General features: G+C 66.4%; 59 protein-coding genes and 1 pseudogene (2 of these 60 only partly in view). 32 read left to right on the forward strand and 28 right to left on the reverse strand.

Features of this window, described 5'->3' with window-relative positions; all coding sequences use genetic code 11:
• From greA to carA, 4 genes are all read right to left on the reverse strand, one after another.
• A protein-coding gene (gene greA, locus ASE95_RS03045; protein WP_056633067.1) for a transcription elongation factor GreA crosses the window boundary here: on the reverse strand, positions 1-134 show its 5' portion. The gene continues 343 nt to the left of window position 1, outside the view; 134 of the gene's 477 nt are visible here — the first part of the coding sequence; its start codon is at positions 132-134; its stop codon lies beyond the left edge, outside the window.
• Positions 135-216: 82 nt separating this feature from the next.
• On the reverse strand, positions 217-3,561 hold the full coding sequence (gene carB, locus ASE95_RS03050; protein ID WP_056631255.1) for a carbamoyl-phosphate synthase large subunit: 3,345 nt from the start codon (positions 3,559-3,561) through the stop codon (positions 217-219).
• Positions 3,561-3,830, reverse strand: coding sequence for a hypothetical protein (locus ASE95_RS03055; RefSeq protein WP_056631258.1), 270 nt, complete (start codon positions 3,828-3,830; stop codon positions 3,561-3,563). The genes carB and ASE95_RS03055 overlap by 1 nt, the downstream gene beginning before the upstream one ends.
• The gene (gene carA, locus ASE95_RS03060; protein WP_056631261.1) at positions 3,827-4,996 is read right to left on the reverse strand and encodes a glutamine-hydrolyzing carbamoyl-phosphate synthase small subunit; all 1,170 of its coding nucleotides are present in this window, start codon (positions 4,994-4,996) and stop codon (positions 3,827-3,829) included. The genes ASE95_RS03055 and carA overlap by 4 nt, the downstream gene beginning before the upstream one ends.
• Before the next feature lie 95 nt (positions 4,997-5,091).
• On the opposite strand from carA, the gene ASE95_RS03065 reads away from it, so the two are divergent.
• The 4 genes from ASE95_RS03065 to ASE95_RS03080 all read left to right on the forward strand — a co-directional run bounded on the left by ASE95_RS03065 (position 5,092) and on the right by ASE95_RS03080 (position 10,492).
• Positions 5,092-5,544 carry a GatB/YqeY domain-containing protein gene (locus ASE95_RS03065; RefSeq protein WP_056631266.1) on the forward strand — a complete coding sequence of 151 codons (453 nt, stop codon included), beginning with the start codon at positions 5,092-5,094 and terminating at the stop codon, positions 5,542-5,544.
• Between the two features lie 146 nt (positions 5,545-5,690).
• Entirely contained in the window at positions 5,691-7,586 is a 1,896-nt protein-coding gene (dnaG, locus tag ASE95_RS03070) for a DNA primase (RefSeq protein ID WP_056631269.1), read from the forward strand.
• Positions 7,586-9,613 (forward strand): RNA polymerase sigma factor RpoD, encoded by a 2,028-nt coding sequence (gene rpoD, locus ASE95_RS03075; RefSeq protein WP_056631271.1) that lies wholly within the window; start codon positions 7,586-7,588, stop codon positions 9,611-9,613. The genes dnaG and rpoD overlap by 1 nt, the downstream gene beginning before the upstream one ends.
• Positions 9,614-9,832: 219 nt before the next feature.
• On the forward strand, positions 9,833-10,492 hold the full coding sequence (locus ASE95_RS03080; RefSeq protein WP_235528161.1) for a DUF6975 family protein: 660 nt from the start codon (positions 9,833-9,835) through the stop codon (positions 10,490-10,492).
• Positions 10,493-10,755: 263 nt separating this feature from the next.
• On the opposite strand, the gene ASE95_RS03085 is transcribed toward ASE95_RS03080, so the two are convergent.
• The 4 genes from ASE95_RS03085 to ASE95_RS03100 are packed head-to-tail and all read right to left on the reverse strand — an operon-like array spanning position 10,756 to position 13,335.
• The gene (locus ASE95_RS03085) at positions 10,756-11,445 is read right to left on the reverse strand and encodes a ribonuclease T2 (protein ID WP_056633073.1); all 690 of its coding nucleotides are present in this window, start codon (positions 11,443-11,445) and stop codon (positions 10,756-10,758) included.
• A 26-nt stretch (positions 11,446-11,471) separates the two neighbouring features.
• Positions 11,472-11,972 (reverse strand): hypothetical protein, encoded by a 501-nt coding sequence (locus ASE95_RS03090; protein WP_156347860.1) that lies wholly within the window; start codon positions 11,970-11,972, stop codon positions 11,472-11,474.
• A gap of 23 nt (positions 11,973-11,995) precedes the next feature.
• Complete coding sequence (nadC, locus tag ASE95_RS03095) at positions 11,996-12,841, reverse strand: carboxylating nicotinate-nucleotide diphosphorylase (protein ID WP_056631277.1); 846 nt, start codon at positions 12,839-12,841, stop codon at positions 11,996-11,998.
• The gene (locus tag ASE95_RS03100) at positions 12,838-13,335 is read right to left on the reverse strand and encodes an SH3 domain-containing protein (RefSeq protein ID WP_056631279.1); all 498 of its coding nucleotides are present in this window, start codon (positions 13,333-13,335) and stop codon (positions 12,838-12,840) included. Before ASE95_RS03100 ends, nadC begins: the two co-directional genes overlap by 4 nt.
• Positions 13,336-13,410: 75 nt before the next feature.
• Here ASE95_RS03100 and ASE95_RS03105 point away from each other — a divergent pair, with 75 nt between their 5' ends.
• On the forward strand, positions 13,411-14,409 hold the full coding sequence (locus ASE95_RS03105) for a 2-hydroxyacid dehydrogenase (RefSeq protein ID WP_056633076.1): 999 nt from the start codon (positions 13,411-13,413) through the stop codon (positions 14,407-14,409).
• 105 nt (positions 14,410-14,514) lie between these two features.
• The gene (locus tag ASE95_RS03110) at positions 14,515-14,691 is read left to right on the forward strand and encodes a hypothetical protein (protein WP_200918725.1); all 177 of its coding nucleotides are present in this window, start codon (positions 14,515-14,517) and stop codon (positions 14,689-14,691) included.
• A gap of 212 nt (positions 14,692-14,903) precedes the next feature.
• On the opposite strand, the gene ASE95_RS03115 is transcribed toward ASE95_RS03110, so the two are convergent.
• From ASE95_RS03115 to ASE95_RS03125, 3 genes are all read right to left on the reverse strand, one after another.
• Positions 14,904-15,338 carry a hypothetical protein gene (locus ASE95_RS03115; RefSeq protein WP_056631283.1) on the reverse strand — a complete coding sequence of 145 codons (435 nt, stop codon included), beginning with the start codon at positions 15,336-15,338 and terminating at the stop codon, positions 14,904-14,906.
• Positions 15,338-16,741: an NAD(P)H-dependent flavin oxidoreductase gene (locus ASE95_RS03120; protein ID WP_056631286.1), complete on the reverse strand. Its 1,404-nt coding sequence runs from the start codon at positions 16,739-16,741 to the stop codon at positions 15,338-15,340. The genes ASE95_RS03115 and ASE95_RS03120 overlap by 1 nt, the downstream gene beginning before the upstream one ends.
• 74 nt (positions 16,742-16,815) lie before the next feature.
• On the reverse strand, positions 16,816-17,955 hold the full coding sequence (locus ASE95_RS03125) for a glycosyltransferase family 4 protein (RefSeq protein WP_162234658.1): 1,140 nt from the start codon (positions 17,953-17,955) through the stop codon (positions 16,816-16,818).
• A 118-nt stretch (positions 17,956-18,073) separates the two neighbouring features.
• Here ASE95_RS03125 and ASE95_RS03130 point away from each other — a divergent pair, with 118 nt between their 5' ends.
• Positions 18,074-18,325, forward strand: a complete 252-nt coding sequence (locus ASE95_RS03130; RefSeq protein ID WP_200918726.1) for a hypothetical protein — start codon at positions 18,074-18,076, stop codon at positions 18,323-18,325.
• A 255-nt stretch (positions 18,326-18,580) separates the two neighbouring features.
• Here ASE95_RS03130 and ASE95_RS03135 read toward each other — a convergent pair whose 3' ends face one another.
• The 3 genes from ASE95_RS03135 to ASE95_RS03145 are packed head-to-tail and all read right to left on the reverse strand — an operon-like array spanning position 18,581 to position 21,390.
• Positions 18,581-19,720 carry a glycosidase gene (locus ASE95_RS03135; protein WP_056631296.1) on the reverse strand — a complete coding sequence of 380 codons (1,140 nt, stop codon included), beginning with the start codon at positions 19,718-19,720 and terminating at the stop codon, positions 18,581-18,583.
• Positions 19,717-20,475: an SDR family oxidoreductase gene (locus ASE95_RS03140; RefSeq protein WP_056631300.1), complete on the reverse strand. Its 759-nt coding sequence runs from the start codon at positions 20,473-20,475 to the stop codon at positions 19,717-19,719. Before ASE95_RS03140 ends, ASE95_RS03135 begins: the two co-directional genes overlap by 4 nt.
• Positions 20,476-20,520: 45 nt before the next feature.
• Complete coding sequence (locus tag ASE95_RS03145) at positions 20,521-21,390, reverse strand: alpha/beta fold hydrolase (RefSeq protein WP_056633079.1); 870 nt, start codon at positions 21,388-21,390, stop codon at positions 20,521-20,523.
• A gap of 38 nt (positions 21,391-21,428) precedes the next feature.
• Between ASE95_RS03145 and ASE95_RS03150 the strand changes: the two genes are divergently transcribed.
• Genes ASE95_RS03150 through ASE95_RS03160 form a run of 3 tightly spaced genes read left to right on the forward strand, consistent with a single transcriptional unit; the run spans position 21,429 to position 25,182 of the window.
• Complete coding sequence (locus tag ASE95_RS03150; protein WP_056631305.1) at positions 21,429-22,787, forward strand: protein adenylyltransferase SelO family protein; 1,359 nt, start codon at positions 21,429-21,431, stop codon at positions 22,785-22,787.
• Positions 22,788-22,832: 45 nt separating this feature from the next.
• Positions 22,833-24,242, forward strand: coding sequence for a succinylglutamate-semialdehyde dehydrogenase (gene astD / locus ASE95_RS03155; protein WP_056631308.1), 1,410 nt, complete (start codon positions 22,833-22,835; stop codon positions 24,240-24,242).
• 25 nt (positions 24,243-24,267) lie between these two features.
• Positions 24,268-25,182 carry a DUF808 domain-containing protein gene (locus tag ASE95_RS03160; RefSeq protein ID WP_056631312.1) on the forward strand — a complete coding sequence of 305 codons (915 nt, stop codon included), beginning with the start codon at positions 24,268-24,270 and terminating at the stop codon, positions 25,180-25,182.
• Positions 25,183-25,203: 21 nt separating this feature from the next.
• On the opposite strand, the gene ASE95_RS03165 is transcribed toward ASE95_RS03160, so the two are convergent.
• From ASE95_RS03165 to ASE95_RS03190, 6 genes are all read right to left on the reverse strand, one after another.
• Entirely contained in the window at positions 25,204-26,337 is a 1,134-nt protein-coding gene (locus tag ASE95_RS03165; protein ID WP_056631314.1) for a site-specific DNA-methyltransferase, read from the reverse strand.
• A 180-nt stretch (positions 26,338-26,517) separates the two neighbouring features.
• Entirely contained in the window at positions 26,518-27,126 is a 609-nt protein-coding gene (locus ASE95_RS03170; protein ID WP_056633082.1) for a ribonuclease HII, read from the reverse strand.
• Positions 27,114-28,298: a bifunctional hydroxymethylpyrimidine kinase/phosphomethylpyrimidine kinase gene (gene thiD / locus ASE95_RS03175; RefSeq protein ID WP_056631317.1), complete on the reverse strand. Its 1,185-nt coding sequence runs from the start codon at positions 28,296-28,298 to the stop codon at positions 27,114-27,116. Before thiD ends, ASE95_RS03170 begins: the two co-directional genes overlap by 13 nt.
• Entirely contained in the window at positions 28,295-28,519 is a 225-nt protein-coding gene (locus ASE95_RS03180) for a DUF1272 domain-containing protein (protein ID WP_056631321.1), read from the reverse strand. The genes thiD and ASE95_RS03180 overlap by 4 nt, the downstream gene beginning before the upstream one ends.
• A gap of 117 nt (positions 28,520-28,636) precedes the next feature.
• Complete coding sequence (locus tag ASE95_RS03185) at positions 28,637-29,467, reverse strand: ferredoxin--NADP reductase (protein ID WP_056633085.1); 831 nt, start codon at positions 29,465-29,467, stop codon at positions 28,637-28,639.
• A gap of 106 nt (positions 29,468-29,573) precedes the next feature.
• Positions 29,574-30,008, reverse strand: coding sequence for a hypothetical protein (locus tag ASE95_RS03190; protein WP_156347862.1), 435 nt, complete (start codon positions 30,006-30,008; stop codon positions 29,574-29,576).
• A gap of 95 nt (positions 30,009-30,103) precedes the next feature.
• Here ASE95_RS03190 and uvrB point away from each other — a divergent pair, with 95 nt between their 5' ends.
• Both uvrB and ASE95_RS03200 read left to right on the forward strand, forming a co-directional pair.
• Entirely contained in the window at positions 30,104-32,287 is a 2,184-nt protein-coding gene (gene uvrB, locus ASE95_RS03195; RefSeq protein ID WP_056631326.1) for an excinuclease ABC subunit UvrB, read from the forward strand.
• 131 nt (positions 32,288-32,418) lie between these two features.
• Complete coding sequence (locus ASE95_RS03200; RefSeq protein ID WP_082449480.1) at positions 32,419-33,165, forward strand: energy transducer TonB; 747 nt, start codon at positions 32,419-32,421, stop codon at positions 33,163-33,165.
• A 65-nt stretch (positions 33,166-33,230) separates the two neighbouring features.
• Here the strand turns inward: ASE95_RS03200 and ASE95_RS18420 are convergent, their stop codons facing one another.
• Together ASE95_RS18420 and ASE95_RS03205 are read right to left on the reverse strand one after the other, a co-directional pair.
• Complete coding sequence (locus tag ASE95_RS18420; RefSeq protein ID WP_268795789.1) at positions 33,231-33,362, reverse strand: hypothetical protein; 132 nt, start codon at positions 33,360-33,362, stop codon at positions 33,231-33,233.
• 11 nt (positions 33,363-33,373) lie between these two features.
• Positions 33,374-33,742 (reverse strand): PRC-barrel domain-containing protein, encoded by a 369-nt coding sequence (locus ASE95_RS03205; protein ID WP_056631329.1) that lies wholly within the window; start codon positions 33,740-33,742, stop codon positions 33,374-33,376.
• A gap of 262 nt (positions 33,743-34,004) precedes the next feature.
• Here ASE95_RS03205 and ASE95_RS03210 point away from each other — a divergent pair, with 262 nt between their 5' ends.
• The 11 genes from ASE95_RS03210 (at position 34,005) to ASE95_RS03260 (ending at position 44,916) form a co-directional block, all read left to right on the forward strand.
• Entirely contained in the window at positions 34,005-34,397 is a 393-nt protein-coding gene (locus ASE95_RS03210) for a hypothetical protein (RefSeq protein ID WP_235528162.1), read from the forward strand.
• A 468-nt stretch (positions 34,398-34,865) separates the two neighbouring features.
• Positions 34,866-37,040, forward strand: a complete 2,175-nt coding sequence (locus ASE95_RS03215; protein WP_056631332.1) for a TonB-dependent siderophore receptor — start codon at positions 34,866-34,868, stop codon at positions 37,038-37,040.
• 58 nt (positions 37,041-37,098) lie between these two features.
• Complete coding sequence (locus ASE95_RS03220; protein WP_056631335.1) at positions 37,099-38,094, forward strand: SDR family oxidoreductase; 996 nt, start codon at positions 37,099-37,101, stop codon at positions 38,092-38,094.
• A 185-nt stretch (positions 38,095-38,279) separates the two neighbouring features.
• Positions 38,280-38,807, forward strand: coding sequence for an SRPBCC family protein (locus ASE95_RS03225; RefSeq protein ID WP_056631339.1), 528 nt, complete (start codon positions 38,280-38,282; stop codon positions 38,805-38,807).
• On the forward strand, positions 38,804-39,982 hold the full coding sequence (locus ASE95_RS03230) for a zinc-dependent alcohol dehydrogenase (protein ID WP_056631341.1): 1,179 nt from the start codon (positions 38,804-38,806) through the stop codon (positions 39,980-39,982). The genes ASE95_RS03225 and ASE95_RS03230 overlap by 4 nt, the downstream gene beginning before the upstream one ends.
• 52 nt (positions 39,983-40,034) lie before the next feature.
• Positions 40,035-40,820 (forward strand): SDR family NAD(P)-dependent oxidoreductase, encoded by a 786-nt coding sequence (locus ASE95_RS03235; protein ID WP_056633095.1) that lies wholly within the window; start codon positions 40,035-40,037, stop codon positions 40,818-40,820.
• Between the two features lie 140 nt (positions 40,821-40,960).
• A complete protein-coding gene (gene cobA, locus ASE95_RS03240) occupies positions 40,961-41,749 on the forward strand; it encodes a uroporphyrinogen-III C-methyltransferase (protein WP_056631343.1) in 789 nt (262 codons plus the stop codon).
• Positions 41,746-42,042: a DUF2849 domain-containing protein gene (locus tag ASE95_RS03245; RefSeq protein WP_056631346.1), complete on the forward strand. Its 297-nt coding sequence runs from the start codon at positions 41,746-41,748 to the stop codon at positions 42,040-42,042. The genes cobA and ASE95_RS03245 overlap by 4 nt, the downstream gene beginning before the upstream one ends.
• 37 nt (positions 42,043-42,079) lie before the next feature.
• Positions 42,080-43,711, forward strand: a complete 1,632-nt coding sequence (locus tag ASE95_RS03250; RefSeq protein WP_056631349.1) for a nitrite/sulfite reductase — start codon at positions 42,080-42,082, stop codon at positions 43,709-43,711.
• A complete protein-coding gene (locus ASE95_RS03255; RefSeq protein ID WP_056631353.1) occupies positions 43,704-44,165 on the forward strand; it encodes a DUF934 domain-containing protein in 462 nt (153 codons plus the stop codon). The genes ASE95_RS03250 and ASE95_RS03255 overlap by 8 nt, the downstream gene beginning before the upstream one ends.
• Positions 44,158-44,916 carry a phosphoadenylyl-sulfate reductase gene (locus tag ASE95_RS03260; protein ID WP_056631355.1) on the forward strand — a complete coding sequence of 253 codons (759 nt, stop codon included), beginning with the start codon at positions 44,158-44,160 and terminating at the stop codon, positions 44,914-44,916. The genes ASE95_RS03255 and ASE95_RS03260 overlap by 8 nt, the downstream gene beginning before the upstream one ends.
• Positions 44,917-44,929: 13 nt before the next feature.
• Here the strand turns inward: ASE95_RS03260 and ASE95_RS03265 are convergent, their stop codons facing one another.
• Genes ASE95_RS03265 through ASE95_RS03275 form a run of 3 tightly spaced genes read right to left on the reverse strand, consistent with a single transcriptional unit; the run spans position 44,930 to position 46,397 of the window.
• A complete protein-coding gene (locus tag ASE95_RS03265; protein WP_056631358.1) occupies positions 44,930-45,565 on the reverse strand; it encodes a trimeric intracellular cation channel family protein in 636 nt (211 codons plus the stop codon).
• Positions 45,562-45,948, reverse strand: coding sequence for a PaaI family thioesterase (locus tag ASE95_RS03270; protein ID WP_056631362.1), 387 nt, complete (start codon positions 45,946-45,948; stop codon positions 45,562-45,564). Before ASE95_RS03270 ends, ASE95_RS03265 begins: the two co-directional genes overlap by 4 nt.
• On the reverse strand, positions 45,945-46,397 hold the full coding sequence (locus ASE95_RS03275; protein WP_056631365.1) for a PaaI family thioesterase: 453 nt from the start codon (positions 46,395-46,397) through the stop codon (positions 45,945-45,947). Before ASE95_RS03275 ends, ASE95_RS03270 begins: the two co-directional genes overlap by 4 nt.
• Before the next feature lie 213 nt (positions 46,398-46,610).
• Between ASE95_RS03275 and ASE95_RS03280 the strand changes: the two genes are divergently transcribed.
• The 3 genes from ASE95_RS03280 to ASE95_RS03290 all read left to right on the forward strand — a co-directional run bounded on the left by ASE95_RS03280 (position 46,611) and on the right by ASE95_RS03290 (position 48,124).
• The gene (locus tag ASE95_RS03280) at positions 46,611-46,916 is read left to right on the forward strand and encodes a glycine zipper 2TM domain-containing protein (RefSeq protein WP_056631368.1); all 306 of its coding nucleotides are present in this window, start codon (positions 46,611-46,613) and stop codon (positions 46,914-46,916) included.
• A gap of 112 nt (positions 46,917-47,028) precedes the next feature.
• Positions 47,029-47,457 (forward strand): OsmC family protein, encoded by a 429-nt coding sequence (locus tag ASE95_RS03285; protein ID WP_056631371.1) that lies wholly within the window; start codon positions 47,029-47,031, stop codon positions 47,455-47,457.
• A gap of 97 nt (positions 47,458-47,554) precedes the next feature.
• Positions 47,555-48,124, forward strand: a complete 570-nt coding sequence (locus tag ASE95_RS03290; RefSeq protein WP_056631373.1) for a glycine zipper 2TM domain-containing protein — start codon at positions 47,555-47,557, stop codon at positions 48,122-48,124.
• 34 nt (positions 48,125-48,158) lie between these two features.
• Here the strand turns inward: ASE95_RS03290 and ASE95_RS03295 are convergent, their stop codons facing one another.
• Positions 48,159-48,380 (reverse strand): hypothetical protein, encoded by a 222-nt coding sequence (locus tag ASE95_RS03295; protein WP_056633099.1) that lies wholly within the window; start codon positions 48,378-48,380, stop codon positions 48,159-48,161.
• Between the two features lie 94 nt (positions 48,381-48,474).
• Between ASE95_RS03295 and ASE95_RS03300 the strand changes: the two genes are divergently transcribed.
• The 6 genes and pseudogenes from ASE95_RS03300 to ASE95_RS03320 all read left to right on the forward strand — a co-directional run bounded on the left by ASE95_RS03300 (position 48,475) and on the right by ASE95_RS03320 (position 52,911).
• A complete protein-coding gene (locus ASE95_RS03300) occupies positions 48,475-48,804 on the forward strand; it encodes a DMT family transporter (protein ID WP_056631376.1) in 330 nt (109 codons plus the stop codon).
• Positions 48,805-48,840: 36 nt separating this feature from the next.
• On the forward strand, positions 48,841-49,224 hold the full coding sequence (gene crcB, locus ASE95_RS03305; protein WP_082449482.1) for a fluoride efflux transporter CrcB: 384 nt from the start codon (positions 48,841-48,843) through the stop codon (positions 49,222-49,224).
• The gene (locus ASE95_RS03310; protein ID WP_056631383.1) at positions 49,221-50,312 is read left to right on the forward strand and encodes an RluA family pseudouridine synthase; all 1,092 of its coding nucleotides are present in this window, start codon (positions 49,221-49,223) and stop codon (positions 50,310-50,312) included. Before crcB ends, ASE95_RS03310 begins: the two co-directional genes overlap by 4 nt.
• Before the next feature lie 505 nt (positions 50,313-50,817).
• A pseudogene (locus tag ASE95_RS18160) lies at positions 50,818-50,949 on the forward strand (IS3 family transposase); the annotation flags it as partial.
• 274 nt (positions 50,950-51,223) lie between these two features.
• Entirely contained in the window at positions 51,224-52,153 is a 930-nt protein-coding gene (locus ASE95_RS03315) for an ABC transporter ATP-binding protein (protein WP_056631386.1), read from the forward strand.
• Positions 52,150-52,911 carry an ABC transporter permease gene (locus ASE95_RS03320; RefSeq protein WP_056631389.1) on the forward strand — a complete coding sequence of 254 codons (762 nt, stop codon included), beginning with the start codon at positions 52,150-52,152 and terminating at the stop codon, positions 52,909-52,911. The genes ASE95_RS03315 and ASE95_RS03320 overlap by 4 nt, the downstream gene beginning before the upstream one ends.
• Positions 52,912-52,941: 30 nt before the next feature.
• On the opposite strand, the gene ASE95_RS03325 is transcribed toward ASE95_RS03320, so the two are convergent.
• Together ASE95_RS03325 and glpX are read right to left on the reverse strand one after the other, a co-directional pair.
• Entirely contained in the window at positions 52,942-53,649 is a 708-nt protein-coding gene (locus ASE95_RS03325; RefSeq protein ID WP_082449484.1) for a CPBP family intramembrane glutamic endopeptidase, read from the reverse strand.
• A protein-coding gene (glpX, locus tag ASE95_RS03330; RefSeq protein WP_056631395.1) for a class II fructose-bisphosphatase crosses the window boundary here: on the reverse strand, positions 53,646-54,297 show its 3' portion. It continues 314 nt past the right edge of the window; the window shows 652 of its 966 coding nt (coding positions 315-966); its start codon lies beyond the right edge, outside the window; it ends in the stop codon at positions 53,646-53,648. Before glpX ends, ASE95_RS03325 begins: the two co-directional genes overlap by 4 nt.

Consider the following 54,297-nt stretch of genomic DNA (forward strand, 5'->3'; position numbering starts at 1 on the left):
GAAAGATCACCATGGGCGCGTGCTTCCTCGATCGCGTCGACGATCAACGGCCGTTCCGTTTTCAGCCGCTTGAGGTCCGCATTGAGCTTTTCATAGCCCTCCTGCAGCATCGGCATCTTCTCGACGGTCGCCATCGACATTCCTTCGTAAAAGCGCATCCCCGGGACGGCCCCTCCCTGTAGGGACCGCCCGCACCATCAGAACAAGGTTCGGGATTCAGTTGTGCGATTGTGAATAATAGGATTGCAACGGCCGTACTTCAAGGTTGCGCTCGCCATTACCGGCAACCGCGGCGCGGATCGCCTCCGCCGCCTGCACCGCCGCCGACGCGGTGGTGAAATACGGTATCTTGCCGTTCACCGCAGAGGCACGGATCGGCTGCGAGTCCTTCAGGCTCTGCCAGCCTTCGGTCGTGTTGAAGATCAGCGCGATCGCTCCGTCCTTGATCCGGTCGACGATATGCGGACGTCCCTGCGCGACCTTGTTGACCGTCTCGACCGGCAACCCGGCGCGTGACAGGTGATCCGCGGTGCCGGTTGTCGCCACGATCGAGAACCCGGCCTCGACCAGGGCACGCACCGCAGGAACGATCAGATCCTTGTCGCCCGGCTTGACGCTGACGAACACCGCACCGCTGGTCGGCAGGACGGTGCCGGCGCCCAGCTGGGATTTGGCAAAAGCGGTGGTAAAATCGGTCGAGATTCCCATTACTTCGCCAGTACTCTTCATTTCAGGCGACAACACCGGATCGATGCCGGGGAAGCGCGCGAACGGGAACACCGCTTCCTTCACCGCGAAATAATCGATGTTGCGGTCGATCTTCGGCAGGTCGCGCAGCTTCTCGCCCGCCATCACGCGGCTGGCGATCTTGGCGATCGGCGCGCCGATCGCCTTGGCCACGAACGGCACCGTGCGACTGGCGCGCGGGTTCACCTCGATCAGATAGACCTGCCCGTCCTTGACCGCGAACTGGATGTTCATCAGCCCGACGACGCTCAGCCCGTGCGCCAGCGCCTCGGTCTGCTTCTCGATCTCGGCGATGATCTCCGCCGACAACGAGTAAGGCGGGATCGAGCACGCGCTGTCGCCCGAATGGACGCCCGCTTCCTCGATATGCTGGAGCACGCCCGCGACCACCACGTCCTCGCCGTCGCAGATCGCGTCGACATCCACCTCGATCGCGTCGCGCAGATACTGGTCGATCAACACCGGCGCGTCGCCCGACACCTGCACCGCCGTCTGGATATAATCCTCCAGCTGCAGATCGCTGTCGACGATCTCCATCGCGCGCCCGCCCAGCACGTAGCTGGGGCGCATCAGCACCGGATAGCCGATGCGGTTGGCGACGTTCAGCGCTTCCGCGCGGCTGCGCGCGATCCCGTTCGACGGCTGCAACAGCTTCAGCCGGTTGACCAGCGCCGCAAAGCGTTCGCGATCCTCCGCGAGGTCGATCGCGTCCGGGCTGGTGCCCAGGATCGGGATGCCCGCCTTCTCAAGCGCGCGCGCCAGGTTCAGCGGCGTCTGACCGCCGAACTGCACGATCACGCCGACCAGTTCGCCGCGCGATTGCTCGACATGCAGGATCTCCAGCACGTCCTCCGCGGTCAGCGGCTCGAAATACAGCCGGTCCGACGTATCGTAATCGGTGCTCACCGTCTCCGGATTGCAGTTGACCATGATCGTTTCATAGCCCGCGTCCGCCAGCGCGAAGCAGGCGTGGCAGCAGCAATAATCGAATTCGATCCCCTGCCCGATCCGGTTCGGCCCACCGCCCAGGATCACGATCTTGCGCCGGTCGCTCGGCTGCGCCTCGTTCTCCGGCTCGCCGAAGCTGGGCGCTTCGTAGGTCGAATACATATACGGCGTCTTGGCGTCGAACTCGGCCGCGCAGGTGTCGATCCGCTTGAACACCGGGCGCACGCCCAGCTTCAGGCGATGTTCGCGCACCTCGTCCTCGGTCACCCCGCCGGTCATCGCCTTCACCGCTTCGTGGATCAGCCCCGATCCGCGCGCGATACCACGCGACATGCCGCGCAGGTTGGCGGATTGCAGTGCCAGCCATGCCAGCCGCTTGTCGCTGAAACCCATCGCCTTCAACCGGCGCATACCGCGTGCCTCGATCGGCAGGCCGTCGCTCATCACCTCGTTCTCGGCTGCGACGATCTCGGCGATCCGCTCCAGGAACCACGGATCGTATTTGGCGATCGCATGGACCTCGGCGACCGTGAAGCCTTCGCGCAGCGCCTGCGCCGCGACCAGCAGCCGGTCCGGCGAGGCGACCGCCAGCGCGGCCTCGATCTCGGCGCGCGGCGCGCCGACCAGCCGGTCGACATGGTTGAAGCCCGACAGTCCGGTCTCCAGCCCGCGCAGCGCCTTCTGCATCGATTCGTGGATGTTGCGCCCGATGGCCATCACTTCGCCGACGGACTTCATCGCGGTGCCCAACACCGCCTCCGCGCCCTTGAACTTCTCGAAGGCGAAGCGCGGGATCTTGGTGACGACATAATCGATCGTCGGCTCGAAGCTGGCCGGGGTCGCGCCGGTGATGTCGTTCTCGATCTCGTCGAGCGTGTAGCCGACCGCCAGCTTCGCCGCGACCTTCGCGATCGGGAAGCCGGTCGCCTTGCTCGCCAATGCCGAGGACCGCGACACGCGCGGGTTCATCTCGATGACGATCAGGCGGCCGTCTTTGGGATTGACCGCGAACTGGACGTTCGAACCGCCCGTTTCCACGCCGATCTCGCGCAGCACCGCGATGCTGGCGTTGCGCATGATCTGATATTCCTTGTCGGTCAGCGTCAACGCCGGCGCGACGGTGATGGAATCGCCGGTGTGGACGCCCATCGGATCGACGTTCTCGATCGAACAGATGATGATGCAATTGTCCGCGCGGTCGCGGACCACCTCCATCTCATATTCCTTCCAGCCGAGCAGTGATTCTTCGATCAGCACCTCGGTGGTCGGCGACGCGTCCAGCCCCTTGCGGACGATCTCGACGAATTCCTCGCGGTTGTACGCGATGCCGCCGCCGGTCCCGCCCAGCGTGAAACTCGGCCGGATGATCGCGGGCAGCCCGACCTTCTCCAGCCCTTCCAGTGCTTCCTTTTCGGTGTGCGCGATATGGCTGCGTGCGCTCTCCAGCCCGATCTTGTCCATCGCATCGCGGAACTTCAGCCGGTCCTCGGCCTTGTCGATCGCATCGGCATCGGCGCCGATCATCGTGACGCCGAACTTCTCCAGCGTGCCGTCGCGGAACAGCGCCAGAGCGGTGTTCAGCGCGGTCTGCCCGCCCATCGTCGGCAGCACCGCGTCCGGGCGCTCCTTCTCGATGATCTTCGCCACCACCTCCGGCGTGATCGGCTCGACATAGGTCGCGTCGGCCAGTTCGGGATCGGTCATGATCGTCGCGGGGTTCGAATTGACCAGCACGATGCGATAGCCCTCTTCCTTCAGGGCCTTGATCGCCTGCGTGCCCGAATAATCGAACTCGCACGCCTGCCCGATGACGATCGGGCCGGCGCCGATGACGAGGATGGAGGAGATGTCGGTGCGCTTGGGCATTACTTTTCTTTCGAAGCTTGTTCGTTGCCGATGAAGCTGACGTTCGTTATTGACCCGGCTGCGCTGACTTTTCCGAGCACGCACGCAACCGTGTCATAATCCGCATCCGGGCTCGCTGCGAACACGACCTCACGGCCTTTCAGATACAGCCACTTACGTGGCGCGTGGCATGCGTCGGCCATCGCGTTCAGGTCAGCTTGCTTCACCTCACGTCGTGGTTGAGCCGGTTGTGCCGCGACCTGCATCGCAAGTGCGAGCGACAAAGTCATTGCCGTAACGCCCCCACAAACCGTTCGAACAGATAGAAACTGTCCTGCGGGCCCGGGCTCGCCTCGGGGTGATATTGCACCGAGAATGCCGGCCGATCGGTCAGCTCGATCCCCGCATTGCTTCCGTCGAACAGCGACACATGCGTCTCGCGCGCATTCGCGGGCAGCGAGTCGCGCTCCACCGCGAAACCGTGGTTCATGCTGGTGATCTCCACCGCGCCGTCATCCAGCCGCTTGACCGGATGGTTCGCGCCGCGATGCCCCTGGAACATCTTGGTCGTCCGCGCCCCCACCGCCAGCGCCAGCAACTGGTGCCCCAGGCAGATGCCGAACAACGGCTTGCCCGTCTCCAGCAGCTGCCGGATCACCGGCACCGCATAGTCGCCGGTCGCGGCCGGATCGCCGGGACCGTTCGACAGGAAGATACCGTCCGGGTTCAGCGCCATGATCTCGGCGAACGTTGCGGTCGCCGGCACCACCGAAACCTTCGCACCGGCCTGAACGAGATTGCGGAAAATGTTGAACTTGCTGCCGTAATCGATCGCCACGACATGCGGGCGCTCGCCCTCGCCGTCCGCTGCATAACCGAAGCCCAGCCGCCAGATGCCGCCGGCCCAGCTGCCGTGCGTCTCGCGCGTCACGTCCTTGGCGAGGTCCATGCCCTCCAGCCCGGGCCAGCCGCGCGCCAGCTTCAGCAAGGCGTCCAGATCGAAGTCGCCCGCCGCGGAATAGGCGACCACCCCGTTGGGCGCGCCGCCGCCACGAATGCGCCGCGTCAGCGCGCGGGTGTCGATGCCCGCCAGCCCGATGCGCGTGTGCCGCTTCATCCAGCCGTCCAGATTTTCCATCGCCCGGAAGTTCGACGGCGCGGTCGGGTCCTCGCGCACGATCATCGCCAGCGCGTGCGGATTGTCCGCCTCCACGTCGTCGGGGTTCGCGCCGACGTTGCCGATGTGCGGGAAGGTGAAGGTGATGATCTGCCCGGCGAAGGACGGATCGGTCATGATCTCCTGATATCCGGTCATCGCGGTGTGGAAACACACCTCGCCGACCGCGGCGCCTTCCGCGCCGAAACCACGGCCCCACGCCACCTCGCCACTGGCCAGAACGAGCACGCCGGTGGCACCATCGGGCTTGGGCGCGTGCGGAAACTCAGGCTCGGCCATGACAGGCGGGCACTCCTTGTGTGGGTCGGCAATGTCGCTAAGCCCCGCCCGCTAGAGACGCGCGATGGATGCGTCAATCGGTTAAGGACGAGTGGATGATTCGCGACGACATCAAGGCAGCGCAGATCGCGGCGATGAAGGCCGGCGACAAGGAAGCGCGCGGCGCTATCGGATTGATTCAGGCCGCGATCAAAAATCGCGATATCGAGGCGCGGACCGGATCGGCCGTGACCGACGACGATGCGCTGGTCGTTGAGGTCCTGCAGAAGATGGTGAAGCAGCGTCGCGAATCGATCGCGATGTTCGAACAGGGCGGCCGCGCCGAGCTGGCGGCGGCGGAAGCGGCCGAGGTCGCGGTGATCGAACGGTTCCTGCCGACGCAGATGACCGAAGCGGAAACGAAGGCCGCGATCGAGGCGATCAAGGCCGAACTGGGTGCGGGCGGCATGAAGGACATGGGCCGCGTGATGGCCGAGCTGAAGGCGCGACACGCCGCGACACTCGACATGAGCAAGGCCAGCGGGTTGGTGAAGGCGGCGCTGTCGTAGGCACGCTGTCACAAGCACGGAAGCACAGCGACCGGCGCGCGGAGACCGCGGCGCCGGCCGATCGTTCGACACCGGCGTTTTCCGCCTCGCCCCGCGAACCCGCTTGTCGATCTCGAACGAACCGTTCATATGGGTTATAAGAGCGCGTGAGCCTTACTCCCGCCTTCCTTGACGAGCTTCGTGCCCGCACCTCGCTGACCGCGCTGGTGGGCAAGACGGTGAAGCTGACCCGCGCCGGACGCGAGTCGAAGGGCTGCTGCCCGTTCCATAACGAAAAGACGCCCAGCTTTTACGTCAACGACGACAAGGGCTTCTATCACTGCTTCGGCTGTTCGGCGCACGGCGACGCGATCCGCTGGCTGACCGATCATCAGGGCCTGCCGTTCATGGACGCGGTGAAGGAACTCGCCGCCGCCGCCGGCATGGAGGTGCCCGCGCAGGACGTCCGCGCCGCGCAGCGCGCCGAACGTGCGAAATCGCTCCACGACGTCATGCAGGCCGCCGCCGACTGGTTCACCCAGCAGCTCGGCGGCATCGACGGTGCGGAGGCGCGGGCATTGCTCGACCGACGCGGCGTCACCGACGCGTCGCGCCGCACCTTCGGGTTCGGCTACGCCCCGGATGCGCGCGGCAAATTGCGAACGGCATTGAAGGATTTCGGTGACGCGATGCTGGTTGAAGCCGGGTTGCTGATCCAGGTCGACGGCAAGGAGCCTTACGACCGTTTCCGTGGTCGCCTGATGATCCCGATCCGCGATCCGCGCGGCCGCGTGATCGCGTTCGGCGGGCGGATCATCGGCGACGGCGAACCCAAGTACCTCAATTCCCCCGACACGCCGCTGTTCGACAAGGGCCGCACACTCTACAATCTCGACCGCGCCGCCGCCGCCGCCCGCAAGGCCGAGCGGCTGTTCGTGGTCGAGGGGTATATGGACGCGATCGCGCTGGCGCAGGGCGGCATCGGAGAAGTCGTCGCTCCGCTCGGCACCGCGCTGACCGAACAGCAGCTGGAGCGATTGTGGCGCGTCGTCGACGTGCCGGCGCTGTGCCTCGACGGCGACAATGCGGGGCAGAAAGCCGCCATCCGCGCCGCGCACCGTGCGCTGCCGATGCTCGCGCCGGGCCGCAGCCTGTCGTTCGTGACGTTGCCCGACGGGCAGGACCCCGACGACCTGATTCGTGCCAGGGGCGCGGCCGCGTTCGAGGCGCTGGTGCGCGATGCTGCGCCGCTGGTCGACCTGTTGTGGCGGCACGAACTCGCCGCCGAACCGCTCGACACGCCGGAGCAGCGCGCCGGGTTGAAGAAGCGGCTGGGCGAACTGGCGGAGACGATCGCCGATCCGTCGGTCAAGTCCGAATATAGGGCCGAGTTTCGCAACCGTTTCGACGAACGCTTCGCGCGCAACCGTCAGCCGTTCCAGCAACGGCAGCCCTTCTATCCGATGGCGCAACGCAAGCCGGGGCAGAAATGGACCCCGCCCCTGCCCCCGGTCACCGATGACGCGAAGAAGTTCAATGCGGCCGGCGGTATCGACCGCGTGCTCGCCAAGGCGGTGCTTGCCGGCCTGATCCGCCACCCGGCGGAGATCGCGCGGCACATGGAGGTGCTGGGCGGGCTGAAGATGGCCGATGGCGCGCTGGGTCGGCTGTTCGAGGCGGTGGTGGATGTCGCGCTGGAGGACCGTCGCGCCGCGCCGCTTGATAGCGGGCGCATGGTCACCATATTGGCACGGTCCGGTTTCGAGGCGGTCGCCCACGATCTTCTGAGAGCCGATACGATGCCCTATTCTTTCACACGCGTCGGCGGCGACGAGAGACAGGCACGCGAGGACCTCGACGAGGCGATTGCGGTGCTGATCGCGCGACCGGAAGTGGATGCGGCGCTTGCGGAGGCAACTTCTGCGATGCAGGCGCGCTTCACCGCCGAGGCGTTCGAACGACAAGTGGCATTAGTGAACGAACAGCGCGCGCTCGACGAGCGGCTTGCAAATCTGGTGCAGGCGAACGAAGACGCCCGCGCGCTTGGACCCGAGGACGATTGATGGCGAAGATGAACGGTGGCGGTGCTGACGAAGGCGCGGAAACGACCGATGCCCCGCTGATCGACCTGAACGACGCGAACATCAAGAAGCTGATCGCCCGCGCCAAGAAGCGCGGCTACATCACCTACGATCAGCTCAACGAAGCGCTTCCGCAGGATCAGATGTCCTCCGACCAGCTCGAGGACGTCATGTCGGCGCTCAACGAGATGGGCGTCAACATCGTCGAGAACGAGGAAGCCGGCGAGGACGGCGAGCCGGAGGAGCGCGCAGACGACGAGGAGGCGGAGGCCGTCGACGGCGAGGCCGAAGGTGCCGCGCCCGCGGTCGAGAAGAAGAAGGAAACGATCGATCGGACCGACGATCCGGTCCGCATGTACCTGCGCGAAATGGGCGCGGTCGAGCTGCTGAGCCGCGAGGGCGAGATCGCCATCGCCAAGCGGATCGAGGCCGGGCGCGACACGATGATCCTCGGCCTGTGCGAAAGTCCGATCACCTTCAACGCGATCATCGACTGGTCGACGGCGCTGAACGAAGGCACGATGCAACTGCGCGAGATCGTGGATCTCGACGCCATGTTGTCCAAGGGTCCGTCGGCCGAACAGGTCGAGGGTGCGGAGGCCGACACCGGCGAGATCAGCGCGTCGAACGCCGGCCCGACCTTCAAGGAGGAAGAGGAGCCGGAGGAGGCGCCCGCCGACGACGAGGACGACATGACCGAGCGTCGTGCGCCCCGCCCCAGCGAGGAGGAGGAGGAGGACAACACCCTCAGCCTGGCGCAGATGGAGGAAACGCTCAAGCCGCAGGCGCTGGAGAAATTCGCCAACATCACCGCTATCTATCGCAAGTTTTCCAAGATGCAGGAAAACCGGCTGGAGGCGATGGCGTCTGGCGACGATCTGTCGTCGGCAGAGGAGCGCAAATACCAGAAGCTGCGCGAGGATCTCACCGCCGAGGTCGAAAGCGTCCAGTTCCACCAGACCAAGATCGAATATCTGGTCGACCAGCTCTACAGCTACAACCGCCGGCTGACGACGCTCGGCGGGCAGATGCTGCGGCTGGCCGAGCGGCACAAGGTCAACCGCAAGGATTTCCTCGACCGCTACATGGGCCATGAGCTGGACGAGGGCTTTCTGCCCTCGGTCGCCGGACTCGACAAGAAGTGGAAGGCGTTCGCCGCCAACGAGGAAGCGGCCGTCGACCGCATCCGCACCGAGATCAGCGAGATTTCGCAGCAGACCGGCATGGCGCTCAGCGAGTTCCGCCGCATCGTCAACATGGTGCAGAAAGCGGAGCGCGAGGCGCGCATCGCCAAGAAGGAGATGGTCGAGGCCAACCTCCGCCTCGTGATCTCGATCGCCAAGAAATACACCAACCGCGGGCTGCAGTTCCTGGATCTGATCCAGGAGGGCAACATCGGGCTGATGAAGGCGGTCGACAAGTTCGAATATCGGCGTGGCTACAAGTTCTCGACCTACGCCACCTGGTGGATCCGCCAGGCGATCACGCGCTCGATCGCGGATCAGGCACGCACGATCCGTATCCCGGTCCACATGATCGAGACGATCAACAAGCTGGTGCGCACCAGCCGGCAGTTCCTGCACGAGCAGGGCCGCGAGCCGACCCCGGAGGAGATGGCCGAGCGCCTCTCCATGCCGCTGGAAAAGGTGCGCAAGGTGATGAAGATCGCCAAGGAGCCGATCAGCCTTGAAACGCCGATCGGCGACGAGGAGGACAGCCACCTCGGCGACTTCATCGAGGACAAGAACGCGGTGATCCCGGTCGACGCCGCGATCCAGGCGAACCTCAAGGAAACCGTCACCCGCGTGCTCGCCAGCCTCACCCCGCGTGAGGAGCGCGTGCTGCGGATGCGCTTCGGGATCGGCATGAACACCGATCACACGCTGGAGGAGGTCGGGCAGCAATTCTCGGTCACGCGTGAGCGTATTCGCCAGATCGAGGCCAAGGCGTTGCGGAAGCTCAAGCATCCGTCGCGCAGCCGCAAGATGCGCAGCTTCCTCGATCAGTAAGGCTTTATTGCGGACACAACGAAGCGATCCGGCGCGTCATGCCCGCGCCGGATCGCTTCGTCTCGCTTTCGGCGCGATATCTCTCAAAAACCGACGAAGCGCCGGGCGCGCGCCCTTTTCGGGTTCGCCTGTAAACTCCCCCTTTACGTCGTCGTCCTAATACCTCGCTTATCGGCGCCGGATCAGAGTGCGATCCAACCGATCTAAGCGGAGGAAAGCGTGACGATCGCAATCGATCAGCGGCCGGTGGGCTGTGCCGAGACGATCCTGGCGATGGTCGCGGCCGACGGCACCGCCAGTGCGCCGCACGCCCGCGCCCTGATGCAGCAGACCGCCACGTTGCGTGACATCGCCGACGCGGTGCACGCATTGTGCGTGATCCATGGCGCCTTCCCCGGTATCGTCGAACATGCGCGCACCGCCAATGTCGATCCGCTGGCATGCGACTGGCTGGATCATGCCGCCGTCGCCATCAGCGGCGAGCGCGCGTTGCTGGTGCGGTTGACCGCGGCGGTCGGCCCGCTTCCCTCCACCCCCGGACAGGCGGCGTCGCAAGCCGCGATCCTGACGCAGCGTAACGCGCTGGAAATGCTTGCACGCTCCACCCGCGCTGGTTGTGCCACCGGCACCGCGCTGGCGTTCGTGCTCGATTGGGCGGCGGTGCGCGGTGTGCTCGACGGATGCGCGCGACGCATGGCGTTGCCCGCCGGCGCGCCCTTCGCCGAGATCGCCACGCAGGCGATCGCGATGCTGCGCGCGGTGGAAGCCAGCACCTCGGTCGAACGCGCGATGGCGTTCGGCGCGCAACAGATGCTCGCCCAGCATCGTGGACTATGGCAATTGCTGGAGGCACGCGCCGTCGCCCGCCGCAGTATGTGATTCATCCGTCTGCCACCGCGACCCGGCGCCGCCGCTGTCGGCCCGACCTTCGATGACGGACGCAGATGCAGCCGCCGATCGTCATCAGTCCCGCAACAGATATGGCTCAGCCCGGTACCGGAGGCGCATCGGAGCTATGTCGATGAACGCCGCATACAGCGGCTGACGCTCGCTGGCCGAATGCCCGCGATGCGTGAACTCACCCGCTACGGATAGCCCGGCCGTCGCGTCGCGGTTTCGCTGCCGAAGCCGCCCCGCTCGCTTTATGGCAGCGCCGCTATCGTGATTCGCGCGGCGGGGTGCAGCCCACCCTGATGCGCGGGGCAGCGCGCATAACGGAAGCTTTTGTCGGTGCACAGCCACACTTCGTCCAGCGCTCCGCCACGCGTCCCCGTCACTCGCATCATGTCGGGCCGCATGCCCGGATTGGCCGCCGCGATCGCCTCCGCCAGCCGTCCGGCGGTCAACGGTGACTGCGCCAGCCGCGCCATGTCCGGGAAGCGCAATGCACGGAACATCGTCGTCGAGCGGGCGAAGTACCGCTCCGGCGTGTAGCCTGCCATGCAGGTGCCGTGCTTGGCCCATTCGTGCTGCATCAGCTGCGGCGATGGCGTCGAACACAGGTTGCGACGGATCACCTGCCGCGACAGCAGCGGCGTCGCGCGACAATATTGCGGCCAGTCCTTGCCGATCCCGTCCGGCCACAGCCCGTGCAGCACGAAGCCGAAGCGATTGGCCGACCCGCACTGGAATTGCGCACCCGGCCGTTCGCCGCTGCCCCGGCAATATTCGGGGCTCCAGCTGATCGCCAGCGTGTAGCTGCCGATCGGAATGCGCCGTACCGGCTGGCTTTGGCTGGGCAGGTCGGGGCGCGGGCGCGGGACTGTGCCCGGCACCGCGCACGACAGCGCCTGCGCATCGGCGATCTCCGGCACGACCAGCGCCGCCGCCATCCCCAGCACCCATGCGATCGACTTCGTCACTGTCCGTCCCCGTCCGTTACCACACCGTCCCCGCCGTCCGTTTCCTCACCGAACCACGCCCGCGCGTCGGCGTGGAACAGCTGCCACGTCGCGGCGAGCCCCAGCGCCAGGATCGCGGCCGACAGCAGCAGCGCCGTCATCGGCACCGGTCCGCGGAACACCACGTTCAGGTTGATGACGAAGCGCACCGCCGCCAGCGCGGTCAGGATCGTCACCACCCATTTCGCCGCCGCGCTCGCGCGCCGCGCGACCAGATACCACAGCAACAGCGTGATCGCGCAACTCAGCAACAACGCGAGCGGCAGCAACCAGCCGAACGGCGCGGTCTTGGGATCCACCGCCAGCCGGTCGGCGGTCGATTGCCAGCTGAATGCCCAGCCAAGCAGCGAGACCACGAACGACGCCAGATACAGGCGCTCGAACCGCACGATCGACGGCGGTCGCGCGCCCGCGGCGAGGAACTGGCTGACGCTGAAACGCGCAACGGGCTCGGCCACCTTTTTGTGCTTCTTCGGCTCGCTCATAGCTCTGCAAAGTCCAGCCCGATGTCGGCGGCGGGTGCCGACTGGGTGATCCGCCCGACGCTGACATAGCACACGCCGGTGCGCGCGACGGCACCGATCGTGTCCAGCGTGACCCCGCCCGACGCCTCGGTGGGCACGCGCCCGTCGACGAACGCCACCGCGTCGCGCAGCACGTCGGGCGCCATGTTATCGAGCAGCAGGTGCGTCGCCCCTGCGACGATTGCCGGCTCGATCTGATCGATGCGGTCGACCTCGACGATGATCGTGGCGATCCCCGCCGCCTTGGCCAGCGCCGCCGCCGGACCGACACCGCCGGCGACCGCGACGTGATTGTCCTTGATCATCGCCGCATCCCACAGCCCCATGCGGTGGTTGCGCGCGCCGCCGGTGCGCGTCGCATATTTCTCCAGCCGCCTCAGCCCCGGTATCGTCTTGCGCGTGTCGAGCAACGTCGCGCCGCTGCCGGCGATCGCATCGACATAGGCGGCGGTCAGCGTCGCGATCCCCGACAGATGCTGCACGGTGTTCAGCGCGGCTCGCTCGGCGGTCAGCAGCGCGCGGGCGTTGCCGGTGATCCGCATCAAGGCCGTTCCCGCCGCCACCCGGTCGCCGTCCGCCACCAGCAGCTCGATCGTCGCCTGCGCATCCATCCGGCGGAAGAACGCCGCGGCGATCTCCAGCCCGCACACCGTGATCGCGTCACGGCTGTCCATCACCGCCTCGAACCGCGCATTCGCCGGGATCACCGCCGCCGAGGTGACGTCGCCGCCCTCGCCCATGTCCTCGGCCAACGTCGCCGCGACGAACGCGTCCAGGTCGAACCCCTCGATACCGAAGGTCATGGCAGCCGCTCCATATCTTCCACGCCCCAGATACGGTCGGTCTGGATGAACCCCGCCTGCCCCTTCACGTCGAACCGGCACCAGCCATTGCCGCACCGCGTGATGCGCCCGACCACACCGGGCTGCGCGCGCCACACGATCGTCGGGCCGCCGGGCCGGTCGCGCAACTCCGCCGGCTCGGTCCCGCGCACGATCGCGGTGCGCGTCTGGCTCAGCAACGCATTCAGCATCCATCCTTGCGTCCCGTCGGGATCCTCGACCCGCCGCCATTCCTTGAACACCTCCAGCACCCGTACCGGCAGGTCGGCGCGGACGTAGATCCAGCTCGCCGGAAAATTGCGCCCCGGCCCGGTCCGCATCCGCGCGCGCGTCGCCGCGATGGAGCCGAGGTACGGCGGTGTCTTCTGCTCGCTCGCCGCGACGGCCGGCAACGGCGCGAGGATCGACACGCACGCCGCCACCGCCACTGCGATCGAAAGATGGTCCCTGTTCACATCCGCCCTCTAGCCACGCTTGCCGCGCGGCATCAACCGTTGACGCATGCGCGGGCATTCGCCAATCCGGTCGTCATGGCCGATCTGCGACGCTGCGCCCATCCCAAGGTGATCGTGACGCGGGCGCTGCCCGATGTCGTGATGAGTCGGCTGGGCGAATTGTTCGATATCACCGGCAATGCTGACGACGTGCCGCTCGGCCGTGCCGCGCTGGCCGCGGCGATGGCGGATTGCGACGTGCTGGTGCCCGCGGTCACCGATACGATCGACGACGCCCTGATCGCCGGGGCCGGGCCGCGGCTGCGGCTGATCGCCAATTTCGGCGCGGGCGTGAACCATATCGACCTCGCCGCGGCGCGCACGCGCGGCATCATCGTCACCAACACGCCGGGTGTGCTGACCGAAGACACCGCCGACATGACGATGGCGTTGATCCTGTCGGTGCCGCGGCGGCTGGCGGAGGGCGAGAAACTGGTCCGTTCCGGGCAATGGAACGGCTGGAGCCCCGGCGGGATGCTGGGTTACCGGATCGGCGGCAAGGCGCTCGGCATCGTCGGCATGGGCCGTATCGGGCAAGCCGTGGCGCGCCGCGCCCGTGCCTTCGGTCTGTCGATCCATTATCATAACCGGCAACGGCTGCCTGACGTGGCGGAAGCCGGGCTCGATGCGCAATGGCATCCCGATCTCGACGCGATGCTCGGCGCGGTCGACATATTGACCATCCACACGCCGCTCAACGCCGACAGCCGCGACCTGATCGATGCGCGGCGCATCGCGTTGCTGCGCCCGCACGTCTTCGTCATCAACGCCAGCCGCGGCGGCATCCTCGACGAGGATGCCCTGATCGACGCTCTGGAAGGCGGACGTCTGGCGGGTGCGGGCCTGGACGTCTGGCGGCACGAACCGGAAATCGACCCGCGGCTGCTCGCCTTGTCCAACGTCGTCATGACCCCGCACATGGGCTCGGCGACATGGGAGGGAAGGGTCGCGTCCGGCGAGCGAGTGATTGCCAACATCCGGATGTGGGCCGATGGTCACCGGCCGCCGGATCAGGTGCTCGAAGGCTGGGTGTGACACCCCGCGAACTGTGACGAAACATGTTCGTCCGGAACCTGTGCGGCGGCGCAGCATTGGGTTGACATCCATCAAGACAGGAACAACCCAATGAAAAAGATCGCGATGTCCGCCCTTCTCGTCACCGCCGCCGTCTCGATGTCGGCATGCTCCACCCTGCGTGGCGCGGCGATCGGCGGCGCCGGCGGCGCGGGCGTGGCCGCAGCGACCGGCGGTAGCGTCGAAAAGGGTGCGGCGGTCGGCGGCGTCGGCGGCGCGGTGGTCGGCACCGTCGTCGACTGACCTCCCCGCTTCAAGACGAACGACGGCGCGTCACCGAATCCCGGTGGCGCGCCTTTTTCGCGTGGCTTCGGACGGGATCGCAGCTGAGACCGGTTCACCCGTAAGGTCTCGCCGATTCTATACCCACCCCGCGGCGAAAAGCGGCTTGCTCCACAACCGCGTCGGCGTAGGCGATAGCCGCCATCATCGCTTATCGAAAAAGACGAAGCCGCTTACCCCGGCCTACGGTCCAGCGCGGCCGCCCGCCCCAAATCCTTCGCTCGGCCGAACCGTCGCAGGATCGTCGCCAACTCGGCCCGGTCGGGGACGAACACGCCGCGACACGCCACCCGCGTTAAGGGCCTCACGCTCTGCCAGCGGCGGTCGACGCGCACTTCAAGATCCGCCATCACCTCGACCGGCAACGCCGCGCCGTCCAGCCGCGCGAACGGATGCGACCGGAACCGCGCGCCGGCCGCTCCGGTCGTAACCGCACCTGGCCACGCGGCTATCATCGCCTCGGCGTCGCGCGCACTTGCCAGTACGTCGATATCGGCGACCGTCGTGGCGACCCCATGCAGCCACACGGCGGCGCTGCCGATCACCCACCACGGATCACGCGCGAAACGCCACGCCGCCGCTACCTGCGACAACGCGGCGTCCAGCATCAATCCCCCGTCAGGATGCGGTCGACCAGTTGCTTGACGGTCGGCACGAAGCCGTTTGAATAGAACGGATCGCGCTTGAAATTGTACGCCGCATGCCCCGCGAACATCAGATTGGCGTCGGTGTCTCCCCCATGCGCGATATCCTGCAGCGTCTTCTGGATACAGAAGCTGCGCGGATCGGCCAGCCGTCCGGTCGAGTTCGTCTCGCTGTCCGCCCAGCTGGAGAACAGGCACTGGCTGAGGCAGCCCATGCAATCGGCCTGATCCTTGCGGATCTCGCCCTTTTCCTGCGGTGAGACGAACACCAGCGTATTGTCCGGCGTCTTCAGCGCATCGGTGAACCCTGCGCCGAACCACTCGCGCGCGCGCAGCAGGTCGTTGCGGGTCACCCAGAAGTTCTTGCCCTTCACGCCCACGTCCAGCTGGAAGACATGATCCCCCGCTTCCTGCGTCGAAAACGCGATCTGCCGGTCGGACCGCGCCTCCAGCGAGCGCAGGAACGGGTTGCGCACCGCCGACGAATAGAAACCGGTCGGGGAAAAGCGATGCAACAGCACCTCGCCCTCCTCGATCTGCGTCAGCTTGCCCTTCCAGCCCTCGGGGATCGGGCTTTCCTGGGTCAGCAACGGGCGCGTGCCATATTGGAACGCGATCTGGCCCAGTTCGGGATTGTCGATCCAGTCGTTCCAGTCGCGCAGATACCAGACGCCGCCCGCCATCACGATCGGGGTCGTATCCGGCACGCCGCCCTCGCGCATCGTTTCGCGCAGCGCCTTCACGCGCGGATACGGATCCTCCGGCTTCAACGGGTCCTCGGCATTCGACAGGCCGTTGTGCCCGCCCGCCAGCCACGGATCTTCATAGACGACCGCCGCCAGCCATTCGCTAGCCTTGGAATAGGCGCGCTTCCACAACGCGCGGAACGCCCGCCCGCTGCTGACGATCGGCAGATAGCTGACGTCGTAGGACGACGCGATCTCGCTCAGCTTGTACGGCATCCCCGCGCCACAGGTGACGCCCGCCACCAGCCCGCGCGTCCGCTCCAGCACGCCGTGCAGGATGCGCGGCGCACCGCCCATTTCCCACAACACGTTGATGTTGATCGCGCCCTTGCCGCCGGCGATGTCCCACGCGCGCTGCACCTGCTGCACCGCGCCCTCGATCGCATATTCGATCAGTTCCTCATGCCGCTCGCGCCGGGTCAGCGCGCGGTAGATCTGCGGGATGATGCGGCCTTCGGGATCGTAGCTGTCAGCGTTCACCGCCGACACGGTGCCGATCCCGCCTGCCGCCGCCCATGCGCCCGCCGACGCGTGATTGGTGGCGGCGACACCCTTGCCGCCTTCCACCAGCGGCCAGACCTCGCGGCCTCCATAGACGATCGGCTTCAGCCCCTTGAACACGCGTTTTCCCGTTTCACGAATGATGGAGGCTACGCATATAAAGCAATCGGACGGCAACGCGACCGAAATGCGACCTAGCCGAGCGAACCCGGACGCCCGGTCACCGCCGCGTACAGGGCAACCGACCTTTCGATCATCGCCGCATCGCCGTGCACCGCCATGGCACGCGCGCGGTTCGCCGCACCGATCGATGCCCGCAACGTCGCGTCGGTCGCGAGCGGTTGCAGCGCATCGCGCACCGCCACTTCTCCCGCGAACGGTGCCAGCAGCGCGCGATTTTCCGCCGACAGCCTTTCCTCCGTCGCCCCGCCGCCAAGCGCCATCACCGGCACCCCCGCCGCCATCGCCTCCACCACGATCGCGGGTGCCGGCCCGCGCCGCATCGGCAGCAGCAACACGTCGAACGCGCCCAGATAACTCGACGATGCCGGGATCGTGTCACGCAGCACCAGCCGGTCGTCGATCCCCATCGCCAGCGCCGCGCGCTCCACCGCGGCGCGGCCGCCTCCATCGCCAGTCGCCGCGTCGGCGGCCCCGCCGGCATCGATCACCACCAACCGGAACCGCGCCGCCACCCCGGCGACCGCGCGGACCAGCAACGCCACGTCGTCGCCGGCCGCCAGGTCGGCGACGATGCCGATCACCACGTCGGTGGGCTTGCGGCGAAAGCCGGCGGTCGCCTTCGCATCCGGGCCGCGCGCGAACGCGGCCAGATCGATGCCGGGGGGGATCGCATGGACGCGGTCGGCCGACAGCTTCCAGCGCGCCTGCGCCGCCTGCGCCGCCGCCTCGCCGCTCACCACCAGCCCGCCCGCGGCGCCCAACGCGATCCGACGGTACAATCGCGCACTGCCGCCCATGGTCGCTTCGGCGGGGTCCTCGTGATGAACGATCGGCGGCGCGCCACGCGGAAACGCCCGCCGCGCCATCGCCGCGTCGATCGCTCCCGCGCCGTGAGTCAGCACCAGATCGTGGCCGCGCAGCGCCCGCGCGATCGCCTCGTATCGCGCCACCGATATCGCCCCCGTCAGCGGCGGAGGGTTTTGCGCCAGCGTCGCCCGCACGTCGGCGGGCAGCGCGCCGCGATATTCATCCGCGGCGATCGTATGACGCGCGCGATCCCCGATCGTCGCCATCATCCGCACCGCGCGCCGGCTCCATCCATCAGCGCCCTCGGGATCGAAGATCGGGAAAATGTAAAGAATCGACGCCACATGTGACATGCCTGCCACATAGCGGATCAAATGCTGTGCTGCATCATGTTCCGCTTCCCGGATCTTCGGGAACGCGACATGTGTCGGCCTGTTATCCACGCCTGACAGGAGACCCATCATGAAGATCGCTTCGATGTTCGCCGCCGCCGCCGCCATGACGCTCGCCGCTGCTCCCGCGGTCGCTGCGCCGGTCGCCAACCCCGCCGCAACGCTGTCGGTCGCCAAGTCGGCGCGCGCCGGCACCGTGACCAAGGGCAAGAGCGAGCTGGCCGCTCCGGGTGCCATCGTCGGCCTGGTCCTGGCCGCTGCGGTCGTTGCAGCGGGTGTCATCATCGCCGTCGACGGCAACGACGATTCCGACAGCAACTGATCGAACGACGCCATAGCCCCGCCCGGGCATGGCGTCATTCTTCATGACCCCGGTCATCGGCAAGCCCGGAACGCCACCGCGTTCCGGGCTTCGCTGTGTGCGGCCACAAGTCGGCACGGTGTCGCGACACATCAATGTCGGAGTAATGCCGGGTTTTGCGAAGGGACAAATCTCACGCGCCATTCCCCTACAGCCGCTGCGAAGGTCGTCGCGTTCCGAATAGGCCGCCGTCTGCCGCCCCTCGTTACCGACGTGTCATCGTCCGGTGATCGCCACCTTCGGCACATGCGTGATCCGGCACGCCAGATCGGCCTCGCCGCTTGCCACGATCCAGTGGTCGCCACCGTCCGCGATCCCCGTCGTGAACACCACATCGTGAACGTACAGCAGATTTTCCAGCGGCTTCAACAAGCCGGGTGCGGGATCGAGCAGCGGCGCATGGCTGGTCGCCAGCGCACGTGACGGGTCGTCGCGGTCCAGCAGCGTCCAATAGGTGCGATAGATACCGACCACGCCCGATGGCTCCACCCCGTGCCACAACGACAACCAGCCCTGCCGGCCATCGACCTCCGCCAGCACCGGCGGCGCCCCACCGCCCATCCGCGCCGTCGCCATCGTCTTGGCATGCGGGCGGATTCCCGGCTTGTCGTATGGCTTCCAGTGCAGCGCATCGGGCGATGTCGCCAAATTGATCGACGGTCCGGCGCGCCATTCGGATTCGGGCGGATAGGCGAAATACAGGTCGCCGAGCGGCCGGGTCTGCGCCCAGAACTTGCCCGCCACCTTCCCCTCGAAGATCAGCATGTCCTTGTTTTGATGGTCGAGGACGATCCCCTCCAGCGTCCAGTCCAGCGCATCGTCGCTGGTGTACAGCGTCGTGGAGTGCCGCTCCGGACTGACCGAGCAGGTGGTCATGTAATAGCGACCGTCGATCTGCGTTATGCGTGCATCCTCAACGCCGTAGCATTGATAAGACGCGCGCGGCGCGATCGCCTTGTCGTAATGCACTTCGACGACCTGCCGCCCCTCGGCGTCAAGTTCGACCGGCAGCAGCCATGACAGCGACGTCAACGCCATCACCTTCCATCCGCCGCCACGCATCATGAACTTGCGCGGATCGGATGTGTCGACCAGCGATAGCGGCCATGCGTCCAGCTTGTAGTCGCCATCTTCCCAGCGGATCGCATGGATCTGTTGCCCGTGCACCGGCTGACGAAGCGCCTCCGCGATCCGCACCATCAACAGCAAATTGCCGTTCGGCAGCCGCGTCATCCCCGGGTTGAACGCGCCCAGCACATAGGTTTCGGCGTCGATCCGCCCTGCCAACGGCGAACGTGCCAGGTCGACGTCATGCGGCGTGAAGATCAGGGAATCATGCGGCCACTCCTGCATCATTCCTCCTCCTGCACCCGCGGGCTGATCGTCAGCCGCTGGATGACCGTGCGGCGTGGCTGGGTCAGCAGATAGTGCACGCCCACAGCGATATCCTCGGCGCGCAGCATCTGTCCGGCGTTGATCTGCTCGCGTTGCTCCTCGGGGCTGACGTCGGGCATCTGCATGTCCGATCCGGTCTTCCCCGGTTCGACCAATGCGACCCGGATGTCCTTGCTGCCGAGTTCGCGACGCAGCGCGATCGAGAAACCCTGCAATCCGTGCTTGATGGCCGCATACACCGTGGAATGCGGCCCGAGCACATAGGCGCTGGTCGATCCGATCATCACGATGTCGCCCCCCTCGCCCATCGTCGTCGCGGCACGATGCGCCAGCAAAAGATAGTGTGTGAAGTTCAGCGAGATGGCGTGCCGTACCTCGGCTTCGTCCATCTCGGTCAGCCCCGATGCGGCCTCCGCGGCATTCGCCACGACGATGTCGTAACCGCCCATCGCCTGCGTGGCGGCGTCCAGGAACGCGCCGACATTGTCGGGCTGCGACAGGTCCAGCGTCGCGCCATCGCCCTGCCCCACCTCGCGAATATCGGCCAGCGCCTCGCCCAGATGAGTCTGGTCGACGCCGCCGATGAACACCTGCGCACCCTCGGCCGCCAGCAGGCGCGCGATCGCGCGGCCTATTCCGGTCGTCCCACCGGTGATGGCGGCGCGGCGTCCCTTCAGGGGCAACATCTCGGTATGCGCGTCGCAAACGTCGGTCATAGTCATCCTCGGGCGGTCGTCGTCAGAACCGCGACAGCGCCTCAGTCATCCGAGCGGTTCCGCGCTGCGCGCCAGCCAGTTGGTCAACGCAGGTTGCACTTCGGGTTCGTCCAGCATCGGTGCGTGCCCGATCCCCGGCACCGTCACCAGTTCGGCCCCGGGCAGCGCGGCGACCATCCGGTCGGCGACAGCGGCGGACAGGATATCGCTGATCTGGCCGCGCACCACCAACACCGGCACACCCGCCAGCGCGGCCAGCGCGCGCCACATGTCCGGCCCGGCCTCCCCGCCCGGCAACCGGAACGGCTCGGCGATTTTCATATCGTAATCCAGCACGATGCGGCCGGCGGAATTCAGACGATACAATCGCTTGGCCATCGCCAGCCATTGCTCGATCGTCCAGCCGGGATAGGCCCCGGCATTGCTTTCCTGCACGCCGCGCGCCGCGTGCATCCACGTCGGCCAGGTGCTCGGCTTGCCGACATAGCTTCTGATCCGCGACAAGCCCGTCGCCTCGATCTCCGGCCCGACATCGTTCAGCAGCGCCCCGGCCATGCGCGCCGGCAGCATCCCGGCCAGCAACATCGTCACGATCCCGCCCAGCGAGGTGCCGATGCTGGCGAACCGATCGATCTTCTGTTCGGCGAGCAGCGCGACCACGTCCTGCGCGTACGTGAGCGGGACATAGGTCATCGGGTCCTTGGCGTAACCGCTCTCGCCGCGCCCGCGAAATTCGACCGCGATCACGCGCCGCCGCGGCGCGATCGCCTGCGCGACCGGGGCGAAATCGCGCGCGTTGCGGGTCAGGCCGGGCAGGCACAGCACCGGCGGCGCATCGTCGGCGCCGGGATAATCGCGCGCGTGCAGCCGCAGCCCGTCTGCCGACCACCAGTAGATGTCCCGATATTCCGCCATCGCTTGCACCTTCCGCCGACCGCCCCCCATATCACCGCATGGCCTTTGACCCGCAAGCATATCGCCCCGAACGCACCCTGACCGCGCTTGGCGAGCCGTTCTACGACGCGGTCGCCGCTGCGCATTTTCCGGAAGTGCGGCTGCGTTTCCGTAACGACCGCGCCGCGCGGCAGATCGGTGTCGACACGCTCGACGATAGCGAATGGGTCGCCCATTTCGGCCGCTTCACGCCCTTGCCCGGCACCCTCGAACAGCCGCTGGCGCTGCGCTACCACGGACATCAGTTCCGCGTGTACAATCCCGATATCGGCGATGGCCGCGGCTTCACCTTCGCCCAACTCCGCGACGACCGCGGCCGGCTGATGGACCTCGGCACCAAGGGGTCGGGACAGACGCCGTGGAGCCGGTTCGGTGACGGCCGCCTGACCCTGAAAGGGGGCGTGCGGGAGGTGCTGGCGACCGAGATGCTGGAGGCGCTGAACGTTCCCACCTCGCGCAGCCTCTCGCTGATCGAAACCGGCGAGGCGCTGGAACGCAACGACGAACCCTCGCCGACGCGTGGGGCGGTGCTGGTCCGGCTCAGCCATTCGCACATCCGCATCGGCACCTTCCAGCGGCTCGCCTATCACCGTGACGAGGATGCGCTGCGCCGCCTCACCGGCTACGTGCTGCGTGAACTTTACGGCGAAGACGGCGATGATCCCGTCCGCCTCCTCGATCTGGTGGTGGAGCGTACCGCGACGCTTGCGGCGCGCTACATGGCGGCGGGCTTCGTTCACGGCGTCCTCAACTCGGACAATATCAACGTCACCGGCGAGAGTTTCGACTACGGCCCCTGGCGCTTCGCTCCGACATGGGATCCGGCGTTCGTCGCGGCGTATTTCGACCACGCCGGGCTCTACGCGTTCGGGCGCCAACCCGAAGCGATATTGTGGGATGTCATGCAGCTAGCCAGCTCGCTGCGCCAGATTGCCGAGGCCGATCCCCTGATTGCATCGCTCGACCGCTTCGGGGAGCATTACCAACGCGCCATCGCCGATGCCGTCTTCTGGCGCCTTGGCCGCCTGCCCGGGACGCCCGACGAGGATCGCGTCGTCGTGCAAGCGGTCGAGCGGACGATGCGCGCGACGGGCATTGCCGTCGATCGCTTCTTCTTCGACGTGTTCGCGCAAGATCTGCCTGCGACCTACGGTGCCGAATGGGACGACGTGCGTGCGCTGCTCGCGCCTCGCGCGTTCAGGCGTGAGCGCGACCATTCCTATTGGCAGGAGGAGCCCTGCGCGATGCTGATCGAGGAGGTAGAGGCGATCTGGACTCCTATCGCGGAGAGGGACGATTGGACGCGCTTCGACGCCAAGGTCGCCGCCATCCGCGCGATGGGCGACGCGCTTGCCTGACGATCCCCCTTCCGCGCCGGGGAAAGTTACGGCTAAGACCGCCGCATGGCTGACCTGATTTCCTTCGAACCCGCCACCGGCGCGGAATTGTGGCGCGCCGCGATCAGCGACGTCGATGCGGAGGTCGCGGCGGCGCGCGCTGGCTTCGTGCCATGGGCCGCGAAGTCGCTGTCGTTCCGCATCGAGACCATGCGCCGCTTCGCCAATGTCGTGCGGCAACGCGCGGAGGCGTTCGCGGACCTGATCGCGCGTGAAACCGGCAAGCCGTTGTGGGAGGCGCGCACCGAAGTCGACACCGTCGCCGCCAAGGTCGACATTTCGATCAGCGCCTACGCCGAACGGACCGCGCAGCGCCGGCTCGATGCGCCGATGAACACGCGCATGGCCGTCCGCCACAAGCCGCACGGCGTCCTTGCGGTGCTGGGACCGTACAACTTCCCCGCTCACCTGCCCAACGGCCACATCGTCCCGGCGCTGATCGCTGGCAATGCAATCGTCTTCAAACCATCGGAGAAGACCCCGGCGACCGGCGCATTCCTGGTCGATTGCTTCCACGCCGCAGGCGTGCCGATCGAAACGCTGCGACTGGCGATCGGCGGACCGGCGGAGGGCAAGATACTGGCGGCGCACGACGGCATCGACGGGCTGCTGTTCACGGGATCGGCGCGTACCGGCATCGCACTCAACCGCGCCTTCGCCGAGAAGCCTGAGAAAATTCTCGCGCTGGAGATGGGCGGCAACAACCCGATCGTCGTCTGGGACACGCCGGACCTGCACGCCGCCGCGGTACTGATCGTGCAATCGGCCTTCACCACCGCCGGGCAGCGCTGCACCGCGGCGCGGCGGCTGATCGTGCAGGAAGCGCTGGCCGCCCCGTTGCTCGCCGAACTGGTGAAGCTGACCGGACGGCTGATCGTCGGGGCGCCGCACGATGATCCGCAGCCATTCATGGGACCGGTGATCGACAACGAGGTTGCCGACGGGCTGACCGAAAGCTTCCTGGCGCTGATGATGAAGGGCGGACGCCCGATCCACCACATGGCGCGACCGTTCGATGACAAGCCGTTCGTGACGCCGGGGATCATCGACGTGACGGAGGTCGCCGACCGGCCCGACATCGAATTGTTCGGGCCGTTGCTGCAGGTCATCCGCGCCGATGATTTCGACTCCGCGATCGCGGAGGCCAACAACACGCGTTACGGCCTGTCGGCCGCGCTGATCAGCCAGACGCCGGCGCTCTTCGACCGCTTCTGGGCCGGGGCGCGTGCGGGCATCGTCAACTGGAACCGTCCGACCAACGGCGCATCGTCGTCCGCGCCGTTCGGCGGGATCGGCTGGTCCGGAAACCACCGCCCCAGCGCCTATTATGCCGCGGATTACTGCGCCTATCCCGTCGTCTCGAACGAGGCCGAGGCGGCACGCGCCACCATCGGCATCGGCCTGACGGACGGCTGATCCTCTTTTTAATCAAGGACATTCGATGGCAACCGGACTGGTCGCACTGCTGGACGATATTGCCGGGCTGACCCGGCTGGCAGCGGCGTCGCTCGACGACGTAGGCGCAGCGGCGGCAAAGGCGGGAACGAAGGCGGCGGGCGTCGTGATCGATGATACCGCCGTCACCCCGCGCTATGTGGTCGGTTTGTCGCCCAAGCGGGAGCTGCCGATCATCGGCAAGATCGCGCTCGGCTCGATCCGCAACAAGTTGCTGTTCCTGCTGCCGGCCGCGCTGATCCTCAGCGCCGTCGCACCCTGGGCACTCGCGCCGTTGCTGATGATCGGCGGCGCATATCTCAGCTTCGAGGGTGCGGAAAAGGTGATCGAGGCGCTTGGCGGCGGCGGCCATGCGCAAGAGGAAGTGGCGGCTACCGACCCGATCGCGTTGGAGAATCAAAAGGTATCCGGTGCCATCCGCACCGACTTCATCCTGTCGGCGGAGATCATGGTCATCGCCTTGCGTGAGGTGGCGGACCGGCCGCTGCTGACGCAGGCGGTCACGTTGGCGTTGGTGGCGATCGTCATCACCGCGGGCGTGTACGGCGTCGTCGCGCTGATCGTGAAGGCGGACGACGTCGGCCTTTACCTCGCCAAGCGTCCTTCGACGCTGGCGCAAACGGTGGGACGCGGATTGGTGAAGGGCGTGCCGGTGGTGATGAGCGCGCTGGCGATCATCGGCACCGCGGCAATGATCTGGGTCGGCGGCGACCTGCTGATCCACAATGTCGCGGAGGTCGGCCTGCCCGCCCCCGCGGCGTTCGTCCACCACCTTGCCGAGGACGTGGGCGGAGGCGCGCTCGGCTGGATCGTCAGCGCCGCGATCGCGGGCGTCGTCGGCCTGATCGTGGGCGGGATCATCGCGCTGGTGATGCACAAGGTGCACGCCGCGCGGCATTGAGGCCGGCGCGGCGCGGCCGGATCACGGCTGCGTCGCGAGCAGATACGTCTGGCGCAGCGTGTCGATCGGCTTCAGCGTGCCCTCCGCTTCGTAATGCCAGAAGGTCCAGCCGTTGCAGGCCGGCGCGTCCTGCACGGTGGACCCGACCTTGTGGATCGATCCGCTCGCGCCACACGGGCTGGACAACGAACCGTCCGCGCGCACCATCGCCTGCCAGCGACGCTTGGTATCGACCAGCATCGTACCAGGCATCAGATACCCGTTTTCCACCAGCACGCCGAACGCCACTTTCGGCGCGGCGCGCGGGCTCTGCATCGTCGCGAGCGCGGATTCGTCGAGCGGCAGCGCGGCGGCGATCCGCTCCTCCGCCGCGTCGATGTAATCGCCCTCGCGCTCGATCCCGATCCAGCGCCGTCCCAGCCGCTTGGCGACCGCGCCGGTCGTGCCCGTACCGAAGAACGGGTCCAGCACCACGTCGCCCGGCTTCGTGCACGCCAGCAGGATGCGGTAGATCAGCGCTTCGGGCTTCTGGGTCGGATGAACCTTCACTCCGTCCTTCTTCAATCGCTCGCCACCGCCGCAGATCGGAAATTCCCAATCCGAGCGCATCTGAAGCTCGTCGTTCAACGTCTTCATGCTGCGATAGTTGAAGGTGTATTTGGCCTTCTCGCCCTTCGACGCCCAGATCAGCGTCTCATGCGCGTTGGTGAAGCGCGTGCCGCGGAAGTTCGGCATCGGGTTCGCCTTGCGCCACACGATGTCGTTCAGGATCCAATATCCCAGATCCTGCACCGCCGCGCCGACCCGGAAGATGTTGTGATAGCTGCCGATCACCCAGATCGAGCCGTCATCCTTCAGGATACGATGCGCCTCCGCCAGCCACGCGCGCGTGAACGCATCATACTGCGCGAACGTGTCGAACTTGTCCCAATCGTCGGTGACCGCATCGACATGGCTGCCATCCGGCCGGAACAGCTCCCCGCCGAGCTGCAGGTTGTACGGAGGGTCGGCAAAGACCATGTCGACCGACTTGGCCGGCAGTGCCCTCATTTGCGCGATGCAATCGCCGCGCAGGATCGAGTCGAGCGGCAGGACGACGGGCGTCTCGACCGCTGTCGCCCGACGCCCGCGCGCGACCTTTTCCAGAACCCCCATCGATCAACTCCCCGTTTCCATCCCCAAAAGGGCGGCAAAGGCGGACTCCGTCAAGCGGCCTGCGGCGAGGCGAGTCCGGGGGCGAGTCGTTCTGAAAGCGGAACAAGAAGAGTCCGTTTCCACATCTTGAGTCTGTCGCGACTCGGCGGACTCAAGCGGTGGTGGTGTGGCGCAAAAGACTCACAGCGGCAAAACACATTGAGCGACCGGCGCGAAGCTCCGCCGATGCAGCGGCGTCGGCCCGTGTTCGCGCAGGGCGGCCAGATGCTGCGCGCTGCCATAGCCCTTATTGGCGTGCCAGCCGTAGTGCGGATGTGATTCGGCGGCGGCGATCATGATCTGGTCGCGGGTGTGCTTGGCGACGATCGACGCCGCCGCAATCGAGCGGCTCTGCGCATCGCCGCCGACGATCGCGGTGGCGGCATAGCTCCAACGCGGCAGTCGGTTGCCGTCGACCAGCACGTGGCCGGGCGCACAGCCCAGCGCCTCCGCCAGCCGATCGACCGCCAGCGTCATCGCCTTCATCGTCGCCCAATAGATGTTGAGCGTGTCGATCTCCGCGGGATCGACGATGCCGACGCCGTAAACCGCGCATTCGACCAGTCGGGTGTGGAGCCGCGCCCGTTCCGCAGCGGGCAAGCGCTTCGAATCGTCGATCCCGCGCGGCACACCGCGTGACGGCAGCACCAGCGCGCAAGCGACCACCGGCCCCGCCAGCGGCCCGCGTCCCGCCTCGTCCACCCCAGCGACCGGGGGCAGGCACAGCTTCTCGTGCTTCAGACCGGGCACGACGACAACCGCCATGGCGGAAAGCGCCGGCTCTCCCCCGCCGTGTACAGGCACAGCGGATTGCCGGCCGGATCGCTCAGCCGCGCCTCGCGCCAGCCCCAGCGTCGCGGCACCGGATCGCCCACGACCATTCCCGCTGACCGCAAGCGCGCGACGGCACCGTCGAGGTCCGCGACCTCCAGATACACTCTGGTTCCGCCGGACCCATCCGCGGCCTCGATGGAAAGCGTCGTCCCGCCGTCACTCTCGAACCGAGCGTAACGTTCGTCGCTGTCGACGATTAGGTCCAGGCCCAGCAGGCGATAGAAGGCGAGGCTGGCGCGATGATCCCGCGCCGGCAAGGTGACCTGATTCGGTGTCGGCCGCGCCGTCGGCACGTCGAGGCGGACGCGGGCATGTCCCATCGGACCGTGCCCTGCCCCCAGCCCCGGCGCTTCGAGCAGCGCGAGACGCACGAACGAACGACCGCGCGCAATCGCGTCGGTCAGGACCAGCCCACGCGCCAGTCCGTCGGCAATGGCGCTCGCCAGCGTGCAACCGGTGCCATGGCTGTGCCGCGTCACGATGCGCGGATCGGCCCATGTCGCCATCACGCCTTCGTGGCCGATCAGCCGGTCGACCACCGTGTCGCCATCGGCGTGGCCGCCCTTCACCAGCACCGGCGCACCGATCGTCGCGGCATAGTCGCGCGCAGCCGTCTCGACATCATCGTCGCTCAGCCGCTCACGCCCGCACAGCACCGCCAGTTCGGGAAGGTTGGGCGTCACCAGCACGCTCACCCGCGCCAGCCGATCGAAGGCGCCGATCGTCGCCGCATCCGCCAGCACCGCGCCGCTGGTGGCGACCATCACGGGATCGAGCACGATCGGCACATCGTAACCGCCCCCGCCCAGCTCGTCCGCCACCGCGGCAGCGATCGCCGCGCCGCCCAGCATGCCGATCTTCACCGCATCGACGCCAATGTCGGCGGTGACGCACGCCATCTGCTGCCGCACGATCGCCGGTGACAGCGCCACGACCGCCTCGACGCCCAATGTGTTTTGCGCAGTGACCGCGGTGATCGCGGTCATCGCGTGACCGCCAAGCATCGTGACGGTCTTGATATCGGCCTGTATCCCCGCCCCGCCGCCGGAATCCGACCCGGCGACGATCAGCACGCGTGGCATGGTCATTCGCAAAACCGCCGTTCGGCGACCGCAGGATGGGCCTTCAGGGTCTTGCCGACGCGCGCGGGGCGATCGAGCAACTCGCCGCCGCAGTTCGGGCAGGTTTCGTCCAGCGCGTCGGCGCATTCGGCGCAATAGGTGCATTCCAGCGAGCAGATGAACGCCCCGCCCTGATCGGCAGGCAAGTCCACGCCGCAGCGCGCGCAATCGGGTCGCATGTCCAGCATAACCGCGCCTTAGCGCGTGGCGGGCGACGCGTCATCCACCCTCGGTCGTTCGTCGTCGTGAACGTGGGGAGGCGATCCGTCGACATGGGTCGCCTCGCCGGTCACGACGGCATGGCTTTAGTCAACAAACGCGCGCTCGATAACGAACTGGCCCGGGTTCGCGTTCGAACCTTCGACGAAGCCCATGTGCTCCAGCATCGACGCGATCTCGCGGATCATCGCGGTCGACCCGCACAACATCACGCGATCGTTCTCCGGGTCGAAGCGCGGCTCGCCTGCCAGACCCTGGAACAGCCGGCCGTTCTCGATCAGCGCGGGGATTCGACCCGTAGTGTGGAAGTCCTCGCGGGTCACGGCGGGCAGATAGTGGAATTGCGTCGCGGCCTGTTCGCTGACCAGCGGATCGTCGGCCAGCCGCGCCTCCAGCGCCTCGCGACAGGCGAGATCGTCGACCCGGCGCGTGCCGTGGACGATCACCACCTGCTCGAACCGTTCGTAAACGTCCGGATCGCGCGCGACGCTGAGGAAGGGGGCCAGCCCAGTGCCGGTCGACAAGAGGAACAGTCGCTTGCCGCCCAGCAACGCGTCCAGCACCAGCGTGCCGGTGGGTTTCCGCCCGAGATAGACCTGATCGCCCGGCTCCACCGCCTGCAACCGCCCGGTCAGCGGTCCGCCCGGCACCTTGATCGACAGAAACTCCAGCTCCTCTGCCCATGCCGGGCTGGCGATCGAATAGGCGCGCATCACCGGCTTGGCGGGCTTGCCATCGTCGTTCGCCTCACCCGGCAGGCCGATCATCACGAACTCGCCGGACCGGAAGCGGAACGACGCCGGACGCTCTACCGCGAAGCTGAACAGATGCTCGTTCCAGTGGCGCACCCACTTGACCGCCACGCTGTTGAAGGCGGTGGATTCAGGAATGAGCACTGGCGCGCGCAGGTCGGTCATCGGCGATCCGGTCTGAAAATAGGGATATATGCGAATGGCGCGCATTATGGCGCACCGCACATGGGGTCAACCATAGCTGGGCTTGGGGGACGGCAAGCGGCGACCGTCAATCGCGCTGCGTCAATGGCGCCTGCACGAAGCGTAGTGCCATCCATTCCGCTGCCTTCGCCATCCGCTCGCCGGCGTCGGATGCTTCATGATCGGCAAGCAAGGTCGCGGCGATCCGTCGCACCGCCAGCACCTCGCCGCCCAGCGCGGCCGCGAACATGCTAAGCAGCGCCGCCTCGTCCGCGGTGACGTGCTCGGCACCTGGCATCCCGAACCGAAGCCAGCGTGCGGCCTTCGTGTCCAGCAACGCCATCATCTCGTTGAAGTCCGGCAATGCCGCCGTTACGCCGCGCCACGAGAACCCCACGACCACGGCTCCGCAAGGACAACGCCCGCCCCGCGCCGCGGCAGTCCATTGCCGCATCGCGCCGATCATGAAGTGGAAATGCTCGTCGAGATTTTGCGGCAGCCGGTCGAGGAAGCGGTACATCATCGTTCCCATCTTGCGATTAATTCGCAGTAGCCTGGCTGTGAAGATCGGTCAATGTCGCTCTTCCCCCCCGACGGTCGCTCTCCCATATTGCGGTAATGGCGATACAGATCCGTACGAACCTGGCCGAACCCGAAACCGGCGAGAATTTCGTCCCTCACCGCCCGGCGCGTCCCGACAAGGTCGAGGGCGGGCGACGCTTCAACCTGGTCAGCGAATACGAGCCGTCGGGTGACCAGCCGACCGCGATCCGCGAGCTGGTCGAAGCCGCGTCGGCCGGCGAGAAGGATCAGGTGCTGCTGGGCGTCACTGGTTCAGGCAAGACCTTCACCATGGCCAAGGTGATCGAGGCGATGCAGCGCCCTGCGCTGATCCTGGCGCCGAACAAGATCCTGGCCGCACAATTATATGGCGAGTTCAAGTCGTTCTTTCCTGACAACGCCGTAGAATACTTTGTTAGTTACTACGATTACTACCAGCCCGAGGCCTATGTGCCACGCTCCGACACCTATATCGAGAAGGAGTCGAGCATCAACGAGTCCATTGACCGGATGCGGCACTCGGCCACCCGGTCACTGCTGGAACGTGATGACGTCATCATCGTCGCATCGGTATCCTGCCTGTACGGCATTGGCTCGGTCGAGACCTATTCGGCGATGATCTTCGACCTGAAAAAGGGGCAGACGGTCGATCAACGCGAGATCGTGCGCAAGCTGGTGGCGCTGCAATACAAACGCAACGATGCCGCGTTTCAGCGCGGCAACTTCCGCGTGAAAGGTGACAACCTCGAAATCTTCCCGTCGCATTATGAGGACAGTGCGTGGCGCGTGTCGTTCTTCGGTGACGACATCGAGGAGATCGTCGAGTTCGATCCCCTTACCGGCAAGAAGTCGGCCAGCCTCAACTCGGTGCGCATCTATGCCAATTCGCACTACGTCACGCCCGGGCCGACAATGAAGCAGGCGGCCGAGGCGATCCGACATGAGCTGACCGAGCGGCTGAAGGAGCTGGAGATCGAGGGCAAGCTGCTGGAGCGACAGCGGCTGGAGCAGCGTACCAATTTCGATCTGGAGATGATCGCGGCGACCGGCAGCTGCAACGGCATCGAGAACTACAGCCGCTTCCTGACCGGCCGGCTGCCGGGCGAACCACCGCCGACGCTGTTCGAGTACCTGCCCGAAAACGCGTTGTTGTTCGTCGACGAAAGCCACCAGACGATCGGCCAGATCAACGGCATGTCGCGCGGCGATCACCGCCGCAAGATCACGCTGGCCGAATATGGCTTCCGCCTGCCTTCCGCGATCGACAATCGCCCGCTGCGCTTCAACGAATGGGACGCCATGCGCCCGCAGACCGTGTGCGTCTCCGCGACGCCGGGCACATGGGAGATGGAGCAGTCGGGCGGCGTCTTCGCCGAACAGGTGATCCGTCCGACCGGGCTGATCGACCCCCCGGTCGAGATCAAGCCCGTCGAGGAGCAGGTGCAGGATCTTTTGGTCGAATGCGCGAAGACCACCGCACTCGGCTACCGTACGCTCGTCACCACGTTGACCAAGCGGATGGCGGAGGATCTGACCGAATATATGCACGAAGCGGGCATCAAGGTCCGCTACATGCACTCCGACGTCGAGACGCTGGAACGTATCGAGCTGATCCGCGACCTGCGGTTGGGTGTGTACGACGTGCTGATCGGTATCAACCTGCTGCGCGAGGGGCTGGACATTCCTGAATGCGGCTTGGTCGCGATCCTCGACGCCGACAAGGAAGGGTTCCTGCGTTCCGAGACGTCGCTGGTGCAGACGATCGGCCGTGCCGCGCGCAACGTCGATGGTCGCGTGATCCTCTATGCCGACCGCATCACCGGCAGCATGGAGCGCGCGATGAACGAAACCGCGCGCCGCCGCGAAAAGCAGCAGGCGTACAATATCGAACACGGCATCACGCCGACGACGATCCGTCGCAACATCGGGGACATCATCGCGCATGTCGCGTCGAAGGATCAGGTCACCGTCGACATCGGCGACGACCGCCCGCACATGGTCGGCCACAATCTGCGCGCCTATATCGAGGAGCTGGAGAAGAAGATGCGCAAGGCCGCATCCGACCTCGAATTCGAGGAAGCCGGCCGCCTGCGCGACGAAATCCGGCAGCTGGAACAGGAAGAACTTGGCCTGCCTGTCGAGGAACATCGCGCGCCGGTGATGGGGCGCAGCAACGAGGGCAAGCCGGGCACACGCAAGACGCGCTTCGGCAAAACGCAACGCAAGTTCGGGAAGCGGTAGCGAGCCGGCGGAACGATGCGCCAGATCTGGCGAGACCCGGATCGGACCCGGAATGAAGGTTCAAGGAAAGCCATCGACCGGGCCGATCGCTACTCACTCGCCATTCAGCCGTCGGTCCCCATATCGGATCGATGTACGCGCAGCTTCCTCGCGAGCGGATCGGATCGGCCGTCGCCGCCACCGGGCTGACCGTCATGCTCGGCTGGGTGCTGCTGGCCGGGCTGTCGGGAACAAGGATGCGCGAACGGGTCGAGGAAGGCCTTACACTCTTCCGTGTCGATCCGCCCGCACGACCGCCACCACCGGTCGTGCCCAGCCGCACTGCCAGCCCCCGCCCGGCTGGACGCGCCGCGCCGCCCAACCTCCGTTCGCAAGCGACGCAGGTGGCAGCGCCGGTACCAGTGATCGTCATCCCGTCACCGCCGCCGCCGATCCTTGTCGCGGTGAAGCCGTTCGAGGGCGATCAGTCCACCCAGGGCGCTGCTCCACGCGCGGGTCCCGGGACGGGTGCAGGCGGAGTCGGGGATGGGACCGGCAGCGGCGGCCGGGGAGATGGCGATGGCGGAGGCGGTAGCGAAACGGCACCGGTATGGAAGCGCGGTCGCCTGAGCGATGCCGATTACCCCCGCGACCTGGGGGATGCCGGGTTTCAGGGAACCGTCACGGTCAAGTTCCTGGTGTGGACCGACGGGCGCGTACGGGACTGTCTGGTCGTCGACAGCAGCGGCAACGCCGGGCTGGATGCCACGACCTGCCGGTTGATCCAGCGCCGCTTCCGGTACGAGCCGTCCCGTGATGCCGACCGCCGCCCTGTCCCTGCATGGCTGCTGGAGAACCATGAGTGGATCATCGTGCCCGAGCCATCCGCCGAACGATGAGCCGCTCCCCCTAGAGCTGTGACCGGGGCCGGACGCCAGCCACGCCCGGCCCTACCTCGGCTCGATCAGCGATCGTCGCTCGGCTCTGCGTCGACGGTTTGCGGCGGCGGGCTGACGTTGCCCTTATCGGGAGCGTCGGGATCGGTCAGCAATTCCTCGACCGCTTCCTGCACATCGTTGTCCTTGCGCTCGCTCATCTCGATTCCTCTCACGCCAGATTTAGATTCTCGCCTTGCACCTGATAGTAACTGGCGACCCGATCGGCATAAGCCTGATCGAACACGGGCGCGTGGTTCGCCCAGCTTGGCCCGCCTTCCAGCAGGCGCCTGTCGATCGTCACCACATAGCTGTCGCGCACCGGATCGAACTGCAACAGCGCGAAGGGCAGCGGATAGAAGCTCTTGCCCATGCCCAGAAAACCGCCAAGGCTGAGCACGGCGTGTGTCGCACGACCGGTCCCTTTGTGAACCATGAAGGCATGGACCGTGCCCAGATGATCGCCGTCGCGGGTGTCGACCTTCATGGTGTCGCTCAGGTTGGTCTGCACCAGGATCTGGGTCGGCGCATCATCGGCCATGGTCGGCTTCTCCTATGTTAGATCGTACATCGCGGTGAACCGTCGTCCGGGCACGGCGGTTCCGGCGCCGGCGGTTGAGCAGGCGCGGGGGATCGGCCATAACCGGAGCGTGACACGTCTTCCTTCCGCTCTTGCCACCGGCCGCATCATCGCCGCCGGCCTGACCCTGGCGATCGGCGCTTGCGTTCCGCGCGTAGCCCCGCCGCCGCCAGTCGCTCCGCCGGCACCCCCCGCTCCTCCGCCACCGCCGCCTCCGGCCCCGGTGGCCGACTGGCAGGATCGGCCATGGACGCCGGGCGCATGGCGCTATGTGCGGGAGGCAACGGGCAGCCGCGCGATCTATGCGACGCCGGGCCAGCCCGCCCATGTGGAGTTACGCTGCGACCGGAGCCAGCGGGCCGTTTTCCTGTCACGCACCATGGGGACGGCTGGCGACTTTACGATCCGCACCAGCGCGACCACGCGAACGGTGACGACGCAGGCCGTAGGGGGTCCGACACCTCAGGTGGTGGCGCGGCTCGGCGCCGACGACCGATTGCTGGATGCAATGGCCTTCACGCGTGGCCGTTTTACCATCGAGCAGCGCGGCGCCACATCGCTCGTGCTACCACCATGGGCCGAGGTCGGCCGCGTGGTGGAGGATTGCCGCGGCTGATGCCGGTTCGTCGGCGGGCCGAAAGTTTCGTCAGAACGCCGCACAAGTCAAGGCTTGTATCGCAACGCGCCGCGCCTCACATTGTGGATGCGGCTTACGCGGTCGCACTTGTTATCAACCAGCGAAAGGAGGTGATCCGATGTCTCATGGTTCAGCAGTGGGTTCGGTTCAGTTCGTTCGGGAGGCGCGCTTCTAGGTATCACGTCACCGCTGCGGGGAGAATGATTTCCCATTCGACGTAGCGGAGGGTGTGGTTCCTCGGAGGCCCACATGGTCTCCCGGGCTGGAGCTCTCCGGCCGCTGACCATGTCAAGGGGTTGCCGGGCGTCTTTACGGGCGCTCGGCAGCCTCTTCTCATATCTGCACTTCTGACATGAAGCTTATGACCTGACGCTCTCGTCTCCGCGTTCAGGTTATTGATAATCACTTTCATCCGCGATAGGGGCCCCGCAACTTGGAAGGGGTTCAATGTCCTGTCGTTTTTCCGCCAGCACGCTGGCGCTGGCTGTCCTTCTGTCCACAGCACCTGCTCTCGCGCAGCAGCGCGCGGAGACATCGTCTACCGATGACGTCATCGTCACGGGGCGGCAGACACCGGATCTGGCGTCGGCGGGCACGAAGTCGGCACTTCCGCTTGCCGAGACGGCACAGTCGATCAGCCTCGTCACCAGCGAGCAGATCGCCAAACTCGGCCTTCAGAATCTCAATCAGGCGCTCCGTTTTGTCGCCGGGGTGACGCCGGAGACGCGCGGCTCCAGCGCCGAGGTGTACGACCAGTTCAAGCTGCGCGGCTTCGATGCGCCGATCTTCCTTGATGGGTTGCGGCAATTTCCCAGCACGACCGGCTATGCGGTGCCGCAAACCGACGTGTCGCGTCTCGATCGCGTGGAGGTGCTCAAGGGGCCGGCCTCGACGCTCTACGGCCAGTCGAGCCCCGGCGGGCTGGTGGCGCAATCCAGCAAGCTGCCGGTCGACGTGCCGCTTTACGGCACCGTCGCAGGCACCTTCGGCGAGTACGACCTCTACCGCCTCGACGCCGACGTTGGTGGCAAGGCCGACGACGATGTGTTGTGGCGCGTCTATGGCAGCGCCAACGGCACCGACACGCAACAACGCTTTTCCCGGCGTGAACGGCAGACGATATCGGGCGCGGTAACGATCGGCAACGGATCGCGCACCACCTTCACGCTGCTTGGCGCCTACTCGCACGATCCGCACAATGGCGCGTACAGCGTGTTTCCGGCACTGGGCACGCTGATCGACAATCCCAACGGTCGTATCTCGACGCGCTTCGACGGCGGAGAGGCCGGCAACCGCTTCCAGCGCGAGCAGGCGGCCGGCACCTACATCTTCCGCCATGATTTTGGCGACGGGTGGGGCTTCCGCTCGTCGGGACGCTATCAGAACGTCACGTCGCAGCTTGGGCTGGTCTATGTCAGCGGCGCGCCGGTCGCGGGCAGCACGCGCGTCTACAACCGCGCGTCCTATGCCACCGACGAGGAACTGAACAACTGGACCTACGACAACCAGCTGGTGGGAACCGTACGCACCGGCCCCCTCACCCATCGGCTACTGTTCGGTGTCGACCGGCAGGTGGCACATTCCACGGAGGACGGACAATTCGGCGGCGGTAACCCGCTCGACGCCTACGATCCGGTCTACGGAACGATGGCCGTTCCGCGCACGCCGGCGCGAGTGCCGGGCGGTTTCGGCGCGTTCACGCAAGATGTGCGCCTTCGCCAACAGGGCATCTACGCGCAGGACCAGGTCGAGTGGTCGGCCCTGCGCGTCACGCTGGGGGGCCGTCAGGACTGGGCCTATGGCAAGCAGATCACCAACACGGGCAGCAGCGAAAAACACGACGAGAAGTTCACGTGGCGCGCGTCCGCGCTCTACACGTTGCCGTTCGGGCTCGCCCCCTATGTCAGCTATTCCACGTCGTTCCAACCGCAGGCGAGCACCGTCCGCAACGCCGACAACACGCTCGGCATCGCCGATCCCTCGCTCGGCAAGCAGATCGAGGCTGGCGCGAAGTTCAGCGTTCCCGGCACGCCGATCCTGCTATCGGGCGCATGGTTCAGGATCGACCAGACCAACGTCGTGACCTCCACCCCCGACTTCTCGGTTTCGCGCCAGACCGGCGAAATACGCTCGACCGGCATCGAGTTCGAGGGCAGCGCCCCGCTGGGGTTCGGGGTGACTGCGCGGGCCGCCTACAGCCGACAGCGCGTGCGCGTAACCATCGACCCGCAGGACCCGTCACGGATCGGGCGCGGGCTGGAGACCGTCGGACGGGGCGGAGCGTCGCTGATCCTCGACTGGACACCCGAGCGCGGATCGTTTCACGGGCTGACGCTGGGCGGTGCGGTCCGGCATGTCGCCAAAGCATACGCCGGTGTCTACACGCCCCCCGGAGATCCCGGCGCGGCCTTCGCGTTCGATAGCCCGTCGTACACCGTCTACGATGCGTGGGCGCGCTTCGAACTGGAGCGGATGAGTCCGCGACTGCGCGGGCTGACGGCGGCGGTCAATGCCTCCAACCTGTTCGACCGCACGTACATTACGTCGTGCTTCGCCAATTATGCCTGGTGCTGGTACGGCAATCGCCGCGTGGTCCAGGGGACGATCGGCTACCGCTTCTAATCGCGCAACCTCTTCCCCCGCCGCCCGTTCGCGCAGAAATCCTTCGGAGATCAGTGACATGGACGATCAAGGCACCACGCGCCGCACTATCCTGGGCGGCGCAGCGGCGGCGGGGCTGGCACTGGGCGGCGGTGGTAGCGCGGCAGCGCAGGGCGCGGCGGCCACTACCGCCGCACCGCTCCGCGACCCGCGCACGAAGTACACCAACCAGCCATTTCCCGAACAACGCCAGCCATGGCCCGCGCTGCAAGGCAAGATGACGCCGCGCCCCGATAGCGGTGAGACCAGCTATCGTGGATCGGGCCGCCTGACCGGGCGCAAGGCGCTGGTCACCGGCGGTGACAGCGGTATCGGCCGCGCCGCCGCGATCGCTTTTGCGCGCGAGGGGGCGGATGTGGCGATCAATTACTATCCGACCGAGGAACCCGACGCGCGCGAGGTAAAGGCGCTGATCGAACAGGCCGGACGCAAGGCGGTGCTGCTGCCCGCCGACATCCGCACAGAGAAGGCCTGTACGAAGCTGGTCGCCGATGCGGTGCGCGCGCTGGGCGGGATCGACCTGCTCGTCAACAACGCTGCCTATCAACAAAGCAAGGCCGACATCTCGGAGATCACGGACGAGCAGATGGTCCGCACGTTCGAGACGAACATCTTCGCCATGTTCCGCATCTGCAAGGCGGCGATCCCGTCGATGCCGGCCGGCTCGGTCATCATCAACACCGGATCGGTCAACAGCTACGATCCCGGCGAGGAACTGCTGGATTACGCCAGCACGAAGGGTGCGATCCTGATCTTCACCAAGGGGTTGGCCAAGCAACTCGCGAAGAAGGGCATCCGCGTGAACATGGTCGCCCCCGGTCCGATCTGGACGCCGTTGCAGGTCGCTGGCGGCCAGATTCCCGGTACGCTCGGCGAGTTCGGGCAGGACACGCCGCTCGGTCGGGCCGGGCAGCCTGCCGAACTCGCCCCGCTCTATGTCGCGCTTGCCGAGGACGGCACCAGCTTCTCGACCGGAACGGCGGTCGGGGCGCATGGCGGCAAGGGTAATCCCTGATCCGTACGCAGGCGGCGATCCGTAGGCCAGGTCCGTCCATGACGGAACCTGCATTCCTCCGGATCGCAGCCTGCGCAGGCATGACAGTTCACGCCCGACCTGACTGACCCAGATCAACCCCCTGATTTTTCAAGGAACGCACCACTCAAATCAACGATTGACCGCGCGACAGGAAAGGAGCCGACATGGCCGATGACGCCCCTCTTGCCGCCGCCAAGCACGACAAGCCGCCGGCACTCACCGCACGCGCGGTAACGATCAACCAGCCGCTCGCGAAGGTTTATTCGCGCTTCCGCGACTTCGCCGCGTGGCCCGCCTTTATGGAGAACGTGATTCGCATCGACGTTCACGATGAACGTCGTTCGCACTGGGTCGTGAAGGCTCCGGCAGGTGGCACCGTCGAATGGGATGCCCGCATCACGGAAGAGACGCCGGGCAAGCTGCTCGCGTGGGAAAGCGAGGAAGGCGCCGAGGTGCCCAATCGCGGCAGGGTCGAGTTCCGCGACGCGGGTGCGCGTGGCACGGTGATCGTCGCGACGATCGACTATGATCCGCCCGCCGGGATCGTCGGCAAGGTGATCGCCAAGATGTTCCAGCGCGAACCTGCGATCCAGGCGCGCCGTGACCTGCGCCGTTTCAAGCAATTGCTGGAAACCGGTGAGATCGCCACCCCCGCGATGAACGCGAAGCAATTCGAGGAGATGGGGCTGTGAAAGCCATCGCATGGCACGGCAAGCATGATGTCCGCGTCGACACGGTTGACGATCCCGGCATCGTCAATCCCCGCGACTGCATCATCAAGGTGACCTCTACCGCGATCTGCGGATCGGACCTCCACCTCTACGATGGCTACATTCCCACGATGAAGTCCGGCGACATTCTCGGCCATGAGTTCATGGGGGAGGTGGTCGAGGTCGGCGCGAAATCGACGTTGAAGAAGGGTCAGCGCGTGGTCGTGCCCTTCACCATTTCGTGCGGTAGCTGCTATCATTGCACGAAGCAGCAATTCTCCGCCTGCGACAACGGCCTGCCCGCCGACAATCAGGACATTGCGCAGGAATTGTACGGCCAGCCGATGGCCGGGCTGTTCGGGTACAGCCACATGACCGGTGGGTACGCCGGCGGTCAGGCGGAATATGTCCGCGTGCCGTTCAGCGACGTCGGCCCGATCGTCATCCCGGACGGTGTCGAGGACGACAAGGTGCTGTTCCTGTCCGACATTCTGCCGACCGGCTGGATGGCGGCCGAAAATGCCGACATCGAACCCGGCGACACCGTGGCGGTGTGGGGCTGCGGACCGGTGGGGCTGTTCGCGATCCAGTCCGCCTTCCTGATGGGTGCCGAGCGGGTGATCGCGATCGATCACTTCCCCAATCGGCTGAAGCTCGCCGCGAAGTTCGGCGCGGAGACGATCAACTTCGAGGAAAGCGCGGTCTACGAGGCGCTGATGGTGATGACCGGCGGGATCGGCCCCGACGCGGTGATCGACTCGGTGGGGCTGGAGGCGCACGGCTTCTTCGTCGACAACGTGCTCGACCAGATCAAGGTGTCGACCTTTACTGGCACCGATCGCGCACATGCCAATCGACAGGCGATCATCGCGTGCCGCAAGGGCGGTCGCGTTTCGATGCCGGCGGTTTACGGCGGCTTCGTCGACAAATGGCCGCTGGGCGCGTTCATGGAAAAGGGCTTGCAGCTCAAGACCGGGCAAACCCACGTCCAGCGATACTTGCCGGCGCTGCTCACCGCGATCCTCGAAGAAAAGATCGACACCACCTTCCTGATCTCGCACCGGATGCCGCTGGAGCAGGGCCCTGAGGGGTATCGCATGTTCCACGACGAGCAGAACGAAGTGACCAAGATCGTCCTGAAACCCGGAATGCAATGACTTGCCCCCGCCCCGGTCAAGCGCCGGGACGACGACGAAGGAGCACATGACCATGGCCGACAAATTCGCGATCATCACCGGTGCATCGACCGGCATCGGTTTCGAGCTGGCGACCCTTGCCGCAAAGGATGGATACGACATCCTCGTGGTAGCCGACGAACCGCTGATCGAGGCCGCGGCGGCCGACTTCAAACAGTTCGGCACGCAGGTCCGGTCGGTAGAGGCCGACCTGTCTACGATCGACGGAGTGGACCGGCTGCTGGCCGCTACCGGCGGGCGGCAGATCGATCTGCTGTGCGCAAACGCCGGCAAGGGGCTGGGCCGCGCGTTCCTCGATCAGGATGTCGCCGATTGGCGGCGCGTGATCGACACCAACGTCACCGGTACCGTATATTTGTTGCAGAAAGTGCTGCGACACATGACCGAACGGCATGCAGGCAAGGTGCTGGTCACGGGTTCGATTGCCGGGTTCCTGCCCGGGAGCTTCCAGGCGGTGTACAACGGGACGAAAGCGTTCGTGGACTCGTTCACCGATGCGCTACGCGACGAGCTGAAGGATCATGAGGGCATCACGCTCACCACGTTGATGCCCGGTCCGGTGGAGACCGAGTTCTTCGACCGTGCCGACATGATGGACACCGAGGTCGGCACGTCGGACAGCAAGTCCGATCCCGCCAAGGTGGCGCAGGATGGCTGGGATGCGCTCATGTCCGGCAAGCACTCGATTGTCTCCGGCTGGAAGAACAAGCTGCAGGCTGCCGCAGCGCATATCCTGCCGGCCGAGGTGACCGCGCATCAGCACCGCAACATGGCGGAACCGGGAACGGCAACGAAGTAGATCAGACTTGGTGAAGGCGCCGCATCGTGTGTCGTGCGCCGCCTTCACCAACCTGCACGCTGTGCGCAAACCAATCCTACGCGCCCGCCAAGCATCGCTCGATTGCGCCACAACGCCGCCTCGCCCATTTCGATGACATCATGGCGACGCTTCTCGATCCCGACGCGCGTGGGCGCGTCATCCTTGTCGGTGCCGGCCCCGGCGATCCCGGTCTGCTCACCGTCCGTGCGGTGGAGGCGTTGCGCTGCGCCGATGTCGTGGTGCACGACGGTCTGATCGATCCTCGCGTCCTCGATCTCGCGCCCGCATCCGCCCACCGCATCTCGGTCGCGAAACGCCGCGCACGCCACACCGTGCCGCAGGAAGCGATCAATGCGCTGATCGTCGCGCACGTAAAGGCCGGCAGCGTCGTCGTTCGTCTGAAGGGCGGCGATCCGTTCATCTTCGGGCGCGGGGGTGAAGAGGTCGAGGCGGTGCGCGCCGCCGGCCTTGCGGTCGAGGTGATCCCCGGCGTTTCCGCTGCCTTGGGCTGCGCTGCCGAGGCGATGCTGCCCCTCACCCACCGCGATCACAGTTCGGCGGTCAGTTTCGTCGCCGGCCAGTGCAAGGGACTGACCGATCAGGACTGGTCCGGACTGGCTGGTCAGGGCCGCACGCTGGTGATCTACATGGGCGTCGCCACGGCGGAGGCGATCGCCGACAAGTTGATGGCGGATGGCGTGGCCCCCGACATGCCGGTCGCGTTGCTGGAGAAAGGGACGCTGCCCGGCCATCGCGCGCTGCGCACGTTGCTCGCCGATCTCGGCGCGATGGTGCTGCGCGAGCGCGTTGCCAGCCCCGCGATCATCGTGGTCGGCGAAGTGGTCGAACTGTCCGACGCGGTGGACCGGCTGGCGGGCTATGCCAAGGTGGTGGAGCAGATGGCATGAAGCTGGTGACCGGCAACGATCTGGCGAGCGGCGACGTCATCTGGTGGACCGGCAGCGATTGGACTCGCCACATCGCCGAAGCCCGCGACGCCGGCGATCATGCCGAAGCGATCGCCCGGCAGGAAGAAGCGGCGCGCCGCGTCAACGTTCCCTATGTCATCGAGGCGACCGAAACGCCGGACGGCCCCCGCCCCGCCCATATCAAGGACCGGATTCGCGCGCTCGGCCCTACGGTGCGCCCCGACCTGACGCTCAAGCCCGCCGATCCCGATGCGGGTGACTGGGTGATTTGATCCTCCCCGCCATGTCGCGGGGATCGAGGAAGACACGATGTACAAGTACGACGAATACGACCAGTCGATCGTCGACGCCCGCGTCGACGAATTTCGCGATCAGTGCCTCCGCCGCCTGTCGGGTGAGTTGACCGAGGATCAATTCAAGCCGCTGCGGCTGATGAACGGCCTGTATCTGCAACTCCACGCCTATATGCTGCGTGTTGCGGTGCCCTATGGCACGCTCGACAGCCGTCAGATGCGGATGCTGGCGCATGTCGCGCGCAAATACGACCGCGGCTACGGTCACTTCACGACGCGCCAGAACATTCAGTATAATTGGATCAAGCTGGAGGACGCCGCCGATATCCTCGCCGAACTGGCGACGGTCGAGATGCACGCCATCCAGACCAGCGGCAATTGCATTCGCAACATCAGTTCGGACCAGTTCGCCGGCGCGGCCGCCGACGAAGTGACCGATCCGCGTCCGTGGGCGGAGCTGCTCCGGCAGTGGAGCACCTTCCACCCTGAATTCAGCTACCTGCCGCGCAAGTTCAAGATCGCGGTCATCGCCGCGAACGAGGATCGCGCGGCGATGCGCCTCCACGACATCGGCCTGCAACTGATCGAGCGCGACGGCGTGCTCGGCGCCAAGGTATTCGTCGGCGGCGGCATGGGCCGCACCCCGATGATCGCGCCGGAGATCAGGGACTTCGTCGCCGCCGATCAGCTGATGAGCTATCTCGAGGCGTGTCTGCGAGTCTATAATCGCTACGGCCGGCGCGACAATATCTACAAGGCGCGGATCAAGATCCTGGTCCACGAAATCGGCGCGGACAAATACCGTGCCGAGGTGGAGGAGGAGTTCGCGGCGGTGAAGCTGCTCGGCATCGATCCGCCCGTGGCCGAACTCGCGCGGATCACCGCGATGTTCGCGCCGCCGCCGTTCGCGGCGGACGACGGCGTGGTCGCCGACCGCAGCGATCCCGACTTTGCGGTGTGGCTCGATCAGAACGTCCGCGCGCACAAGCAGCCCGGTCACGCGATCGTCACCATCTCGCTCAAGCCGATCGGCGGCATCCCCGGCGATGCCACCGCGGCGCAGATCGACGTCATGGCCGACCTTGCCGAACGTTACAGCTTCGACGAGCTGCGCGTCACCCACGCGCAGAACATCGTCCTGCCGCATGTCCGCGTCGCCGATCTGAAGGCGGTGTGGTCGGCATTGGTGGAGGCTGAACTCGCCGACGCGAACCTCGACCTCATCAGTGACATCATCGCCTGCCCGGGGCTGGATTATTGCGCGCTTGCCAACGCCCGGTCCATTCCGCTGGCACAGAAGATCGGGCGGCGGTTTGCCGATCTCGGTCGCCAGCGCGACCTCGGCGAACTGAAGCTCAAGATCAGCGGGTGCATCAACGCCTGCGGCCATCATCACGCCGGGCACATCGGCATCCTCGGCGTCGACAAGAAGGGTACCGAGAATTACCAGCTGTCGCTCGGTGGATCGGGTGCCGAGGACGTGTCGCTCGGCAAGATCACCGGTCCCGGCTTCGACGAGGATGGCGTGGTGGACGCGATCGAGCGCGTCACCGACACCTATGTCCGCATCCGCGATGTCGGCGAACGCTTCGTCGACACCTACCGCCGCGTCGGCATGCAGCCGTTCAAGGAAGCGATCTATGGTTGACGCCTTCGAGGTCGACGTGATCGACGACCGCGCGCATCTGCGCTTCCGCGATGACACCGCGCATGAGGAACCGGCGGTCACGCTAGACGCGTTTCTGGTCGACCAGTCGAACGCGACGGCGGTGCGGATCGAACCGGGCGACGATGCCCGCGCGCTGATCCCGCTGCTTGATCGCATCGCGCTGGTCGAGGTGTCGTTCCCGACGTTTCGCGACGGACGCGGCTATTCGGTCGCGCGCATCCTGCGCGAGGCGGGGTATCGCGGCGAGTTGCGGGCCGAGGGCGACGTGCTGGTCGATCAGATCCCGCTCATGCGGCGGTGCGGCTTCGACGCATTCGCCCCGCATTCGGCGATCGATCCGGACGTACTGCGCCGTTCGCTGGAACGCTACGGGCTTCATTATCAGAAGGCTGCCGATGCGGCGGTCCCGGTGTGGAAACTGCGCCATGGGTGAGCCTGCCCACGACCTCGACATCATCGATGTCCGTCCCGCTTTCACGGTTGCCGATGCCGCGGTGATGCAGGCGCGGTTCGAGGGGGTGTCCGCGCCGGACATGCTGCGAGAGTTGCTGACTGGTGAATTGCAGGGAAGGATCGCTGCGGTGTCGTCGTTCGGGGCGGAATCGGCGGTGCTGCTGCACATGATCGCCGCCGTCGATCGCGATGTGCCGGTCATCTTCACCAACACGCAGAAGATGTTCGGCGAGACGCTGGCCTATCGTGACGAACTGACCGAGCGTCTCGGCTTCACCGATCTGCGCGTGTTCCGTCCCGATCCGCGGCTGCTGCGGCTCCGCGATGAAAAGGGGCTGCGATGGTCCTATGATCCGGACGGCTGCTGCGAGATGCGCAAGGTCGAGCCGTTACGCCGCGCGCTGGCCCCGTTCCAGTCGTGGATTTCCGGGCGCAAGGGCTTTCAGGCCAGCACCCGTAAGGCACTGCCCCGGTTCGAGGAAGACGAGGGCCGGTTGAAGATCAACCCGCTCGCCGACTGGTCGAAGGAGAAGCTCGACGGCTATTTCGTCGAGCACGATCTGCCGCGCCATCCGCTGGAGGCGCAGGGCTACCTGTCGATCGGCTGCGCGCCGTGCACCTCGAAAGTCCGCCCCGGCGAAGATCCGCGTGCGGGCCGCTGGCGTGGATGGGACAAGGTGGAGTGCGGTATTCACGTCGCGGAAAAGCCCGGCGAGGAACCGGCGTTCTGATCGGCTGCGACCGTTACTTATCCCCGTAGGCAGGCAGCGCGAGCTTGAACCGGATCGCGGCTGATCGCAGCGCGAAGCCGGCCAGCGCGGCGATTGCCGCGGCGTGCCACGGCACCATGCCCATCTCGCGCAGCCCGACATAACATCCCGCCGCCAGCGCCGCGGCCGTCACGTAAAGCTCGGGCCGCATCAGGATCGACGGCTCGCCTGCCAGCACGTCACGGATGATCCCGCCGACGCATCCCGTCACCACTCCCATCAACGCCGCGGGCAACGGCGGCACGCCATATCCCAGCGCCTTGGCCGCGCCATAGACAGCGTAGGCGGCCAGCCCGACCGCGTCGAACCAGTCGAGCGCCGCGCCGCGCCACCAGCGCTCGGGCGTGGTCCAGATCACCCCGGCCATCAACAGGCATACCGCCGCCACCCGCGAATCGTGCACCCAGAACACCGGCGCACCGATCAACAGGTCGCGCACCGTGCCGCCGCCCACACCGGTAATCAGCGCGAAGAACGCAAGCGTCACCGGCGTCTGTGCGCGCCGCGCCGCCGCCAGTGCCCCGGATGCGGCGAACACCGCCAGCCCCGCCACGTCCAGCCACGGCGCGAACGCCGGCAACAGCACCACCGGGTCGAGCGGCGGGGTCATGCCTCGCCGCGCTCGATCAAATAGTTCAGCCGTGCCGCCGCGATCGGCCGTGCACGATCGTCCTGCCACGCGATCGCCGAAACGGTGGCGACGCGCGTGCCCAGCCGGGTGATCGTCCCGGCGGCCCGCGTCACCCGGTCGCGCCCGCCGCGCATGAAATCGACGGTGGCGTTGATCGGCTTGACCCGCGCCGCATCTTCGCCCGCCAGCGCATGCCGGAGCGCCGCCACCGCCGCCACCTCCAGCAGGCCGGCGATCGCACCGCCCTGAAGAAAGCCGGGTCGGCCGACCACATGGTGCCCGAATGGCATGGCGATCTCCGGCAGGTCATCGACCAGTTCCAGCGTCACGCCGAGGAGCTGCGCATACGGGGGCAACTTCATGATGCCGGCCTCGGGTAGCTGCCCGCTGTCACCATGAACGTCGCTGCGACATGCGCGACCGGATCGTTCACATCGCCGTCGTGCGCAATACCGCGCGTGAACGCGATCGATCGCGCAATGCGCAGACACTCGCCGCGGCCGATGACAGTGTGACGCGGGCGCGCCGGCCGCAGATAGTCGATGCGCAGATCCAGCGTGGCATGCGCGACCAGTGTAGTCAGCCGGTGCCATACCGCCAGGCTGGTCGCGACATCCATCAGCGCGATGATCGGGCCGGATGCGATCGTTCCGCTGTCCTCGTCGCCGACCAGTTCCTCGCTCCACGGTTGCGCGACCTCGATCCAGTCGTCGCCATGCGCGTGATAATGCTGGCCGAGCCGCCCGCCGTGCCCGGCGATCGTGCGCGTCTCCAGCAGGTAGCGCGTCGTCGCGACCGGATCCCAGCTCATCTTTCCGCCTCTACACGCCCGCGACCGCGGTGCAACGTTGCATGCTTTCGACCGACGCGCCGCGCCGCCCTCGGCGGGCCGCGTCCACCGCCGGCAACGATGATCTGTCCCGGCATGTCCCAGGATGAACGGTATGTTGTTACGGGTTCATGCAACTGCGGTAGAACGAACACGTTTCGATGGCATCATGATTTGACGAACGGGAGAATGGTTATGCGTAAGTTCATGCTCGCTTTTGGGGCGATGGCCATGGTCGCGCCGACGCTGGTCGCCACGACGGTGGACGCCGATGCACAGCGCCGCCACAAGTATCGCGAATGGCGCGGCAATGATGGTCGACTGCGCTGTCGCAAGCCCGATGGCACCACCGGCCTGGTGGTCGGCGCGGTTGCGGGCGGCCTGCTGGGCCGGACGATCGATTCGGGCGGCGACCGGACGCTCGGCACCGTATTGGGTGGCGTCGGCGGGGCGCTCGCCGGTCGCGAGATCGAGCGGAGCGGCAAGCGCAAGTGCCGTTGATTGCTGAAATTGAGCGGCGATGAAGCCTTCGCCGTTTGATCGACGTTAGAGAAGCGCGGTCCGTGTCACCACGGATCGCGCTTTTTCATGTTACTTGGAAGGAGAGCAGGACATGCCTACTCGCAGTGGATCAGCACGCTACGAAGGCCTTGGCAAGGACGGCCACGGCTGGACCTCGACACAATCCGGCGCGCTCAAGGACCAGCGCTACGGCTTCGGCTCCCGGTTCGAGGATGGACCCGGCACCAATCCGGAGGAGCTGATCGCCGCGGCGCATGCCAGCTGCTTCACCATGGCGCTCAGCTTCGCGCTGGCTGGCGCTGGCTATCATGACGGCACGCTGGCGACCGAGGCGCATGTCACGGTCGACAAGGATGGTGACGGCTTCACCATCACGTCATCGAAGCTGGACCTGAAGGCGGCAATTCCCGGGATAGACGCCGAAGAGTTCGCGCGCATCGCGACGGAGGCGAAGGCCAATTGCCCGGTGTCGAAGCTGTTGAAGGCGCAAATTACCCTCACCCACGAACTGGCCCAATAATGTCCCATAAGTGAACGGCAAGTAGTTTCCTGTTCACGCAACACCGGAACGCCGCCGTCGTTTGAACAGCATCGGTACCTCGATGAGGAGACAAGTGATGCGTATCATACTGACGGCGGTTTTGGGGGCGACCATGTTGACGTCGCTGGCGGCGGCACCCGCGGCTGCACAGCGACCACGTGAGGCCAATCGCGAATATCGCGAGGACCTGCGCGATGCGCGTCGGGAGTACCGTGACGACGTCCGCGATGCCGATTCGCGCCGCGATGTCCGAAACGCCCGGCGCGAATATCGCGACAACGTCCGCGATGCCCGCCAAGATCGCAACGACGACGTGCGCGACTGGCGGCAGGCGCGCCGTTACGACCACAATCGCCTTGAACCCGGCCAGCGCCGCTATGATGCCGCACGCTATTATCGCGATGGTCGCTACTACCAGCAGCGTGCGCTGACGCGGAACGACCGCATCTATCGCGGCGGCAACGGACGTTATTACTGCCGCCGCAACGACGGCACGACCGGACTGGTGGTCGGCGGACTGGCCGGCGGCGCGCTGGGCAATATCATCTCCGGCGGCGGGTCCAGGCTGCTCGGCACGCTGATCGGCGCAGGTGGCGGCGCGCTGCTCGGCCAACGCGTCGACCGCGGGCAGGTGACCTGCCGCTGACGTACGGACGCCCGGTCGACGACCGGGCGTTTGGTCAGATCAGACCACCGCCCAGCATCAGGCGCAGCCCGAAGATCAGGATCAGCACGAGGTTCAGGTTGCGCCCGCCATTGCGCGACGACAGCGCACCGATCGCCGCCCCCACCACCGCGATCGGGATCACGAACCAATAGGCCCAGCCAAGGAACGGCAGGAACGGCACGATCCCCAGCAGCAGGGCGACGAGGCCGATCGCGATCGAAAGCAAGTTGAGCATCACCCGAACATGGTACATCGGCGGGTGTATCGCAAGGGCAAGACACACACGATCGCGGCTCGCCAATTACGGCGGGATCGCCGACAAGCCGCCTATGTCTTACGCCCTGCTGATGGTCGCCATCCTTGCCGAGGTCGCCGCCACCTCCGCCCTGAAGCAATCCGATGGCTTCACCCGGCCGTGGCCGACGCTGGTCACCGTCGCCGGCTATGCCGTCGCCTTCTACTTCCTGTCGCTGGCGCTGCGCACGCTGCCGACCGGCGTGGCATATGCGATCTGGTCCGGCGTCGGGATCGTGCTGGTAACCGCGGTTGCGTGGATCTGGCACGGGCAGCGGCTGGACGCAGGGGCGCTGGCGGGCATGGCACTGATCGTTGCGGGGGTGCTGGTGATGAACCTGTTCTCGCACGGGACACACGGCTGATTTCCCTTGCAGGCCGAAACGCGATAGGGCGCGGCGATGAACTCCCTGTTTCTTGTCATGGCGGGCGGCGCGGCTGGCGCCGGTGCGCGTTATCTGACCGGGCGCGCTATGACGCACGCACTCGGTTCCGGCTGGCCGTGGGGCACGCTGACCGTCAACGTGGCCGGCGGGCTGCTGATGGGCCTGCTGGTCGGCGTCCTCGCCCGCGGCGCCGGTGGCGCTGCCGGCGAGACATGGCGGCTGCTGCTCGGCGTCGGCGTGCTCGGTGGCTTCACGACCTTTTCGTCCTTCGCGCTCGACGTGGTCGGCATGATCGAGCGTGGCGCGTTGGCCGCGGCATTCGGATACGTCATGCTGTCGGTCGTCGGATCGATCGTCGCGCTGTTCGCCGGCCTGACCATCGCACGGGTGCCGGCATGAGCGACGGCGTCCGCCAGTTCACCGTCGGCTATGACGACGAAGGCATCCGCGTCGATCGCTGGTTCAAGCGGCACCTGCCCGAAACCAGCTTCACCACGGTCGCCAAATGGGCCCGCACCGGTCAGCTGCGCGTCGACGGGTCGCGCGTCGGCCCCGGCGACCGGCTGCTGGCCGGGCAGGTGCTGCGCGTCCCCCCGCCCGAGCCGGAGCGGGTGGAACAGCGCGGCAAGCCGGAACGTCCGCCGCTGAGCGACGACGAGGCCGCGTTCGCGCGCGAAATGGTGATCCACAAGGACGCCGCCGCGCTGGTCCTCAACAAGCCGCCGGGCCTCGCCACGCAGGGCGGCACCAAGACGCTGACCCATGTCGACGGCCTGCTCGACGCGCTGCATTACGAGGCGGAGGGGCGGCCCAAGCTGGTCCACCGGCTCGACAAGGACACGTCCGGCGCGCTGCTGGTCGCGCGCAATTCTCGGGCGGCGGCCGCGTTCGCCAAGAGCTTTTCCAGCCGTACCGCCAAGAAGGTCTATTGGGCGCTGGTCGTCGACGTGCCGTCGATCGACGACGGCATGATCGAACTGCCGATCGGCAAGCAGCCCGGCACCGGCGGCGAGAAGATGTGCGTCGACGAGGAGAACGGCCAGCCCGCACGCACCCGTTACCGCGTGATCGAACGTGCCGGAAACCGCACCGCCTGGGTCGAACTGCAACCCTTTACCGGGCGGACGCATCAGTTGCGCGTCCACATGGCCGCGATCGGCCACCCGATCGTCGGCGATGGCAAGTACGGCGGGCAAGCCGCGTTCCTGACCGGCGGGATCAGCCGCAAGATGCACCTCCACGCCCGTCGTATCCGCGTCGACCATCCCGATGGCGGCGAGATCGACGTCACCGCCGAGTTGCCGACGCACTTCGCCGAAAGCCTGTCGCAGCTGGGGTTCGAGGCGATGGCCGGCGACATGATGCCGCTGGACGTGAAGCTGCCCCCCACGCGCGACGAGAAGAAGGCGTTCGCCCGCGCACATGCCAAGTCGTTCCGCAAGGCCCGTCGTGGCGAACGGCGCGGGCGCGGCACCGCGCGGGACTGACGACAGTTAAGCCGATCGGGCCGACCCGGCGTTTGGCGCAGAGCACGGGTCGGTCGCCGCCAGCGCTCGACCGGCGGTGCCCGTGCGAACCTGGCAGCCCATGACCACATGGCGAGGCCGGTGAGCGCCAGCGTGTCCGGAGCATCGCCGTGAGTTCGCAGCAGCGCCGGCAGCGCCTGGAATGCGGTGCCTCCGAAGATCCGGGCGATGGCGAGCGCGCCGACGACGCCCGCCACGCGGAGGATCCACTCCCGGGCCGAGACGATCCCATGCATCATAGGTCGCCGCAGCGTCGGGCTGATCCGCCGGCCGACATCGAACGCAGAAAATAGGGTCGATCCGAAGACATATCCCGAGGTCCGCACGATCCGATCGCCGATGTTGCGGGCGAGCAATCGCAGGGCGAAACCGTCGTCCAACCCGGCATTCACTCCCAGATCGACCGTGGCCACCCCGGGCTGCGCCTGACACCGATGACAGGCTCTGCGTAGCAGGGAGGTGTATGATGGTGAGTACGACGAAGCGTCTGTTGACGGACGAGCTCAGGCGCGAGGCGGTGGCGCTGTGGGAGACGAGCGGTCGCATGCAGACCGAGGTGGCGGCCGAATTAGGGATCATGCCGACGATGCTGCGTCGCTGACAGCGCATGACCGGCTAACCCAGCGTGTCCGCCGAGCCGGGGAAGATTAGCATATGATACGCTGTTCATGCGGACGTCGCGACCTGCGCCAGCAGCTTTCCCAGACGGCCGCCGGAGCGCGCGACCGGCGCGAGCGTCATTGGACTCGCCCTTGGGTCCAAGGCAGTTCACCATGGACTTTGCACGCGTCACCCGCCATCGATGCGGCTGATACGACCGGGAACAATGCCCGCCCGCTTGCGTAGCGTGGGCAACACAGCAAGGGGGGCGAATGCCCGAACCGATCCTTACCGTCGCCGGCGTCTCGAAAACCTATCGCAACGGCCCGACCGCGCTCGGCACCGTCGACCTGACGGTGAACCGCGGCGAGATTTTCGCGCTGCTCGGGCCGAATGGCGCCGGGAAGACCACGCTCATCAGCATTATCTGCGGGATCGTCACCCCGTCGTCGGGCACGGTTACCGTTGCCGGGCATGACGTGGCGCGCGACTATAAAGCCGCGCGGCGGGCGATCGGGCTGGTGCCGCAGGAACTGGCGACGGACCAGTTCGAGAGCGTGCTGGCGACCGTCACCTTCTCTCGCCGGTTGTTCGGGCGCTCGGGGCATTCGGACTATATCGAGCAGGTGCTGCGCGATCTGTCGCTGTGGGAGAAGCGCCATGCGAAGATCAAGGACCTGTCGGGCGGGATGAAGCGCCGGGTGCTGATCGCCAAGGCGCTGGCGCACGAACCCGACATCCTCTTCCTGGACGAACCGACCGCGGGGGTCGACGTCGCCTTGCGCCGCGACATGTGGAAGCTGGTCCATCGCCTGCGCGAAAACGGCGCGACGATCATCCTGACAACTCATTATATCGAGGAGGCCGAGGAGATGGCCGACCGCGTCGGCGTGATCGCCGGCGGCAAGCTGTTGCTGGTCGAGGAAAAGAACGCGTTGATGGCCAAGCTGGGCAAACGCCAGATGGATCTGACGTTGGTCGCGCCGATGACGGCGGTGCCGCCCGCACTGGCGGACTGGCCGCTGACGCTGGAGGACGAAGGTCACAAATTGCGCTACATCTTCGACGCCAAGGCCGAGGACACCGGCATCCCGCGGCTGCTCGAAAGGCTGGCGCAGGAGAACATCGCCTTCCGCGATCTGGAAACGCGCAAGTCGAGCCTTGAGGACATCTTTGTTGATCTGGTGGGGGAAGCGGCGTGAACCTGCACGGGATATGGGCGATCTACCGCTTCGAAATGGCGCGGTTCGGGCGGACGATCTGGACCAGCCTCGCCACGCCGGTCATCACCACCACGTTGTATTTCATCGTCTTCGGCGCGGCGATCGGATCGCAGATGCGCGGCGTGGAGGGCGTGAGCTACGGTGCGTTCATCGTGCCGGGCCTGATGCTGCTGACGATCTTTTCCGAAAGCATCTTCAACGCCAGCCTGGGCATCTACATGCCGAAATTCACCGGCACGATCTACGAATTGCTGTCCGCGCCCTTGTCGCCGGTCGAAACGGTGATCGGCTATGTCGGGGCCGCCGCGACCAAGTCGATGGTGATCGCGATGGTGATCCTCGCCACCGCGCATCTGTTCGTCGACCTGCACATCGCGCACCCGCTGCTGATGCTGCTCTACCTGTTGCTGGTCACCGTCAGCTTCGCGCTGTTCGGATTCTGCCTCGGCATCTGGGCGAACGGCTTCGAGCAATTGCAGGTGATCCCGTTGCTGGTGGTAACGCCGCTGACCTTCCTGGGCGGCGCGTTCTACTCGCTCGACGTGCTGCCCGAGCCATGGCGGACGGTGACGTTGTTCAACCCGGTCGCCTACCTTATCAACGGTTTCCGCTGGACGTTCTTCGGACAGAGTGACGTGTCGTTCGCGCTATGCGTGGCGGTGACGCTCGGCTTTGCGGCATTGTGCCTGACGGCGGTGGTGACGATCTTCCGGACCGGGTGGCGGCTGAAGAGCTGAGTGCTAGGACCGCTCCCCCCGAATGATGGCCTATCGCAGCCGACCGGATAGCAGCGGCCGCAGCACCAATCCGTTCAGGTCGATGACGGCATGGGCCAGCATGGCCGCCCACAAACGTCCCGACACCAGATAGACGAGCGCCAGCAGCAACCCCGCCACCACCGTAACGATCGCCCCGCGTGCGCCCTGATAGCGGTGCGCATAGCCGAAGGCGGCGGTCGCACCTGCGAAGCCGAGCAACGCCGATCCGCTGACCTGCGCGATCAACAGCGGCAACAGCAGGCGAAAGAACGCCTCCTCCGTGATACCGGCGACGATCGCCAGCACCACGCCCCAGCCCAACTCGGCATTTCGCGCCGGCATCACGCCGCGCAGATCACCGAAGGCGAAGCGGTGACCGCGTCGATCCAGCAGCGTCGCGATGACGACGCCGGACAGGCCACCCACCACCAGCGGCTGCCACGACAATGGCCCGATCCACGCCAGTGCCAGTGCCCGCGCCGGCTGCAACTCCACCGGGAACGCCACGACGGCGTTTAGCCGGCCAGTCGCTGCCAGCAGCACCACCGCCACCAGCCCGAAGTGCACGACCCCGCGTAGCGTCAACCGCGCGAAGTGGCGATGCCGCACCGCGCCGGGGGCCACGGCCGGCGGACGCGGCCACCAGCCGATCCGCCGCCCATGCAACAGCAGCGCAAGGCTCGCCAAAGCGATCGCCAGCGCCGCCGACGCCATCATTGGTCGAGGCGGTGTTCGCCCTTCACCCAGCGCACGGTGCCCGAGGAGGCGCGCATCACCACGCTCTCGGTCGTCATCTTGCCGGCGCGGCGCTTGACCCCGGCCAGCAGCGAACCGTCGGTCACGCCCGTCGCCGCGAAGATGCAGTCGCCGGTCGCCAGATCCTTAAGATCGTACTGACGATCGAGATCGGTGATCCCCCATTTGCGCGCACGCGCCCGTTCGTCATCGTTGCGGAACAGCAGGCGGCCCTTGAACTGCCCGCCGACACAGCGCAGCGCCGCGCATGCCAGCACGCCCTCCGGCGCGCCGCCAGACCCCATATAGACGTCGATCGTGGTGTCGGGATCGCTGGTCGCGATCACCCCCGCCACGTCGCCGTCACCGATCAGCACCACGCCGCACCCGATGCCGCGCAATTCGGCGATCAGCGCCTCGTGCCGGGGACGATCCAGCACGCACGCGATGATGTCCTTGGGCGCGACGCCCTTCGCCGCGGCGATCGCCGCGACATTTTCGGTCGGCGTCCGGTCGAGGTCGATCACCCCGGTCGGCAGGCCCGGCCCGACCGCCAGCTTGTCCATATAGACGTCGGGCGCGTTCAGCAGCCCGCCCGCCTCGGCGATCGCCAGCACCGCCAGGCTGTTC

The organism is Sphingomonas sp. Leaf231, assembly GCF_001421995.1.
GTDB lineage: Bacteria > Pseudomonadota > Alphaproteobacteria > Sphingomonadales > Sphingomonadaceae > Sphingomonas.

Excerpts from the sequence above, each read along its gene's own strand:
- carB (WP_056631255.1), bottom strand. The coding sequence starts at position 3,561 with ATGCCCAAGCGCACCGACATCTCCTCCATCCTCGTCATCGGCGCCGGC.
- ASE95_RS03055 (WP_056631258.1), bottom strand. The coding sequence starts at position 3,830 with ATGACTTTGTCGCTCGCACTTGCGATGCAGGTCGCGGCACAACCGGCT.
- carA (WP_056631261.1), bottom strand. The coding sequence starts at position 4,996 with ATGGCCGAGCCTGAGTTTCCGCACGCGCCCAAGCCCGATGGTGCCACC.
- ASE95_RS03065 (WP_056631266.1), top strand. The coding sequence starts at position 5,092 with ATGATTCGCGACGACATCAAGGCAGCGCAGATCGCGGCGATGAAGGCC.
- rpoD (WP_056631271.1), top strand. The coding sequence starts at position 7,586 with ATGGCGAAGATGAACGGTGGCGGTGCTGACGAAGGCGCGGAAACGACC.
- ASE95_RS03085 (WP_056633073.1), bottom strand. The coding sequence starts at position 11,445 with ATGGCGGCGGCGCTGGTCGTGCCGGAGATCGCCGATGCGCAGGCGCTG.
- nadC (WP_056631277.1), bottom strand. The coding sequence starts at position 12,841 with ATGACCTTCGGTATCGAGGGGTTCGACCTGGACGCGTTCGTCGCGGCG.
- ASE95_RS03105 (WP_056633076.1), top strand. The coding sequence starts at position 13,411 with ATGGCCGATCTGCGACGCTGCGCCCATCCCAAGGTGATCGTGACGCGG.
- ASE95_RS03110 (WP_200918725.1), top strand. The coding sequence starts at position 14,515 with ATGTCCGCCCTTCTCGTCACCGCCGCCGTCTCGATGTCGGCATGCTCC.
- ASE95_RS03115 (WP_056631283.1), bottom strand. The coding sequence starts at position 15,338 with ATGCTGGACGCCGCGTTGTCGCAGGTAGCGGCGGCGTGGCGTTTCGCG.
- ASE95_RS03130 (WP_200918726.1), top strand. The coding sequence starts at position 18,074 with ATGAAGATCGCTTCGATGTTCGCCGCCGCCGCCGCCATGACGCTCGCC.
- ASE95_RS03135 (WP_056631296.1), bottom strand. The coding sequence starts at position 19,720 with ATGATGCAGGAGTGGCCGCATGATTCCCTGATCTTCACGCCGCATGAC.
- ASE95_RS03140 (WP_056631300.1), bottom strand. The coding sequence starts at position 20,475 with ATGACCGACGTTTGCGACGCGCATACCGAGATGTTGCCCCTGAAGGGA.
- ASE95_RS03145 (WP_056633079.1), bottom strand. The coding sequence starts at position 21,390 with ATGGCGGAATATCGGGACATCTACTGGTGGTCGGCAGACGGGCTGCGG.
- ASE95_RS03150 (WP_056631305.1), top strand. The coding sequence starts at position 21,429 with ATGGCCTTTGACCCGCAAGCATATCGCCCCGAACGCACCCTGACCGCG.
- astD (WP_056631308.1), top strand. The coding sequence starts at position 22,833 with ATGGCTGACCTGATTTCCTTCGAACCCGCCACCGGCGCGGAATTGTGG.
- ASE95_RS03160 (WP_056631312.1), top strand. The coding sequence starts at position 24,268 with ATGGCAACCGGACTGGTCGCACTGCTGGACGATATTGCCGGGCTGACC.
- ASE95_RS03165 (WP_056631314.1), bottom strand. The coding sequence starts at position 26,337 with ATGGGGGTTCTGGAAAAGGTCGCGCGCGGGCGTCGGGCGACAGCGGTC.
- thiD (WP_056631317.1), bottom strand. The coding sequence starts at position 28,298 with ATGACCATGCCACGCGTGCTGATCGTCGCCGGGTCGGATTCCGGCGGC.
- ASE95_RS03180 (WP_056631321.1), bottom strand. The coding sequence starts at position 28,519 with ATGCTGGACATGCGACCCGATTGCGCGCGCTGCGGCGTGGACTTGCCT.
- ASE95_RS03185 (WP_056633085.1), bottom strand. The coding sequence starts at position 29,467 with ATGACCGACCTGCGCGCGCCAGTGCTCATTCCTGAATCCACCGCCTTC.
- ASE95_RS03190 (WP_156347862.1), bottom strand. The coding sequence starts at position 30,008 with ATGATGTACCGCTTCCTCGACCGGCTGCCGCAAAATCTCGACGAGCAT.
- uvrB (WP_056631326.1), top strand. The coding sequence starts at position 30,104 with ATGGCGATACAGATCCGTACGAACCTGGCCGAACCCGAAACCGGCGAG.
- ASE95_RS03200 (WP_082449480.1), top strand. The coding sequence starts at position 32,419 with ATGTACGCGCAGCTTCCTCGCGAGCGGATCGGATCGGCCGTCGCCGCC.
- ASE95_RS18420 (WP_268795789.1), bottom strand. The coding sequence starts at position 33,362 with ATGAGCGAGCGCAAGGACAACGATGTGCAGGAAGCGGTCGAGGAATTG.
- ASE95_RS03205 (WP_056631329.1), bottom strand. The coding sequence starts at position 33,742 with ATGGCCGATGATGCGCCGACCCAGATCCTGGTGCAGACCAACCTGAGC.
- ASE95_RS03215 (WP_056631332.1), top strand. The coding sequence starts at position 34,866 with ATGTCCTGTCGTTTTTCCGCCAGCACGCTGGCGCTGGCTGTCCTTCTG.
- ASE95_RS03220 (WP_056631335.1), top strand. The coding sequence starts at position 37,099 with ATGGACGATCAAGGCACCACGCGCCGCACTATCCTGGGCGGCGCAGCG.
- ASE95_RS03225 (WP_056631339.1), top strand. The coding sequence starts at position 38,280 with ATGGCCGATGACGCCCCTCTTGCCGCCGCCAAGCACGACAAGCCGCCG.
- ASE95_RS03235 (WP_056633095.1), top strand. The coding sequence starts at position 40,035 with ATGGCCGACAAATTCGCGATCATCACCGGTGCATCGACCGGCATCGGT.
- cobA (WP_056631343.1), top strand. The coding sequence starts at position 40,961 with ATGGCGACGCTTCTCGATCCCGACGCGCGTGGGCGCGTCATCCTTGTC.
- ASE95_RS03245 (WP_056631346.1), top strand. The coding sequence starts at position 41,746 with ATGAAGCTGGTGACCGGCAACGATCTGGCGAGCGGCGACGTCATCTGG.
- ASE95_RS03250 (WP_056631349.1), top strand. The coding sequence starts at position 42,080 with ATGTACAAGTACGACGAATACGACCAGTCGATCGTCGACGCCCGCGTC.
- ASE95_RS03255 (WP_056631353.1), top strand. The coding sequence starts at position 43,704 with ATGGTTGACGCCTTCGAGGTCGACGTGATCGACGACCGCGCGCATCTG.
- ASE95_RS03260 (WP_056631355.1), top strand. The coding sequence starts at position 44,158 with ATGGGTGAGCCTGCCCACGACCTCGACATCATCGATGTCCGTCCCGCT.
- ASE95_RS03265 (WP_056631358.1), bottom strand. The coding sequence starts at position 45,565 with ATGACCCCGCCGCTCGACCCGGTGGTGCTGTTGCCGGCGTTCGCGCCG.
- ASE95_RS03270 (WP_056631362.1), bottom strand. The coding sequence starts at position 45,948 with ATGAAGTTGCCCCCGTATGCGCAGCTCCTCGGCGTGACGCTGGAACTG.
- ASE95_RS03275 (WP_056631365.1), bottom strand. The coding sequence starts at position 46,397 with ATGAGCTGGGATCCGGTCGCGACGACGCGCTACCTGCTGGAGACGCGC.
- ASE95_RS03280 (WP_056631368.1), top strand. The coding sequence starts at position 46,611 with ATGCGTAAGTTCATGCTCGCTTTTGGGGCGATGGCCATGGTCGCGCCG.
- ASE95_RS03285 (WP_056631371.1), top strand. The coding sequence starts at position 47,029 with ATGCCTACTCGCAGTGGATCAGCACGCTACGAAGGCCTTGGCAAGGAC.
- ASE95_RS03290 (WP_056631373.1), top strand. The coding sequence starts at position 47,555 with ATGCGTATCATACTGACGGCGGTTTTGGGGGCGACCATGTTGACGTCG.
- ASE95_RS03295 (WP_056633099.1), bottom strand. The coding sequence starts at position 48,380 with ATGCTCAACTTGCTTTCGATCGCGATCGGCCTCGTCGCCCTGCTGCTG.
- ASE95_RS03300 (WP_056631376.1), top strand. The coding sequence starts at position 48,475 with ATGTCTTACGCCCTGCTGATGGTCGCCATCCTTGCCGAGGTCGCCGCC.
- crcB (WP_082449482.1), top strand. The coding sequence starts at position 48,841 with ATGAACTCCCTGTTTCTTGTCATGGCGGGCGGCGCGGCTGGCGCCGGT.
- ASE95_RS03310 (WP_056631383.1), top strand. The coding sequence starts at position 49,221 with ATGAGCGACGGCGTCCGCCAGTTCACCGTCGGCTATGACGACGAAGGC.
- ASE95_RS03315 (WP_056631386.1), top strand. The coding sequence starts at position 51,224 with ATGCCCGAACCGATCCTTACCGTCGCCGGCGTCTCGAAAACCTATCGC.
- ASE95_RS03325 (WP_082449484.1), bottom strand. The coding sequence starts at position 53,649 with ATGATGGCGTCGGCGGCGCTGGCGATCGCTTTGGCGAGCCTTGCGCTG.